Annotated in this window: 46 protein-coding genes (2 of these 46 cut by a window edge); 15 read left to right on the top strand and 31 right to left on the bottom strand. The window is 73.6% G+C overall.

The window, feature by feature from the left end; genetic code table 11:
* Positions 1-684, bottom strand: the 5' portion of a protein-coding gene (locus GXW83_RS09540; RefSeq protein WP_182442645.1) for a histidinol-phosphate transaminase. It extends 423 nt beyond the left edge of the window; the window shows 684 of its 1,107 coding nt (coding positions 1-684); the start codon lies at positions 682-684; its stop codon lies beyond the left edge, outside the window.
* A complete protein-coding gene (gene hisD / locus GXW83_RS09535; protein WP_182442644.1) occupies positions 681-2,000 on the bottom strand; it encodes a histidinol dehydrogenase in 1,320 nt (439 codons plus the stop codon). Before hisD ends, GXW83_RS09540 begins: the two co-directional genes overlap by 4 nt.
* Before the next feature lie 139 nt (positions 2,001-2,139).
* On the opposite strand from hisD, the gene GXW83_RS09530 reads away from it, so the two are divergent.
* A complete protein-coding gene (locus GXW83_RS09530; RefSeq protein ID WP_182442643.1) occupies positions 2,140-2,850 on the top strand; it encodes an LON peptidase substrate-binding domain-containing protein in 711 nt (236 codons plus the stop codon).
* Between the two features lie 25 nt (positions 2,851-2,875).
* Here GXW83_RS09530 and GXW83_RS09525 read toward each other — a convergent pair whose 3' ends face one another.
* The gene (locus GXW83_RS09525; RefSeq protein WP_182442642.1) at positions 2,876-3,637 is read right to left on the bottom strand and encodes a hypothetical protein; all 762 of its coding nucleotides are present in this window, start codon (positions 3,635-3,637) and stop codon (positions 2,876-2,878) included.
* A gap of 164 nt (positions 3,638-3,801) precedes the next feature.
* Here GXW83_RS09525 and GXW83_RS09520 point away from each other — a divergent pair, with 164 nt between their 5' ends.
* From GXW83_RS09520 to GXW83_RS09485, 8 genes are all read left to right on the top strand, one after another.
* Positions 3,802-5,007: an NYN domain-containing protein gene (locus tag GXW83_RS09520; RefSeq protein ID WP_182442641.1), complete on the top strand. Its 1,206-nt coding sequence runs from the start codon at positions 3,802-3,804 to the stop codon at positions 5,005-5,007.
* 28 nt (positions 5,008-5,035) lie between these two features.
* Positions 5,036-6,025, top strand: coding sequence for an ABC transporter ATP-binding protein (locus GXW83_RS09515; RefSeq protein WP_182442640.1), 990 nt, complete (start codon positions 5,036-5,038; stop codon positions 6,023-6,025).
* A complete protein-coding gene (locus tag GXW83_RS09510) occupies positions 6,022-6,819 on the top strand; it encodes an ABC transporter permease (protein ID WP_182442639.1) in 798 nt (265 codons plus the stop codon). Before GXW83_RS09515 ends, GXW83_RS09510 begins: the two co-directional genes overlap by 4 nt.
* 21 nt (positions 6,820-6,840) lie before the next feature.
* Positions 6,841-7,533, top strand: a complete 693-nt coding sequence (locus GXW83_RS09505) for a hypothetical protein (RefSeq protein WP_182442638.1) — start codon at positions 6,841-6,843, stop codon at positions 7,531-7,533.
* Positions 7,534-7,591: 58 nt separating this feature from the next.
* Positions 7,592-11,149 carry a DNA polymerase III subunit alpha gene (gene dnaE, locus GXW83_RS09500; RefSeq protein WP_182442637.1) on the top strand — a complete coding sequence of 1,186 codons (3,558 nt, stop codon included), beginning with the start codon at positions 7,592-7,594 and terminating at the stop codon, positions 11,147-11,149.
* A 136-nt stretch (positions 11,150-11,285) separates the two neighbouring features.
* Positions 11,286-11,819 carry an SPW repeat protein gene (locus GXW83_RS09495; RefSeq protein WP_370466620.1) on the top strand — a complete coding sequence of 178 codons (534 nt, stop codon included), beginning with the start codon at positions 11,286-11,288 and terminating at the stop codon, positions 11,817-11,819.
* 151 nt (positions 11,820-11,970) lie between these two features.
* Entirely contained in the window at positions 11,971-12,645 is a 675-nt protein-coding gene (locus tag GXW83_RS09490; RefSeq protein WP_225446865.1) for a hypothetical protein, read from the top strand.
* 125 nt (positions 12,646-12,770) lie between these two features.
* Positions 12,771-13,544 (top strand): thioredoxin domain-containing protein, encoded by a 774-nt coding sequence (locus tag GXW83_RS09485; protein WP_182442636.1) that lies wholly within the window; start codon positions 12,771-12,773, stop codon positions 13,542-13,544.
* 25 nt (positions 13,545-13,569) lie between these two features.
* Here the strand turns inward: GXW83_RS09485 and GXW83_RS09480 are convergent, their stop codons facing one another.
* The 7 genes from GXW83_RS09480 to GXW83_RS09455 form a co-directional block, all read right to left on the bottom strand.
* Positions 13,570-15,057, bottom strand: a complete 1,488-nt coding sequence (locus GXW83_RS09480) for a M1 family metallopeptidase (protein ID WP_225446864.1) — start codon at positions 15,055-15,057, stop codon at positions 13,570-13,572.
* A gap of 53 nt (positions 15,058-15,110) precedes the next feature.
* A complete protein-coding gene (locus GXW83_RS09475) occupies positions 15,111-18,197 on the bottom strand; it encodes a Pls/PosA family non-ribosomal peptide synthetase (protein ID WP_370466618.1) in 3,087 nt (1,028 codons plus the stop codon).
* On the bottom strand, positions 18,128-18,955 hold the full coding sequence (locus tag GXW83_RS35305) for an AMP-binding protein (protein ID WP_370466617.1): 828 nt from the start codon (positions 18,953-18,955) through the stop codon (positions 18,128-18,130). The genes GXW83_RS09475 and GXW83_RS35305 overlap by 70 nt, the downstream gene beginning before the upstream one ends.
* 321 nt (positions 18,956-19,276) lie before the next feature.
* Entirely contained in the window at positions 19,277-20,869 is a 1,593-nt protein-coding gene (locus GXW83_RS09470; RefSeq protein ID WP_182442635.1) for a Na+/H+ antiporter, read from the bottom strand.
* Positions 20,870-20,968: 99 nt separating this feature from the next.
* Positions 20,969-21,907, bottom strand: coding sequence for an RluA family pseudouridine synthase (locus GXW83_RS09465; RefSeq protein WP_182442634.1), 939 nt, complete (start codon positions 21,905-21,907; stop codon positions 20,969-20,971).
* A gap of 50 nt (positions 21,908-21,957) precedes the next feature.
* Positions 21,958-22,575, bottom strand: a complete 618-nt coding sequence (lspA, locus tag GXW83_RS09460) for a signal peptidase II (RefSeq protein ID WP_182442633.1) — start codon at positions 22,573-22,575, stop codon at positions 21,958-21,960.
* Between the two features lie 191 nt (positions 22,576-22,766).
* Entirely contained in the window at positions 22,767-23,291 is a 525-nt protein-coding gene (locus GXW83_RS09455) for a TraR/DksA family transcriptional regulator (protein ID WP_225446863.1), read from the bottom strand.
* Positions 23,292-23,854: 563 nt separating this feature from the next.
* On the opposite strand from GXW83_RS09455, the gene ileS reads away from it, so the two are divergent.
* A complete protein-coding gene (gene ileS, locus GXW83_RS09450) occupies positions 23,855-27,028 on the top strand; it encodes an isoleucine--tRNA ligase (protein ID WP_182442631.1) in 3,174 nt (1,057 codons plus the stop codon).
* 265 nt (positions 27,029-27,293) lie between these two features.
* Here the strand turns inward: ileS and GXW83_RS09445 are convergent, their stop codons facing one another.
* The 16 genes from GXW83_RS09445 to rsmH all read right to left on the bottom strand — a co-directional run bounded on the left by GXW83_RS09445 (position 27,294) and on the right by rsmH (position 45,355).
* On the bottom strand, positions 27,294-28,544 hold the full coding sequence (locus GXW83_RS09445) for a DivIVA domain-containing protein (protein ID WP_182442630.1): 1,251 nt from the start codon (positions 28,542-28,544) through the stop codon (positions 27,294-27,296).
* 47 nt (positions 28,545-28,591) lie between these two features.
* Entirely contained in the window at positions 28,592-28,876 is a 285-nt protein-coding gene (locus GXW83_RS09440; protein ID WP_182442629.1) for a YggT family protein, read from the bottom strand.
* Between the two features lie 107 nt (positions 28,877-28,983).
* On the bottom strand, positions 28,984-29,559 hold the full coding sequence (locus GXW83_RS09435) for a cell division protein SepF (protein ID WP_182442628.1): 576 nt from the start codon (positions 29,557-29,559) through the stop codon (positions 28,984-28,986).
* Positions 29,560-29,729: 170 nt separating this feature from the next.
* Positions 29,730-30,515, bottom strand: a complete 786-nt coding sequence (locus tag GXW83_RS09430) for a YggS family pyridoxal phosphate-dependent enzyme (RefSeq protein WP_182442627.1) — start codon at positions 30,513-30,515, stop codon at positions 29,730-29,732.
* Positions 30,512-31,252 (bottom strand): peptidoglycan editing factor PgeF, encoded by a 741-nt coding sequence (gene pgeF, locus GXW83_RS09425; RefSeq protein WP_182442626.1) that lies wholly within the window; start codon positions 31,250-31,252, stop codon positions 30,512-30,514. The genes GXW83_RS09430 and pgeF overlap by 4 nt, the downstream gene beginning before the upstream one ends.
* A gap of 23 nt (positions 31,253-31,275) precedes the next feature.
* Positions 31,276-32,490: a cell division protein FtsZ gene (ftsZ, locus tag GXW83_RS09420; protein WP_182442625.1), complete on the bottom strand. Its 1,215-nt coding sequence runs from the start codon at positions 32,488-32,490 to the stop codon at positions 31,276-31,278.
* A 275-nt stretch (positions 32,491-32,765) separates the two neighbouring features.
* Entirely contained in the window at positions 32,766-33,572 is an 807-nt protein-coding gene (locus tag GXW83_RS09415; protein ID WP_182442624.1) for a cell division protein FtsQ/DivIB, read from the bottom strand.
* Positions 33,565-34,659, bottom strand: a complete 1,095-nt coding sequence (murG, locus tag GXW83_RS09410; protein ID WP_182442623.1) for an undecaprenyldiphospho-muramoylpentapeptide beta-N-acetylglucosaminyltransferase — start codon at positions 34,657-34,659, stop codon at positions 33,565-33,567. The genes GXW83_RS09415 and murG overlap by 8 nt, the downstream gene beginning before the upstream one ends.
* Before the next feature lie 5 nt (positions 34,660-34,664).
* Positions 34,665-36,110: a putative lipid II flippase FtsW gene (gene ftsW, locus GXW83_RS09405; protein ID WP_182442622.1), complete on the bottom strand. Its 1,446-nt coding sequence runs from the start codon at positions 36,108-36,110 to the stop codon at positions 34,665-34,667.
* A 63-nt stretch (positions 36,111-36,173) separates the two neighbouring features.
* A complete protein-coding gene (gene murD / locus GXW83_RS09400) occupies positions 36,174-37,640 on the bottom strand; it encodes a UDP-N-acetylmuramoyl-L-alanine--D-glutamate ligase (protein ID WP_182442621.1) in 1,467 nt (488 codons plus the stop codon).
* Entirely contained in the window at positions 37,625-38,686 is a 1,062-nt protein-coding gene (gene mraY, locus GXW83_RS09395) for a phospho-N-acetylmuramoyl-pentapeptide-transferase (RefSeq protein WP_182447193.1), read from the bottom strand. The genes murD and mraY overlap by 16 nt, the downstream gene beginning before the upstream one ends.
* 62 nt (positions 38,687-38,748) lie before the next feature.
* Positions 38,749-40,173 carry a UDP-N-acetylmuramoyl-tripeptide--D-alanyl-D-alanine ligase gene (gene murF, locus GXW83_RS09390; protein ID WP_182442620.1) on the bottom strand — a complete coding sequence of 475 codons (1,425 nt, stop codon included), beginning with the start codon at positions 40,171-40,173 and terminating at the stop codon, positions 38,749-38,751.
* A gap of 7 nt (positions 40,174-40,180) precedes the next feature.
* Complete coding sequence (locus tag GXW83_RS09385; protein ID WP_182442619.1) at positions 40,181-41,926, bottom strand: UDP-N-acetylmuramoyl-L-alanyl-D-glutamate--2,6-diaminopimelate ligase; 1,746 nt, start codon at positions 41,924-41,926, stop codon at positions 40,181-40,183.
* Positions 41,927-41,941: 15 nt separating this feature from the next.
* Positions 41,942-43,918, bottom strand: coding sequence for a penicillin-binding protein 2 (locus GXW83_RS09380; RefSeq protein ID WP_182442618.1), 1,977 nt, complete (start codon positions 43,916-43,918; stop codon positions 41,942-41,944).
* Positions 43,915-44,352 carry a septum formation initiator family protein gene (locus tag GXW83_RS09375; RefSeq protein WP_370466611.1) on the bottom strand — a complete coding sequence of 146 codons (438 nt, stop codon included), beginning with the start codon at positions 44,350-44,352 and terminating at the stop codon, positions 43,915-43,917. The genes GXW83_RS09380 and GXW83_RS09375 overlap by 4 nt, the downstream gene beginning before the upstream one ends.
* 25 nt (positions 44,353-44,377) lie before the next feature.
* Positions 44,378-45,355, bottom strand: coding sequence for a 16S rRNA (cytosine(1402)-N(4))-methyltransferase RsmH (rsmH, locus tag GXW83_RS09370; protein WP_182442617.1), 978 nt, complete (start codon positions 45,353-45,355; stop codon positions 44,378-44,380).
* Between the two features lie 736 nt (positions 45,356-46,091).
* On the opposite strand from rsmH, the gene GXW83_RS09365 reads away from it, so the two are divergent.
* The 4 genes from GXW83_RS09365 (at position 46,092) to GXW83_RS09350 (ending at position 51,687) form a co-directional block, all read left to right on the top strand.
* Complete coding sequence (locus GXW83_RS09365) at positions 46,092-46,652, top strand: carbonic anhydrase (protein ID WP_182442616.1); 561 nt, start codon at positions 46,092-46,094, stop codon at positions 46,650-46,652.
* A 181-nt stretch (positions 46,653-46,833) separates the two neighbouring features.
* Positions 46,834-47,829: a MoxR family ATPase gene (locus tag GXW83_RS09360; RefSeq protein ID WP_182442615.1), complete on the top strand. Its 996-nt coding sequence runs from the start codon at positions 46,834-46,836 to the stop codon at positions 47,827-47,829.
* A 1-nt stretch (position 47,830) separates the two neighbouring features.
* Positions 47,831-49,240, top strand: coding sequence for a DUF58 domain-containing protein (locus tag GXW83_RS09355; protein ID WP_182442614.1), 1,410 nt, complete (start codon positions 47,831-47,833; stop codon positions 49,238-49,240).
* On the top strand, positions 49,237-51,687 hold the full coding sequence (locus GXW83_RS09350) for a DUF3488 and transglutaminase-like domain-containing protein (RefSeq protein ID WP_182442613.1): 2,451 nt from the start codon (positions 49,237-49,239) through the stop codon (positions 51,685-51,687). The genes GXW83_RS09355 and GXW83_RS09350 overlap by 4 nt, the downstream gene beginning before the upstream one ends.
* Positions 51,688-51,783: 96 nt before the next feature.
* Here the strand turns inward: GXW83_RS09350 and GXW83_RS09345 are convergent, their stop codons facing one another.
* The 4 genes from GXW83_RS09345 to GXW83_RS09330 all read right to left on the bottom strand — a co-directional run bounded on the left by GXW83_RS09345 (position 51,784) and on the right by GXW83_RS09330 (position 54,682).
* Entirely contained in the window at positions 51,784-52,170 is a 387-nt protein-coding gene (locus GXW83_RS09345) for a DUF3040 domain-containing protein (protein WP_182442612.1), read from the bottom strand.
* 274 nt (positions 52,171-52,444) lie between these two features.
* The gene (locus tag GXW83_RS09340; protein ID WP_182442611.1) at positions 52,445-53,197 is read right to left on the bottom strand and encodes a methyltransferase domain-containing protein; all 753 of its coding nucleotides are present in this window, start codon (positions 53,195-53,197) and stop codon (positions 52,445-52,447) included.
* A gap of 61 nt (positions 53,198-53,258) precedes the next feature.
* Positions 53,259-53,849 carry an SAV_6107 family HEPN domain-containing protein gene (locus GXW83_RS09335; protein ID WP_182442610.1) on the bottom strand — a complete coding sequence of 197 codons (591 nt, stop codon included), beginning with the start codon at positions 53,847-53,849 and terminating at the stop codon, positions 53,259-53,261.
* A 116-nt stretch (positions 53,850-53,965) separates the two neighbouring features.
* Positions 53,966-54,682, bottom strand: coding sequence for a YitT family protein (locus GXW83_RS09330; protein ID WP_182442609.1), 717 nt, complete (start codon positions 54,680-54,682; stop codon positions 53,966-53,968).
* A 27-nt stretch (positions 54,683-54,709) separates the two neighbouring features.
* Here GXW83_RS09330 and GXW83_RS09325 point away from each other — a divergent pair, with 27 nt between their 5' ends.
* Complete coding sequence (locus GXW83_RS09325) at positions 54,710-56,164, top strand: PLP-dependent aminotransferase family protein (RefSeq protein WP_182442608.1); 1,455 nt, start codon at positions 54,710-54,712, stop codon at positions 56,162-56,164.
* 510 nt (positions 56,165-56,674) lie between these two features.
* Here GXW83_RS09325 and GXW83_RS09320 read toward each other — a convergent pair.
* A protein-coding gene (locus tag GXW83_RS09320) for an MFS transporter (RefSeq protein ID WP_182442607.1) crosses the window boundary here: on the bottom strand, positions 56,675-57,671 show its 3' portion. It continues 506 nt past the right edge of the window; 997 of the gene's 1,503 nt are visible here — the last part of the coding sequence; the start codon falls outside the window, past its right edge; the stop codon is at positions 56,675-56,677.

Here is a 57,671-nt window from a genome sequence, read left to right as displayed (position 1 = left end):
CTTGGACATGGTCCGGGTGACCACCAGCAGCGGCCGGCCGTCGAGCAGCGGCAGCGCCGAGGGCTGGTGCGAGAACTCGCCGTACGCCTCGTCCACGACCACCAGCGTCGGCTTGACCGCCTGCGCGGCGTCGTACAGCGCGAGCACGGTCTCCTGGGCGACGGCGGTGCCGGTGGGGTTGTTGGGCGAGCAGACGAACAGCACGTCCGGGCGGTGCTCGGCGATCTCGGCCAGAGCCGCGCCCAGGTCGATGGTGAAGTCCTCGCCGCGGGCGCCCTGCAGCCAGCGGGTGCCGGTGCCGCGGGAGATCAGGTCGTGCATCTGGTAGGTGGGGGCGAAGCCCAGCGCGCTGCGGCCGGGGCCGCCGAAGGTCTGCAGCAGCTGCTGCAGCACCTCGTTGGAGCCGTTGGCGGCCCAGACGTTGGCCCGGCCGACCGGGTGCCCAGTGCTCCGGCTGAGGTACCCGGCCAGGGCCTCGCGCAGCTCGAGCGCGTCCCGGTCCGGGTAGCGGTTGAGGGTGCGGGCGGCCTCGGCGACCCGCTCGGCGATCCGGGCGACCAGCGCCTCGGGCAGCGGGTACGGGTTCTCGTTGGTGTTCAGCAGGACCGGGACGTCCAGCTGCGGTGCGCCGTACGGGGTCTTGCCCCTCAGCTCGTCGCGGATGGGCAGGTCGTCGATCTTCATGCCTGGGGAACCGTCCAGTCGAATCGCGCGCGCACGGCGTCGCCGTGGCCGGGCAGGTCTTCGGCGTCGGCCAGGGTCACCACGTGCGCGGCGACGTCGGCCAGCGCCTGGCGGGTGTACTCCACGACGTGGATGCCGCGCAGGAACGACTGCACGCTCAGCCCGGAGGAGTGGCAGGCGCAGCCGCCGGTGGGCAGCACGTGGTTGGAGCCGGCCGCGTAGTCGCCCAGCGACACCGGCGCCCAGGGGCCGACGAAGACCGCCCCGGCGTTGCGGACCCGGGCGGCGACGGCGGCGGCGTCGGCGGTCTGGATCTCCAGGTGCTCGGCGGCGTAGGCGTTGACCACGTCCAGGCCCTGCTCGACCGAGTCGACCAGGACGATCCCGGACTGCCGCCCGCCCAGCGAGACGGTGATCCGCTCGCTGTGCCTGGTCGCGGCGGTCTGCCGGGGCAGCTCCCGCTCCACCGCCTCGGCCAGCTCCACCGAGTCGGTGACCAGCACTGCGGCGGCCAGCGGGTCGTGCTCGGCCTGGCTGATCAGGTCGGCGGCGACGTGGACCGGGTCGGCGGTGGCGTCGGCCAGGATGGCGATCTCGGTCGGACCGGCCTCGGCGTCGATCCCGATGACGCCCTTGAGCAGGCGCTTGGCGGCGGCGACCCAGATGTTGCCGGGGCCGGTGACCAGGTTGACCGGGCGGCAGCGGCTGTCACCCTCGCCCGCGCCGTAGGCGAACATCGCCACGGCCTGGGCGCCGCCGACGGCGTACACCTCGTCCACGCCGAGCAGCGCGCAGGCGGCCAGGATCGAGGGGTGCGGCAGGCCGCCGAACGCGCGCTGCGGCGGGGAGGTCACCGCCAGCGAGGCGACACCGGCCTCCTGCGCCGGGACCACGTTCATCACCACGGAGGACGGGTAGACGGCCAGGCCGCCGGGCACGTACAGGCCGACCCGCTCGACCGGCACCCAGCGCTCGGTGACCGTGCCGCCGGGCACCACCCGGGTGGTGTGGTCGGTGCGGCGCTGCTCGTGGTGGACCAGCCGGGCGCGGCGGATGGACTCCTCCAGCGCGGCGCGGACCTTCGGGTCCAGCTCCTTCAGCGCGGTGTCGACGGCCTCCTTCGGCACCCGGATGTCGTCCAGCCGCACCCCGTCGAAGCGCTCGGTGATCTCGACGAGCGCCTCGACGCCGCGATGGCGGACGTCCTCGCAGATCGGCCGCACCTTCTCCAGTGCGGCCTCGACGTCCAGTTCGGCGCGTGGCAGGAACCCGCGCGGGTCGTCGGTGGAGCCCCTGAGGTCGATTCTCGAGATCACAGGCCCCAGTGTACGGAGCGCCCGGAGGCCCCGTCCGTGCTGACCACTCTCTGGGACACCACCGGGCACGGGGGCCGCGGCACCGGCCGGACGCGCCCGGCGAGCCGTCGGGGGGCGAAGTGGCCGTACTCTTACGCCCGTGACGGAACGGCTCCCCCTCTTCCCCCTCGGCACCGTGCTCTACCCGGGCCTGGTGCTGCCCCTGTCGGTCTTCGAGGAGCGCTTCCGCCGCCTGGTCGCGGACCTGCTGGAAGGCGCCGAGCCGCACCGGTTCGGTGTGGTGGCGATCCGCGACGGCCAGGAGACCGCGCCCACCGGCGTGGAGGGCGGCAACCCCGCCCTGGCCGGCCTGGGCGGCGACCCGGCGCGCTCGCTGTTCGACGTGGGCTGCGTCGCCGAGATCGCCTCGGTGGAATCCCGCGCGGACGGCGGCTACGACCTGCTGGTGACCGGCACCACCCGGTTCCGGACGCTGTCCTACGACTCCACCGGCCCCTATCTGACCGCCGAGGTCGAGCGCCTCAGCGAGGAGCCGGGAGCGGAAGCGGGGGCGCTCGCGCAGGGCGTGGAGCGGACCTTCCGCGCCTACCAACGGCGACTGGCCGGGGCCCGGGAGGCCAGCGTCGCCGGGGTGCAGGAGCTGCCGGACGATCCCATGGTGCTGTCGTACCTGGTGGCCGCCGCCTCGGTGCTGGCGATCGGGGACAAGCAGCGGCTGCTCGCCGCCGACACCGCCTCGACCCGGCTGGCCGCCGAGCTGGAGCTGCTGCGCCGGGAGACCGCGGTGCTGGCCAAGCTGCCCTCGCTGCCCGCGGTGGAGCTGGCCCGGCAGACCTTCAACCCCAACTGAGCGGGCACCCCCGACCGACCTGGCCCTAGCCGGTCACCTCGACCTGCACCGGCTGGGAGGTCGCCTCGGCGGACCAGAAGGTCGCCGGGGCGACCCAGGTGTAGGTGCCGGTCTGGCTCGCCCGGACGGTGGCGGTGAGGTCGCCCGCGGTGTCCGACTTGGCGGTGGCCACCACCGTCGGCCGGGTGCAGCTGCCGGCGCAGAACTCCAGCCGGACCCGCTCCCCCGGGTTGGCCACCAGCTGCTGCGAGCGCCAGTCCGGCTTGAGCACCTGGCCGCCGACGGTGAACGGCTCGCCCTTGGCGACCGGCGCGGTCACCCCGAAGATGGTCGCCGTCACCTGCTTGAGGATCTTGAACCGGCCGGCCTTGTCCTCGGTCCGCTTGTCGCCGTCGTTGGCGTGCGCGGTCGCCTGGACGTACCAGGAGCCCGCCATGTTGTCGAAGATCTGGTGCTCGGGCACGCTCACCGAGGACGTCCCGGTGCACACCGACTCGGTGTGCGACACCGCCGTGCAGCTCGCCTTGGACGGCACCAGGATGCCGTAGTTGGCGCTCCACAGGCCGATGCCGTCGACCGACCTGATGCCCGACTTGTCCTCGGCGGTGATGCTGAAGCTGATCGGCGAGGTGCCGGTGGGCCCCAGCACGATCGACCGGCCGCCGTTGACCACGACCCTGACGATGCGGGTGTCGCCGTGGGAGGACTGCTGCTGGATGGACGGCAGCAGGATTCCGCCCACCGCCAGCACCCCCGACACCAGAAGTGCCGCTGATCGTCTACGCATGGTCTCCGAGCACCCGTCTCCTCCGGCGGCTGTTCCGCCGGACGGCCGCCATTGTCCCCCGTACGAGTCGGATATGCGGTCACCGGGCTGGGTATGGGCATCGGAACAGCCCGGCAGGTGATCGCCGCGCTCCTGGGCCGGGCCGAACGGAAGAGGTGTTGGACGTGGACCGCTGCGTCGTCCTGGTGGATGCCGGCTACCTGCTCGGGGCCGCGGCGAGCCTGCTCGCCGGGGAGAGCTCGCGGTCGCGGATCTCGGTGGACCACGCCGAGCTGATCGGCCTGCTGCGGGAGCGGGCCGAGGCCGAGACCGGGCTGCCGCTGCTGCGGATCTACTGGTTCGACGCCGCCCCCGACCGAAGACCGATGCCGGAGCACCGGCGGCTGCGGGTGATGCCCCGGGTCACCGTCCGGCTGGGCGCGCTGACCCGCGCCGACGGCCGCTGGGTACAGAAGGGCGTGGACGCCGCGATGCACGCCGAGCTGTCCGAGCTGGCCCGCAACCGGGCCTGCGCCGACGTGGTGCTGGTCACCGGCGACGGCGACCTGCTGCCGGGGATGACCGCCGCCAAGGACTACGGCGTGGCGGTGCACCTGTGGGCGGTCCAGGCCGCCGACGGCGACTTCAACCAGTCCGAGGACCTGGTCGCCGAGGCCGACGAGCGCCGGGTGCTGGACCGGGAGTGGATCACCCGCTCGGTGGCGGTGCGGGAGCTCGCCCCGCCCTGCCCGCCGGCCGACCCGCGCCCGGACATCGCCAAGATCCTCTCCGCGCCGCGCCCGGTCGAACCGGTCTCGGACACCCCCGCCCAGCTGGCGGAGCTGGGCGAGCTGGACGCCCTGGCCGAGGACGACGCCAAGCCCGCGCCGCACCGGGTGCCCACCCCCAAGGAGATCGCCGACGGCCTCGGGCGCGCCCTGCCCGCCGCCCCCGCGCCGCAGCCGGCCGCGCCGTCCACCCTGCGCTGGTCCTCCGACCGCGGCTGGGTTGACCGCGCCTCGGAGAGCGGCGGCGCCGCCGACGGCCTGCCCACGCTGACCCAGCTGACCACCGCCGAGCAGAAGTGGGCCGACCGCGAGGAGGACATCACCGCCATCGGCGGCGACCCCACCGAGGTCGGTCAGGTCTTCGCGCACCGCTGGACCGAGCGGCTCGGCGACACCGCCCGGCTCTCCGCGCTGTGGACCGACTACCCGCGCATCCCGCACCGGGTCGACGGCGAGCTGCTGCGCTACGCCGCCCGCTTCGGCCTGCTCGCGCACAAGGACGACCAGATCGACGAGCACGACCGGTACGCCATCCGGGCCGGCTTCTGGCGGGAGATCGCCGCGCGCGTCCCCGGCGGCGAGGGCGTGGGAGCGGAGCACTGACGGCTGCGCTGTATCGTCGTCGCCTGTGATGCGCAGGGAGAACGTGGAGACGGACGACAGCTGCTGCCGCGTCCGGGACCTCGTCAAGACCTACCGCAGCGGGCGCGGCGCCAAGGCGCAGAAGGTCCGCGCCAACGCCGGGATCTCGCTGGACGTGCGGCGCGGCGAGGTCTTCGGGCTGCTCGGGCCGAACGGCGCGGGCAAGTCCACCCTGGTGCGCCAGCTCACCGGGCTGCTGCGGCCCGACAGCGGCAGCATCGACCTCCTCGGCCACGACATCGTGCGCCACCCCGAGCGCGCCTCCCGGCTGCTGGCCTACCTCGGCCAGGAGTCCACCGCGCTGGACGAGCTGACCGTGTCCCTGGCCGTGGAGACCACCGCCCGGCTGCGCGGCCTGGGCACGCCGCAGGCCCGGGCCGCGCGCGACGCGGTCCTGGACGAGCTGGCGCTGGAGCCGATCGCGCAGCGCACCCTGGGCAGGCTCTCCGGCGGCCAGCGCCGACTGGCCTGCTTCGCCACCGCGCTGGTCGGCGAGCGGCGGCTGCTGGTCCTGGACGAGCCGACCACCGGCATGGACCCGGTGGCCCGGCGCGCGGTGTGGTCGGCGGTGGAGCGCCGCCGGGAGAGCAGCGGCACCACCGTGATCCTGGTCACCCACAACGTGATCGAGGCGGAGACGGTGCTGGACCGGGTCGCGGTGGTCGACGAGGGCCGGATCATCGCCTGCGACACGCCCGGCGGCCTCAAGGCGCTGGTGGACGGCGACGTCCGGCTGGACCTGGTCTGGCGCGAGGAGCCGCCGATGGGGCTGCCGCTGGTGGCCGCGCTGGCCGGGCGCGCCGTACGCTCGGGGCGGCGGTGGACCGTCCGCGCCGACCCCGAGGAGGCCCGCGAGCTGGTCGCCCGGGTCACCACCGGCCCGGCCTTCGCCGCCCTGGACGACTTCTCACTCAGCACGCCCGGCCTGGAGGACGTGTACCTGCTGCTCGGCGGACGCCACGAAGGACTCGTGAAATGACGACCACGGCAATCCCGGCCAGAACCGTCGAGCTGGCCCCCCGGGCGGCGCTGCTGCCCGCGCTCGGCGCGGTCTACCGGGCGCAGCTGTCCCGCGCCCGGGTGTCCCGGATCCCGCTGCTGTTCGTGGCCACCTTCCAGTCGCTGGGGATCATGGTGATGATGCGCGGCGTCGTCGGCACCGGTCCGGCCGACACCGGCGCGGCCCGGGACGTGGTGGCCGGCTCCAGCGTGCTGGTGGTGGCGTTCGTGGCGCTGAACCTGCTGGCCCAGTACTTCGGCCGGCTGCAGGCCTCCGGCGGGCTGGACCACTACGCGACGCTGCCGGTCCCGGCCGCCGCGGTGGTGCTGGGGACGGCCGGGGCGTACGCCTCGTTCACCGTGCCGGGGACGCTGCTGACGGCGGCGGCGGGCTGCGTCCTGTTCCAGCTGTCCTGGCTGCACCTGTGGGTGCTGCTGCTGGTGGTGCCGCTGTCCGGGGCGGCGCTGTCCGGGGTCGGCGCGGCCTGCGGGCTGCTGGCCGACCGGCAGGAGATCGCCACCCTGCTGGGCCAGCTGGGGATGTCGGCGGCGCTGCTGCTGGGCGTGCTGCCGCCGAGCCACATGCCCGAGCCGATCCGCTGGCTGCGCGACCTGCTGCCCTCGACCTACGGCGTGGACGCGCTGGCCCGGACCTTCGCCGCGCGTCCGGACTGGGCGGCGGTCGGCGCCGACCTGACCGTCTGCGCGGTGGTCGGGGCGGCCTCGCTGGCGCTGGCCACCTGGGCCTACCGACGCGCCGCGACCAGGGCCTGAGGTCCGTGGGACGATGACGCCGTGACCGCACCGAACACGGACCCCGAGACCGAGACCGAGGCCCCCCGCCGGGCCCGGCCATCCGCCCGCGCCCTGCGGACCGAGCTGCTCGTCGGCCTGGCGCTGGTGGCCGGATCCGCCCTGCTGGGCCTGGTGATGGGCCTGGTGTGGCACTGGGTGGCGCCGAAGGTGCCGCTGTACGCGGACAGCAGCGACATCTACCTGCTGGACCCGGAGGGCGAGCAGTCGATCTCGGCCGACCTGTACTTCGCCGGCATCGGCCTGGTCTGCGGCCTGCTCACCGGCGGCCTGGCGTACTGGCGCTCGCGCGCCCGGCAGGGCGGGATCGCGGTGGCGGTCGGGCTGGCCCTGGGCGGCCTGGCGGGCGGGTACGTCGCCTGGAAGCTCGGCGTGGCGCTGGGCCCGAGCGGCAACATCGTCGCCACCGCCAAGTCGGTGCCGCTGGGCCGGACCTTCTACGGCCCGCTGGCGCTGACCGCCAAGGGCGTCCTGCTGGCCTGGCCGGCCGCCTCGCTGCTGGCGCTGGTGGCGCTGACCGGCCTGTTCACCCCCAAGCCCGCGGCGCTCCCGGAGTACCGGGAGGACGACGGGGAGCCGGCCGCGGAGCCGTTCCCGGAGCTGCCCGCGGATCCGCACCCGGACCGTCCGCAGCTGCGCGAGGAGCCCCGCCCGGAGCGCCGCGAGACGCCGTAGGGCCGCGCTAGGGTAGAGGCTTCCCCGCTTCGGACTCAGCCCAAGGAGTGCCCGTACCGTGGCCGACAGCTTCGTTCACCTGCATGTACACACCGAGTACTCGATGCTGGACGGGGCCGCCAAGAACGGCAAGCTCATCGCCGAGGTCGAGCGGCAGGGCATGCCCGCGGTGGCGATGAGCGACCACGGCAACATGTTCGGGGCGTACGAGTTCCAGCAGATCGCCAAGAAGACCGCCGTCAAGCCGATCATCGGGATCGAGGCGTACGTCGCGCCGGAGTCCCGGTTCCACAAGAAGCAGGTGTTCTGGGCCCCGGGCGGGCAGCGGGTCGCCAGCGCGGACGGCGAGGGCGGCAAGGACGTCTCCGGCGGCGGGCGCTACACCCACATGACCATGTGGGCGGAGAACGCCGACGGCTTGCGGAACCTGTTCCGGCTCTCCTCGCTGGCGTCCATGGAGGGCTACTACATGAAGCCCCGGATGGACCGCGAGCTGATCTCACAGCACGCCAAGGGCATCATCGCCACCACCGGCTGCCCCTCGGGCGAGGTGCAGACCCGGCTGCGGCTGGGCCAGTACGACGAGGCGGTGAAGGCCGCCGACGCGTACCAGCAGATCTTCGGGAAGGAGAACTACTTCCTGGAGCTGATGGACCACGGCCTGGACATCGAGCGCAGCGTCCGCGAGGACCTGCTGCGGCTGGCGAAGCAGCTGAACATCCCGCTCCTGGCGACCAACGACTCGCACTACGTCACCGAGGACCAGGCCGACGCGCACGACAACCTGCTGTGCGTGGGCGTGGGCAAGAACAAGGACGACCCGAACCGCTTCAAGTTCAACGGCTCCGGCTACTACATCAAGACCCCGGAGGAGATGCGCGAGCTGTTCCGGGAGCTGCCGGAGGCCTGCGACAACACCCTGGCCATCGGCGAGCGCATCCAGCCGTACGACGAGGTGTTCACCTACGTCGACCGGATGCCGCAGTTCGACGTGCCGGAGGGCGAGACCCAGGCGTCCTGGCTGCGGCACAAGATCGCGGAGGGGCTGCCCCGGCGCTACGGCGACAACCCGAGCCAGGAGGTGCTGGACCGGATCGAGCTGGAGATGGGCGTCATCTCGCCGATGGGCTTCGACGCCTACTTCCTCGTGGTCGCGGACATCTGCCAGTACGCCCGCGACAACGGCATCCCGGTGGGCCCGGGCCGAGGCTCGGCGGCCGGCTCGATCGTGGCCTACCTGACCCGGATCACCGAGCTGGACCCGCTCGAGCACGACCTGCTGTTCGAGCGCTTCCTCAACCCGGAGCGGATCAACCCGCCCGACGTCGACATCGACTTCGACGACCGCCAGCGCGACCAGATGGTGCGCTACGTCACCGAGAAGTACGGCGAGGCGTACACCGCGCAGGTCAACACCTTCGGCACGATCAAGGCCAAGGCCGCCGTCAAGGACGCCAACCGCATCCTCGGCTACCCCTTCTCCATGGGCGACCGGATCACCAAGGCGATGCCGCCGGACGTCATGGGCAAGGGCGTCCCGCTGTACGCGCTGTTCGACGAGTCGCACCCGCGGTACTCCGAGGGCGGCGAGATCCGGGCGATGTACGAGAACGAGCCGGACGTCCGGAAGATCATCGACACCGGCAAGGGCATCGAGGGCCTGACCCGGGGCACCGGCGTGCACGCCGCCGCGGTGATCCTCTCCTCCGCCCCGCTGCTGGACCTGATCCCGCTGCACAAGCGGGACAAGGACGGGGTGATCATCACCGGCTTCTCGTACCCGCAGTGCGAGGAGATGGGCCTGATCAAGATGGACTTCCTGGGTCTGCGGAACCTGGGGATCATCGACCATGCCATCAAGATCATCCAGGCCAACCGGGGCGTCGAGGTCGACACCGAGAAGATCCCGATCGACGACCCCACCACGTACGAGCTGCTGGCCCGCGGCGACACCCTGGGCGTGTTCCAGCTGGACGGCGGGCCCATGCGGGCGCTGCTGAAGCTGATGAAGCCGACCGAGTTCGCCGACATCTCCGCCGTCTCGGCGCTCTACCGGCCCGGCCCGATGGGCATGAACTCGCACACCAACTACGCGCTCCGCAAGAACGCCATGCAGGAGATCACGCCGATCCACCCGGAGCTGGAGGAGCCGCTCAAGGAGGTCCTCGGCCCGACCTACGGCCTGATCGTCTACCAGGAGCAGGTGCAGCGCGCCGCGCAGGTGCTGGCCGGCTACAGCCTGGGCCAGGCCGACCTGCTCCGCCGGGCCATGGGCAAGAAGAAGAAGGAGGTGCTGGAGAAGGAGTTCGTGCCCTTCCACGCGGGCTGCCAGGAGCGCGGCTACTCCGACGAGGCCATCCAGGCGGTCTGGGACGTCCTGGTCCCCTTCGCCGGCTACGCCTTCAACAAGTCGCACTCCGCCGCGTACGGCCTGGTCTCCTACTGGACCGCCTTCCTCAAGGCCAACTACCCGGCCGAGTACATGGCCGCGCTGCTCACCTCGGTGTCCGACGACAAGGACAAGATGGCGGTCTACCTGGCCGAGTGCCGCCGACTGGGCATCAAGATCCTGTCCCCGGACGTCAACGAGTCGGTGGTCGACTTCACCGCCGTCGGCGACTCGGTGCGCTTCGGCCTGAAGGCGGTCCGCAACGTCGGCATCCCGGTCATCGAATCCCTCGTCAAGACCCGCTCGGAGAAGGGCAAGTACACCTCCTTCGCGGACTTCCTGGACAAGGTGGAGCTGGTGGTGTGCAACAAGCGCACCGTCGACTCGCTGATCAAGGCCGGGGCGTTCGACTCGCTCGGGCACACCCGGCAGAGCCTGGTCGCCGTCTGCGAGACCGCGATCGACTCGGTGACCAGCCTGAAGAAGCAGCAGGCGATCGGCCAGGACGACCTGTTCGGCTCGATGGACACCGGGGTCGGGGACGCGCCCTCGATCGGGCTGGACTTCACCCTCGACGAGCGCGAGTGGCCGCGCAAGCACCTGCTCAGCCTGGAGCGCGAGATGCTCGGCCTGTACGTCTCCAGCCACCCGCTGGACGGCGCCGAGCACATCCTCTCCCGCAACCGGGACACCTCCATCGCGGACCTGCTGGGCTCGGGCCGCACCGAGGGCTACGTCAAGCTGTGCGGGCTGATCACCTCGGTCGACCGGCGGATCAACAAGGCCGGCAACCCCTGGGCGATCATCACCATCGCCGACCGCGACGGCTCGGTGGAGGTGCTCTACTTCCCCAAGGCGTACCAACTGGTCGCGCACGAGCTGATCGAGGACAACGTCATCTCGGTGCGCGGGCGGCTGAACGAGCGCGACGGCGCGATCAGCATCTTCGGCGAGGAGATGCAGCCGGTGGACATCTCCTCGGCCGAGCACGGCGGCAAGCCGCCGATCCAGCTGAACATCCCGGAGCGCAAGATCAACCCCAGGCTGGTGGCCGAGCTGAAGCGGACCATGCGCGCCCATCCGGGGGATGTGCCGGTCCGGCTGCTGATGTCCGGACACAGCCGGAACGTGCTGTTCGAGCTGGGCTTCCTGGTCGATCCGGAGAGCGGCTTCGCCAGCGACATCAAGAGCCTGCTCGGCCCGGGGGTCTGGGCGACCACGGCCTGACCTGCACAGACGCACCAAACATAAGATCCGCATAACGATATGGTCACGGCGTCGGATGTGTGTGTGAGTCAACCATGGAGGGGTACAGCCTGAGACAGATGACGGATTGTCCCCTTATAGGGAGGAAGCGACCACCATGTCCGACATCTCTCAGCGCCCCTCCAACGCCAGCTCAAGCCCCATGTCCAGCTCCAGCCCCACCTCCATGCACGACATCGACCGGCACCCGGACGTCCCCGAGATGCGCGAGCGGTACGAGCGGCTGCTGCGCGGCCGCGAGGACAGCGCGCTCGACGGGGCGGTCCTGCTGGCCGGTCTGTACGCCGCCGTCTCGCCCTGGATCGTGCACTTCAGCGGGTCCAACCCGGAACTGCGGATGAACAACCTGATCATCGGCCTGGCCGTGGCCGCCTTCGGCCTGGGGCTGACCCTGGCGCCGGAGCGGATGAGCCGCCTCGGCTGGGCCTGCGCCGCCGCCGGCGTCTGGCTGGTCATCGCGCCCTGGGTGGCCACCGTCGGCCACCACCCGACCACCGGCATGATCTGGAACAACGTCGTCGTCGGCGCGGTGATCGTGCTGCTCGGCTGCGCCGTCGGCGCCATCCGGATGGCCACCGGCAGGGCGGCCAGGCGCACCAGCACCATGAGCAGCGCCCACCCCAGCACCTGACCGCGCCGCCCGCGCCCGGCGGGGCCCGGTCCGCCGGGCCCCGCACAGGCGTCCCTCACCACATCCTCATCCGCTCTTCAGGAATCCCCGGTCCGCCCGCCCGCCCGTGCGTGGGAGGATGGACCGGTCGGCGAACCCGAGGAGCAGATCTGTGACCACCCGTGCGACACCCCTGCTCGCGCTGGTGCGCGCGCTGGTGTTCACGCTGCTCACGGTCGTCCTGTCGAGCGGCTCGCACGTGCTGATGACCAGCGAGCCGCTGCCCTGGCCGACGGTGCTGGCCGCCGCGGCGGGCAGCCTGCTGCTGGCCCTGCTGCTCGGGCGGCGGGAACGCTCGTACGCCGCCATCGCCGCGCTGCTGGTCCCGCTGGAACTGGCCCTGGACACCCTGTTCACCGACGGCCAGGCGCAGTGCTACCAGGCCACTGGCGGCGGGCCGCTGATCGGCCCCTGGCACTCGGTGAACACCCTGATCTGCGGCAGCGGCGGCCCCACCCCGGTGCTGCACGCCGCGGGCGGGGGCCTCTCCCCCTGGCTGGTCCTGGCCGCGCACCTGCTGGTCGGGCTGCTCGCGGCCTGGTGGCTGAGCCAGGGCGAGACGGCGGCGTTCCGGCTGGCCCGGGCCGTCGGCGCGGCGGCCGGGCTGTTCGCCGCCCCGCTGCGCCGGGCGCTGCGGCTGGCCGTCGCCGCGCTGCTCGCGCCGGAACCACAGCCCGGGCCGGGCCGCCGCCGTCCGGAGCGCACCGCCGCTCCGGCCCGGCCGCGACTGCGGCACACCCTGGCCCGCCGCGGGCCGCCGCCGCTCCCGCGCGCGGCCTGCTGCTGACACCACCGACCCGGTCCGCCGACCGGTCCCGGACGCCCGGGGCCGCACGTCTACGGCCGCGTCCCGCAGTACGCCGTGCCCGCCGAGCACCCCTCCCCCGGCACGCGAGCTGACAGGACACCTCCATGAGCACCAAGAACGACTCCGCCAAGAGCGCCGCCCGCGCCCGTATCGCCGAGGCCCGCGCCGCCGAGGAACTGCGGCTCAGGCGCCGCAAGGGCCTGATCGTCGGCGCGACCGCGGTCGCCGTGATCGTGGCCGGCACCGGCATCGGCATCGCCGTCCAGGACTCCCGGACCACCTCGCACGCGCCGTACGTGGCCCCGGCCCACGCGGACGGCACCACCATCGTCTACGGCAACCCGAACGCCAAGAACACGCTCCAGGTCTACGAGGACTTCCGCTGCCCGGTCTGCGACGGGCTGGAGAAGTCGGCCGGTCCGACCATCCAGGCGCTGGCCGACAACGGCACGTACAAGATCGAGTACCACATGGCCACCTTCCTGGACGGCAACCTGGGCGGCAATGGCTCGGCGGTGGCGCTGAACGCCGCGGCGGCGGCGCTCAACGAGAGCACCGCCAAGTTCAAGGCGTTCCACGACGTGCTGTACGCCAACCAGCCGCCGGAGACCACCGACGGCTTCAACAGCAGCGCCGAGATGCTGAAGCTGGCCGCGAAGGTCCCCGGCCTGGTGACCCCGGCGTTCACCAAGGCCGTGCAGGACGACACCTACGGGCCCTGGGTGGCCAAGGTCACCGACGCCTTCAACAACAGCGGGGTGAACGCCACCCCGACCTTCAAGCTGAACGGGCAGCAGCTGGCCGTCATCGGCAACAACGGGCCGGTGACGCCCGCCCAGTACACGGCGCTGGTGGACTCCGCCCTCGGCACCAAGTAGCCGGGGCACCGGGCCGTCCGGCCGGTCAGGTCGTCCGGCCCCGGCGGGGGTCGGGCGTCCAGCGCGCCCAGCGCCGCCGCTCGGACGGTAGGGCGGCGGCCGCCTCCGGGCCGACCGGCTCGACCGCAGGCACCGGGCCGGACTGCGGCTGCGACCCGGGCCCGGCCGGGGGCTGCGGGGCGGGCGGCGCGGACCGTGGCAGCGGGGGCAGCTCCGGCGCGTACAGCCAGGCGTTGAAGAAGGCGTGCAGCGGCTCGGCGGTGTGGCTCTGGGCGCGGGCGGTGAAGTCGGCGGTGGTCACCACGCCGCCCCGGTGCTCGGTGGCCCACTCCTTCAGCAGCGCGAAGAAGGCCGGGTCGCCGAGGACCACCCGCAGCGCGTGCACGGTCAGCCCGCCGCGCCGGTACAGCCGGTCGTCGAACATCAGCTTGCGGCCGGGATCGGCCAGCACCAGGTCCTGCGGCAGGCCGGAGAGCCGGGCGTGGGACTCGGCGGCGTGCTGGGCGGCGCTGCGGCCGCCGGAGCGCTCGGACCACAGCCACTCGGCGTACTTGGCGAAGCCCTCGTTCAGCCAGATGTGCCGCCAGTCGGCGACCGTGACGCTGTTGCCGAACCACTGGTGCGCCAGCTCGTGCGCGACCAGCCGCTCCGAGCCCCGGGCGCCGTCCACGTGGTTGGAGCCGAAGGTGGACAGCCCCTGGGCCTCGACCGGGACGTCCAGCTCCTCGTCGGTGACCACCACCGCGTACTCGCCGAACGGGTAGGGCCCGAACAGCTCGGTGAACAGCCCCATCATCTGCGGCTGGCGGGCCAGGTCGATCCCGCAGGCGGCGACCAGCCGGGCCGGGGCGTAGACGGTCTGCGGCACCGGGCCGCCGGCCAGGGCCAGCTGCTCGTACCGGCCGATCTGCACCGTCGCCAGGTAGCTGGCCGAGGGCGCGGGCTGCTCGTACACCCAGGTGGTGGCGCCGGCCCGGGCGGTGCGGGTGAGCAGCCGGCCGTTGGCGACGACGGTGTACGGGCTGGGCGCGGTGATCGAGACCTGGTAGGCGGCCTTGTCGGCCGGGCGGTCGTTGCACGGGTACCAGGAGGGCGCGCCGATGGGCTGGCTGGCGACCAGCGAGCCGTCCTCCAGCTCCTCCCAGCCGAGCCCGCCCCACTCGCTGCGGACCGGGCGCGGGTTGCCGCTGTAGCTGACCTCCACGGTGAACGCCGCTCCGGCGCGCAGCGCCCGGGCCGGGCGCAGCCGCAGCTTGCCCGCGCGCAGCGTCCAGCGCGCGGGCCGCCCGTCGAGCAGCACCCGGTTGATCCGGAACTCGGCGAAGTCCAGCGCGAGTTCGGTGAGCGCCTCGCTCCCGGCGAGGCAGGTCAGCCGGGCGCTGCCGGAGAGCCGGTTGGGCCCGGGGCGGTAGTCCAGGGCCAGTTCGTAGCGGTGGACGTGGTAGCGGGGGTCGCCGTGGCCGGGGAAGTAGGGGTCGGCGGGCAGGCGCGGCGACTGCTTGGGACTGCTCAACGCTGATCGGCTCCGACGTGGTTCAGGGGTTCCGCGGCCGGTGCTGCCGCGGGTCAGGTGCGTGGCCAGGCCGCGATGGGGTTGCCCAGCCAGCGGCTGTCCGCGGGCACGGACTCGCCGCGCATCACCAGCGACGCCGGGCCGAGGGTGGTGCGGGCCCCGATGGTGGTCCCGGGCAGGACGATACCGTGCGGGCCCAGGGTCGCACCCTCCTGGAGGGTGACCGAGTCCATCCGCATGATCCGGTCGTGGAACAGGTGGGTCTGCACCACGCAGCCGCGGTTGACGCTGACGCCGTCGCCGAGGGTGACCAGGTCGGCCTCGGGCAGCCAGTAGCTCTCGCACCAGACGCCGGTGCCGATGTGCGCGCCGAGGCCGCGCAGCCACAGGTTCATCAGCGGGCTGCCGGGCACCGCGCCCAGCAGCCAGGGCGCGGCCAGCACCTCGGTGAAGGTGTCGGCCAGCTCGTTGCGCCAGACGTGCCCGCTCCAGAGCGGGTGCTCGACGGCGGTGAAACGGCCGACCAGCAGCCACTTGGCGGCCAGCGAGACCAGGCAGGCGAGCAGCCCGGCGGCCAGCAGCACCGCGCCGGAGGCCAGGGCGGCGACAGCGTAGCCCTCGGCCCCGGCGAGGGCCCGGAGCGTGACCAGCACGCCCAGCGCCAGCCCGACCGAGAGCATCACCGGGACGATCCGCAGCACCTCGACGGCGGCGCGGCTCCAGCGCAGCCGGGCGGAGGGGGCGTAGGTGAGGCCCTGGTCGGCCTTGTCGGCGCGGCGCGGCAGCTTCATCGGCGGCATGCCCAGGTAGGAGCTGCCCTTCTTGGCCTTCTTGGGGGTGGCGGACAGCACGCCCACCAGGCCCCGGTCGGGCACGCTGCGTCCGGGCGCGGTCATCCCGGAGTTGCCGAGGAAGGCGCGTTCGCCGATCTCGGCGGCGTCGATGCGCAGCCAGCCGCCGCCCAGCTCGTAGGGGGCGATCAGGGTGTCGTCGGCGAGGAAGGCGCCGTCGCCGACGGTGGTCATGCTGGGCAGGGCGAGCACGGTGGACGCCTCGACGCCGCGGCCGACCTTCATGCCCAGCGCGCGCAGCCAGAACGGGGTGAGGGTGCTGGCGTACAGCGGGAAGAGGCTGCCCCGGGCGAGGTCCATCAGCTGGATCACGGTCCACGCCTGCCAGGCGTTGCGGCTGTGCAGGGCGTGGTGGCCGGTGCGCAGCCCGATGCCGAGCAGCCGAACGGCGGCCAGGACCAGCCCGGCGTAGGCGAGCGCGCCGGTGACGGTGGCGACCGGCACGGCGACCAGGGCGACCTGCCAGACCGAGGCGGACCACAGCGCGGCCAGCACGGCGATCCCGGCGGCGGCTGCCGCCAGCGGCAGGAGGGTCAGGCCGAGGCCGCTGGCGCCGTACATCATCGCCCAGCGGGTCTTGCGGGGCGGGCGCTGCCCGGGCCAGTTGTGGGCGGCCCGGCCGGTCTTGGCGGCGGGCGCCCCGGCCCAGCGCTGGCCGGTGGGGACCTGCCCGGTGACGGCGGAGCCGGCGACGATCTCGGCGCGCTTGCCGACCCGGGCGCCCGGGAAGAGGATGCTGCGGGTGCCGACGGTGGCGCCGGCGCCGACCCGGACCGGGCCGAGGTGCAGGACGTCGCCGTCCAGCCACCAGCCGGCCAGGTCGACGTCGGCCTCCACCGCGCAGCCCTTGCCGAGCCGCAGCCAGCCGGTGACCGGCGGCAGGGTGTGCAGGTCGACGTCGTCGCCGATCTTGGCGCCCAGGGCGCGGGCGTAGCGGACCAGCCAGGCGCCGGAGAGGTCGGTGGCGCCGCTCAGCTCGGCGAGCCGCTCGGCGGCCCACAGCCGCAGGTGGACGCCGCCGCCGCGGGGGTGCTCGCCGGGCCGGACGCCGCGCAGCAGCAGCCGGGCGCCGCCGGCGGCGATGGCGATGCGTCCGACCGGGGTCCACAGCACGGCGGCCGCGGCGGCGATCCACCACCAGGAGGCGGCCGGGGCCCAGCCGAGGACGGCGCACAGCGCGGCCAGGGCGACGGTCCAACGCAGGCCGACGACGGTGAGCAGGGGGACGGTCAGCAGCAGCTGGACCAGCCCGGCGCGGCGCGGGGTGGGCGCGATCTCACGGACGGCGCCGGTGTCCTCGGCGGAGGCGGCGAGCTTGGCGGCCAGGTCGCTCAGGACCGGGTGCTGGTAGATGTCGCTGACGGCGGCCTGGGCGTAGCGCTGCCGGATCAGCGTGACCAGCTGGGCGGCGCCGAGGCTGCTGCCGCCGCTGGCGAAGAAGTCGGCCCCGGCGTCGGCCACGGGCATGCCCAGGACCTGCGTCCACTGCTCGGCCAGCCAGGCCTCGGTGCCGTAGAGCTGCTCGGCGTCGCCGGGCTGGTCCAGGGCGGGCAGCGGCCAGGGCAGGGCGTTGCGGTCGACCTTGCCGGAGGTGCGCACCGGCAGCTCGTCCACCTGGGTGAGCAGCGGCACCATGGTGGACGGCAGCTCGGCGCGCAGCCGCTCGACGGCGGCGGCGCGGTCGAAGCCCTCGGCGGTGACCAGGTAGCCGACGAGCAGCTGGTTGCCGCCGCGGGCGGTGCGGACGGCGGCGGCGCCGCCGGTGACGCCGGGCAGGGCCTGCAGGGCGGCGTCGACCTCGCCGAGTTCGATGCGCCGGCCGCCGAGCTTGATCTGCTCGTCGGCGCGGCCGAGGAAGACCAGGCCCTCGGGCTGGGCCAGGACCAGGTCGCCGCTGCGGTAGGCGCGCTCCCAGCCGGTGGCCTCCAGCGGGGCGTAGGTGGCGGCGTCCTTCTCCGGGTCGAGGTAGCGGGCCAGGCCGACGCCGCCGATGACCAACTGGCCGCTCTCGCCCATGGGCACGACCTGGCCCTCGGCGTCCACCACGGCCAGCTCCCAGCCGTTCAGCGGCAGGCCGATGCGGACCGGGGCCGTACCGGTGAGCGGGGCGGCGCAGGCGACCACGGTGGCCTCGGTGGGGCCGTAGGTGTTCCACACCTCGCGGCCCTCGGTGGCCAGCCGCTCGGCCAGCTCGGGCGGGCAGGCCTCGCCGCCGAAGATCAGCAGCCGGACGTCGCCGAGGGCGTCGGCGGGCCACAGGGCGGCCAGGGTGGGCACGGTGGAGACCACGGTGATCTCCTGCTCGACCAGCCACGGGCCGAGGTCGGCGCCGCTGCGGACCTGCGCCCGGGGACGGTGACCAGGCAGGCGCCGTAGCGCCAGGCCAGCCACATCTCCTCGCAGGAGGCGTCGAAGGCCACGGACAGCCCGGCCATCACCCGGTCGCCGGGGCCGAGCGGCTCCTCCTGCTGGAACAGGGCGGACTCGGCGTCGACGAAGGCGGCGGCGCTGCGGTGGGTGACGGCGACGCCCTTGGGCTTGCCGGTGGAGCCGGAGGTGAAGATGATCCAGGCGTCGTCGTCCGGGCCGGGCCGGCCGGGGGCGCCGTGCGCCGGGGCGGCGGGGGTGATCCGGCGGTCGGCGCCGACCACGGCGCAGACCCGGGCCTCCCCGAAGACCAGCGCGGCCCGCTCGTCCGGGTCCTCGGCGTCGACCGGGACGTAGCCGGCCCCGGCGGCGAGGACGGCCAGGATGGCGACGTACAGGTCGGTGGTCCCGGAGGGGACGCGGATGCCGACCCGGTCGCCGACGCCGACCCCGGCGGCGGCGAGGGCGGCGCGCAGGGTGTCGACCTCAGCGGCCAGCGCCCGGTAGGTCAGCACGGTGCGGCCGTCGTCCAGCGCGGGCTCGTGGGGGTGGTCGCGGGTGGTGGCGTCGAGGATGTCGAGCAGGGTGCGCGGCGCGGGCGTCGGCCCCCCGGAGAACAGGGCGAGCCCGCTGGGTGCGGCGTCCAGCTCAACTGCGGAGCGGTACACGGCCGTGGTCATGGGTCCTCATCTCGTCAACGACCCGATCGATGCTACGTCGCGCGCGGCGTCGGCGACATCGGACGGAGCCTCACAACGGCGGCCCAGCAGAGCTTTTCTGACGTACCGTCACCACATAGGGGCGTTGCCGCAGCTCACTCTTGACGGTCCGTCAGCTGTTTTTGACGGACCGTCGGGAAAATCCGCAAATGAGACCCACGACACACTCCGGACACACCGGCGGCGACTGCGGGCATGGCGGATCTCCGGCAGAGTCCTATTTATACCACAAAAGAGTCATAGTAAGCAAAATATCTCCAAAACGGACAGGCGGCAGGCCGGCTACCGCGGATTGCTGCGCAGGTCCAGTTTGCGGATCACCCGGTCCACCAGCTCCGGATCGGCGCCCGGCTCCATCCGGGCCACCTGCATCTCCTGCCGCCCGGCCGCCAGCATCGCCTGCTCCACCTCGGCGAACTGCTTGACCCGGGACACCCGTTCGCGCAGCTCGCGCTGCTGCTCCTCGTCGTACATGTCCGGCCGGTGCCGGGCCAGCCGGTCGGTCTGACGCTGCTTCAGCCGGTCCACCAGGTCGTCCGGGATCTCCTCGGCCGCGGCCAGCTCCTTCAACCGGCGCAGCCCGGCCTTGGAGACCCGGTACCAGAGCTGGCGCTCGGCCGCGTCCTCGGCGTCCTGATCCCGGCTCAGACCGAGCCTGCGGACCACCGCGGGCAGCGTCAGCCCCTGCACCAGCAGGGTGAACAGCACCACGCAGAAGGCCACGAAGACGATCTCGGAGCGCTGCGGGAAGGCCCCGCCGCCGTCCACCGTGTACGGCAGCGCCAGCGCCAGCGCCACCGAGGCCACCCCGCGCATCCCGGACCACCACAGCACCACCGACTCCCGCCAGCCGATCGGCGCCGCCTCCTCCCGGACGCCGCGGGCCCGGTCCCAGCTGTGCGTGACCCAGGCCCCGGGCAGCAGCCACAGCAGCCGGACGCCCACCACCACCACGATCACCAGGGCCGCGTCGCCGATCATCGAGGTCCAGTGCCGGCCGACCGTGGACAGCACGCTGGCCAGCTCCAGGCCGATCAGCCCGAAGGCCATGCCGGAGATCAGCAGCTCCACCACGTCCCAGAACGCCTCGCCGACCAGCCGGTAGCCGACGTCGTCCGCGCCGACCGTCTGGTCGTTGATCCACAGCGAGCAGACCAGCACCGCCAGCATCCCCGAGCCGTGCAGCTCGTCGGCCAGGATGTACGCCGCGAACGGCACCAGCAGGCTCAGCGCCACCTGCAGCGTCGGATCGTGCAGCAGCCCCATCACCTTGCCGCTGAGCCAGCCCAGGCCCACCCCGAGGACCACCGCCAGCACCGCCGACAGCACCAGCCGCTCCACCGCCTCCAGGGTCGAGAAGCTGCCCTTGACCACGGCGTCCACCGCCAGCCCGTACACCACCAGCGCGGTGACGTCGTTGAACAGGCCCTCGGTCTCCAGGATGCCCATCAGCCGGCGCGGCAGCCCGACGCTGCTGGCCACGGCCGCCGCCGCGATCGGGTCCGGCGGGGAGACCAGCGCCCCCAGCGCGATCGCCGCGCCCACCGGCAGCGCGGGCACGATCCAGTGGCAGGCCAGCGCCACCGCGGCGGTGGTGACCAGCACCAGGAACACCGCCAGCAGCAGGATCACCCGGGAGTTGGCACGGAAGTAGCGGGTGGTGGAGCGCTGCGCGGCGGCGTAGATCAGCGGCGGCAGCACCAGCGGCAGGATCAGGTCCGGCGCGATGGTGACGTTGGGCACGAAGGGCAGGACCGCCAGCACGATGCCGATCAGCGTCATCAGCACCGGCTGCGGCACCCCGACCCGCTCGGCCACCGGGGTGCTGACGATCGCCGCCAGCAGCACGCAGAAGAGCAGGATGAGCTGCGTCATCGCCCCCGGACGCTCCTCTCCCAGCGGACCGCTGTCGCCTTCAGCCTGCCAGCGGCACGGGCATCGTGCGGTACGGAGTACCGCCGTCCAGGTAGCCGCTCAGCTCTCGGCGCTGATGATCCGCAGCGCGCGGGCCAGGTCCTCCGGGTACTCGCTGCGGAACTGCACCCACTCGCCGGTGGCCGGGTGCTCGAAGCCCAGCTCGACCGCGTGCAGCCACTGCCGGGTCAGGCCCAGCCGCTTGGCCAGCGTCGGGTCGGCGCCGTAGGTCAGGTCGCCGACGCAGGGGTGGCGCAGCGCCGACATGTGCACCCGGATCTGGTGGGTGCGGCCGGTCTCCAGCTTGATGTCGAGCAGCGAGGCCGCCCGGTACGCCTCGATCAGGTCGTAGTGGGTGACCGAGGGCTTGCCGTTGGCGACCACGGCCCACTTCCAGTCGCTGCTGGGGTGGCGGTCGATCGGCGCGTCCACGGTGCCGGACATCGGGTCCGGGTGGCCCTGGACCAGCGCGTTGTACTTCTTCTCCACCACCCGGTCGCGGAACTGCTGCTTCAGCGAGGTGTAGGCCGCCTCGGACTTAGCGACCGCCATCAGCCCGGAGGTGCCCACGTCCAGCCGGTGCACCACGCCCTGGCGCTCGGACGCGCCGGAGGTGGAGATGCGGTAGCCCGCGCCGGCCAGGCCGCCGATGACGGTCGGGCCGGTCCAACCGGGGCTGGGGTGGGCGGCGACGCCGACCGGCTTGTCCACCACCACGAAGTGCTCGTCGTCGTAGACGACGGGCATGTTGTCGATGCGCTCGGCGACGATCTGCACCGGGGCGGGCGGGGCGGGGATCTCGACCTCCATCCAGGAGCCGGCGATCACCCGGTCCGACTTGCCCACCGTCGAGCCGTCCACGGTCACCTTGCCCTCGGCCGCCAGTTCGGCGGCCTTGGTGCGGGAGAACCCGAACATCCGGGCGATGGCGGCGTCGACGCGCTCGCCTTCGAGGCCGTCGGGCACGGGCAGGCTGCGGAGCTGAGGATCGGTGGTCACTGGACGAGTATGCCGGACGGCGGCCGCGACGCCCGCCACGAGCCTCGGCGTCAGGCGTCCCGCTCGGCGCTCCCGCCGGGGCCGGGCCCGGCCCCGGGCTCCGCGCCACCGTCGGCGGGCGCCTGGGCGGAGCCCTGCACCGAGCCGTCCGGGTTGGTGCCCAGGAAGGACAGGACGACCACCAGGATGCCGCCGCAGACGATGGCCGAGTCGGCCAGGTTGAACACAGCGAAGTGCTTCACCGAGATGAAGTCCACCACCGCCCCGCGGAACACGGCCGGGGAGCGGAAGATCCGGTCGGTGAGGTTGCCGAAGGCCCCGCCGAGCAGCAGGCCCAGCGCGATCGCCCAGGGCAGGCTGTAGAGCTTGCGGGCCAGCCGGCAGATCACCACGACCACCGTGGTGGCGATGATGGTGAAGACGATCGTCATCGCCGCGCCCATACCGAACGCCGCACCCGGGTTGCGGGTGGCCTGCAGCATCACCCAGGTGCCCGCGATGCGGATCGGGTTGTGGTCCTCCAGCCGGGCGACCACCAGCAGCTTGCTGCCGAGGTCGAGCAGGTACGCGAGCAGCGCCACCGACAGCAGCACGCCGACCCTGCGCCTGCGCCGCACGCCGACCGCTGCCGACTCCGCGCCGTCGGCGGCCGACGGGGCCCCGCCCATCGGGGCCTTCTGGAAACCTGGGGTACTGATGATGCGCTCCGCTGCAGCGAGTCGGGTGGACCTTCGTCCTTGAGCCTACGGCACAGCCTCGCCCCAGGGAGGGGAGGAGGGGCCGCGGCCCGCGCCGCCGTACGCCGCTCAGCCTCCCCGCTTCGCCGCTCCTCCGCCGCTCCTCCGCCGGGCCCGCCGCGCTACCGGCGCTCCTGCTTCTGCTTGCACTGCACGCACAGCGTCGCCCTGGGGAACGCCTGCACCCGGGCCTTGCCGATGGGCTGACCGCAGGACTCGCACAGGCCGAAGCCGGTGCCGGCGAGCCGGGCCAGCGCCCGCTCGGTCTGCTCCAGCATCTCCCGGGCGTTGGCCGCCAGCGACAGCTCGTGCTCGCGGGAGATGTTCTTGGTCCCCGCGTCCACCTGGTCGTCGCCCGCGCCGTCGCCGGAGTCGCGCATCAGCCCGCTGACGGCCTCCTCGGAGGTCTGGATCTCGGTCCGCAGCCGGGCCGCCTCGCTGTCCAGCTCCTGCTGCAGCTCGGCCACCTCGGCGTCGGTCCAGGGGTCCTCCCCCGGGCGCACCGGCAGCGCGCCGGGCGCGGCGTCGGCCGACGCCACCGGCACGGCCACCGGCGCCGCGACCGCCCTGGCCCGGCCCGCGGCCGGCTTGGCGGTGGCCGCCCCGGTCTTGCGCCGCACTGCGACCGACTCGCCCGGCTCGGCCACGGACGTACCGGACGCCCCGGTCCGGCGTGCGCGAGCAGCCCCGCTTCTTGCCTTGTCCGCCATGCCTCAGACCCCTTCACGCCGCAACGGTTCAGTGCCGGAAAGATAATGCGTGACAAACGTCATCACAATGAGACATACCGCAGCACACCCCATGGCTTACTCCACGGATGTGTGCCCAGAACGTCACCCGATAATCGCCACCGGTCATCGTTACCGGCGCGTCGCCCGGCGCACGGGGCCGCCGCCGGAGCGGAAACCGGCTTGCCCGGCCCTATAGACTGGCCGCGCAAGGCGTGGATGGGGACGAGTACCGCCGTACGCAGCCGAGAGCGACCCAGGGCCGGTGGAAGCCTGGGGGTGTGCACAGCGGGAAGATCACCCCGGAGCCGTCGGAGGAAAGGCCCCGCCCGGGCCGAGTAGAACCGGCAGCACCCCTAATGAGGGGGCCGTGCGCACGCGCGCGGCCAAGGAGGGTGGTACCGCGGGGCCGTCGGCCTCGTCCCTCCGTCGGAAGCGAATGCTGAACGCCGCACCCACGCGCCCGCCGGAGGACGACCCAGATGACCCAGTATCGCCCCGTACCCGCCCAGGTGGACCTGCCCGCGCTGGAACACGGCATCCTCTCCTTCTGGCAGGAGAACAAGGTCTTCCAGCGCAGCCTGGAGCAGTCCGAGGGCCGACCCGAGTGGGTCTTCTACGAGGGCCCGCCGACCGCCAACGGCATGCCCGGCGCGCACCACATCGAGGCCCGGGTCTTCAAGGACGTCTTCCCCCGCTACAAGACCATGAAGGGCCACCACGTCGCCCGCAAGGCCGGTTGGGACTGCCACGGGCTGCCGGTGGAGCTGGCCGTCGAGAAGGAGCTGGGCTTCTCCGGCAAGCAGGACATCGAGGCGTACGGCGTCGCCGAGTTCAACGCCAGGTGCCGCGAGTCGGTGACCCGGCACACCGACGCCTTCGCCGCGCTGACCGACCGGATGGGCTACTGGGTCGACCTGGACGACGCCTACCGCACCATGGACCCGGACTACATCCAGTCGGTGTGGTGGTCGCTGAAGCAGATCTTCGACAAGGGGCTGCTGGTCCAGGACTTCCGGGTGGCGCCCTGGTGCCCGCGCTGCGGCACCGGCCTGTCCGACCACGAGCTGGCCCAGGGCTACGAGACCGTGGTGGACCCGTCCGTCTTCGTCCGCTTCCCGCTCACCTCCGGCCCGCTGGCCGGCGGCGACGGCGGGCCCGGCGCCTCGCTGCTGGTGTGGACGACCACGCCGTGGACGCTGGTCTCCAACGTGGCCGTCGCCGCCCACCCCGGGGTGGACTACGTCGTCGCCACCGACGGCACCGAGCGGCTGGTGGTGGCCGAACCGCTGCTGGGCAAGGTGCTGGGCGAGGGCTGGGAGGCCACCGGCGAGCGCTTCACCGGCGCCGAGATGGAGCGCTGGAGCTACGAGCGGCCGTTCGAGCTGGTCCCGGTCGACGGCGCGCACTACGTCGTCAACGCCGAGTACGTCACCACCGAGGACGGCTCCGGCCTGGTGCACCAGGCCCCGGCCTTCGGCGCGGACGACCTCGCCACCTGCCGCGCCTACGGCCTGCCCATGGTCAACCCGGTGCTGGCCGACGGCACCTTCGAGCCCGACCTGCCGCTGGTCGGCGGGCAGTTCTTCAAGAAGGCCGACGAGACCCTGGTCGCCGACCTGCAGGCGCGCGGCCGGCTGTTCCGGCACGTGCCCTACGAGCACAGCTACCCGCACTGCTGGCGCTGCCACACCGCACTGCTCTACTACGCGCAGCCCTCCTGGTACGTCCGCACCACCGCCGTCAAGGACGCGCTGCTGCGGGAGAACGAGGGCACCAACTGGTTCCCGGAGACGGTCAAGTACGGCCGCTTCGGCGACTGGCTGAACAACAACATCGACTGGGCGCTGTCGCGGAACCGCTACTGGGGCACCCCGCTGCCGATCTGGCGCTGCGAGGAGTCCCACCTCACCTGCGTCGGCTCGCTGGCCGAGCTGTCCGAGCTGACCGGCCGCGACCTGTCCGACCTGGACCCGCACCGCCCGTACATCGACGAGGTCACCTTCCCCTGCACCACCTGCTCGGCCCCGGCGGTCCGGGTGCCCGAGGTCATCGACGCCTGGTACGACTCGGGCTCCATGCCGTTCGCGCAGTACGGCTACCCGCTGAAGAACGCCGACCTGTTCGAGAAGCGCTACCCGGCGCAGTTCATCTCCGAGGCCATCGACCAGACCCGCGGCTGGTTCTACACGCTGATGGCGGTCGGCACCCTGGTCTTCGACAAGTCCTCGTACGAGAACGTCGTCTGCCTGGGCCACATCCTGGCCGAGGACGGCCGGAAGATGTCCAAGCACCTGGGCAACATCCTGGAGCCCATCTCGCTGATGGACCAGCACGGCGCGGACGCGGTGCGCTGGTTCATGGCGGCCGGCGGCTCGCCCTGGTCGGCGCGCCGGGTCGGCCACAACACCATCCAGGAGGTGGTCCGCAAGACCCTGCTGACCTACTGGAACACGGTCGCCTTCCAGGCCCTGTACGCCCGCACCGCCGGCTGGGCCCCCTCCGCGCAGGACCCGCTCCCGGCCGAGCGGCCGCTGCTGGACCGCTGGCTGCTGTCCGAGCTGAACATCCTGGTCCGCGAGGTGGACGCGGCGCTGGACGCCTTCGACACCCAGCGCGCCGGCAAGCTGCTCTCGGCCTTCGTCGACGACCTCTCCAACTGGTACGTCCGGCGCGGACGCCGCCGCTTCTGGCAGGGCGAGCCGGCGGCCCTGCGGACGCTGCACGAGGCGCTGGAGACGGTGACCCGGCTGATGGCCCCGCTCACCCCCTTCATCACCGAGCGGGTCTGGCAGGACCTGGTCGTCCCGGTGGAGCCGGCCGCCCCGGCCTCGGTCCACCTGGCCGACTTCCCGGTGGCCGACGAGGCCCTGATCGACACCGGGCTCTCCCGGCACATGGCGCTGGTCCGCCGACTGGTGGAACTCGGCCGGGCCACCCGCGCCGACTCCGGCGTGAAGACCCGGCAGCCGCTGTCGCGGGCGCTGATCGCCGCCCAGGGCTACGAGGAGCTGCCCGCCGAGCTGCTGGCGCAGATCGCCGAGGAGCTGAACGTCACCGCGCTGGAGCCGCTGTCGGCCGTCAGCGGGGACTCCTCGGCGGAGCCGGGCGAGGGCTCGCTGGTGGACACCACCGCGAAGGCCAACTTCCGGGCGCTCGGCCGGCGCTTCGGCAAGGGCGTGCAGGAGGTGGCCAAGGCGGTCGCCGCCGCCGACGCCGCCGAGCTGGCCGCCGCCCTGCGCGCGACCGGCAGCGCCACCGTCCAGCTGGACGGCGCGCCGGTGGAGCTGACGCCGGACGAGGTGATCATCACCGAGACCCCGCGCGAGGGCTGGGCGGTGGCCAACGAGTCCGGCGCGACGGTGGCGCTGGACCTGCACATCACCCCGGAGCTGCGGCTGGCCGGGCTCGCCCGGGACGCCATCCGGCAGGTCCAGGAGGCCCGCAAGAACAGCGGCCTGGACGTCGCCGACCGGATCGTGCTGCGCTACACCGGCACCGAGGCCGCCACGGTCGAGGCCCTGGCCGCGCACGCCGGACTGATCGCCGACGAGGTGCTGGCCACGGACTTCGCCGAGGGCGGCCCGGACTGGGCCGAGCCGGCGGCCTTCACCGACGAGGCGCTCGGGCTGACCTTCTGGCTGCGCAAGGTCTGACGCCGGGCCGGGTCCGGCGGCCGTGCCCGACGGCGGCGGGCCGGTGGAACCCTCCACCGGCCCGCCGCCCTCGGCGCCTGCGCGCCCGCTGCTTGCGGCTTGCGGCCTGCGGCTTGCGGAGCTTTTCGGGCCGGGAACGCCCTCGCCCCCTGCCGGAACGTTCCGGCAGGGGGCGAGCGGGTCAGGGCGTCAGGATCGGCGGGGCTGGCCGGCTGGGAAGCGGTCAGCCCTGGTCCCGAGCGGGGTCAGCGCCTGCGGGTGCAGGTCAGCCCTCGTCGTCCTGGTCGATCAGGAAGCCGCGCATGGGCTGCGGGGCCTGCTGCAGCGGGGGCTGCGGACGGACCGCGGCCATCGGCTGGGTCATCGCCGGAGCCATCTGCTGCTGGCCGCCGGCGCTCTGGTGCTGCTGGCCGCCGGCGTTGAAGTTGTTGCCGCCGAAGCTCGGCTGGCCGCCGAAGGTCTGACCGCCACCGCCGCCGAAGCCGCCCTGCTGGCCGCCGAAGGTCTGGCCGCCGCCCATGGGCGAGGCGCCGACCGGGGTCATCGCGGGCTGCGGGATCGACGCCGGGGGAAGCGAGGCCGTCGCGGGCTGGCGCGAGGGGGCGAGCGAGTCGTCCGCCTGCGACTCCAGCTGGCGCAGCTGGGTCTCCAGGTAGGACTTCAGGCGCGTCCGGTACTCACGCTCGAAGGCACGCAGGTCCTCGACCTTGCGCTCCAGCGTGGCGCGGGCCGACTCCAGCGAGCCCATGGCGACGCGGTGCTTCTCCTGGGCGTCCCGCTCCAGGGCGTCCGCCTTGGCACGGGCGTCGCGCTCCAGGCCCTCGGCGCGGCTGCGGGCCTCGCCGACGATCTTGTTGGCCTCGGAGCGGGCCTCGGCGATCGCCTGGTCGGCGGTCTGCTGGGCCAGGCCCAGGACGCGCGCGGCGCTGTCGCCACCGGGGCTCTGCTGCTGCGGGAACGGCGGCTGCTGCATCTGCTGCATCTGCGGCGGCATCTGCTGCTGCATCGGCTGGAGCTGACCGCCCATCTGCTGCGGCTGGCCCATCTGGCCGACGAAGCCCTGCTGGCCGCCCATGGTGCCGCCCTGGAGCTGCGGCGGGCCCTGGAGCTGCGGGGCGCCGGGGAGCTGCGGGGCGCTCGGCAGCTGCGGCGGGCCGGGGTGGCCCATCTGCTGCTGCTGGCCCATCTGCTGCTGTCCCTGCTGCATCTGGCCCTGCTGCTGCATCTGCGGCGGCATGCCCTGCTGCGGGACCGGCGGGCCGGATATGGCGGCCGGGACCGGCGGGCCGGACCGCTGGTGCTGGTCCTGTTCCTTGCGCAGGTTCTGCTGGTTCTGGGCGGCCGCGCGAGTGGCCGCGGCGAGCTTCGCGCGCAGGTCCTCGTTCTCGCGGAGCAGTCGCGTCAGCTCTCCTTCGACCTCGTCGAGGAAGGCATCGACCTCGTCCTCGTCATAGCCTTCGCGGAGGCGGACGGTCGTGAACTGCTTGTTCCGCACGTCCTCGGGGGTCAATGGCATCTCTTCACCTCAACGTGATCGTTCGGACTGCCGGACGTCTGCGTGGTTCACAGAACCTCCACGACGGCGATCAGGAAAAACACAGTGATCATCAGTACGAGGAAGGACAGGTCGAGCGCCACGCTCCCAAGCCGCAGCGGCGGGATGTGCCGCCGCAGGAACTTGAGTGGCGGATCGGTGACGGTGTAGATGCACTCCAGCACCACGATCATCGCGCGGCCGGGCTGCCAGTCGCGGGCCAGCTGGCGCACCCAGTCCATCACCAGACGGGCGAGCAGAACGCCGAGGAAGCAGTACAGCACGATGTACAGCACCTGCCATACGACGTTCACCGCCGCTCCCCTCGTCCGCTCGATCCATCCGGTCCTCCGCCCGCCCGCCGGGAGCAAGTTGATCGCTACCCGGCGTCACGTGATCCACACGTGTCGTCCTGCTCGGGTCAGCTCTGGTTGAAGAACCCACCCTCGGCAATCCTGGCCTTGTCCTCCGCCGTGACATCGACGTTAGCAGGAGAGAGCAGGAACACTTTCTGTGTCACGCGCTCGATGCTTCCATGGAGGCCGAAGACCAGTCCAGCCGCGAAGTCTACGAGGCGTTTGGCATCCGTGTCGTCCATCTCCGTGAGATTCATGATCACGGGGGTACTTTCGCGGAAGTGTTCCCCGATGGTACGGGCCTCGTTGTAGGTCCTTGGGTGCAGTGTCGTGATGCGGTAGGGCTCGCGCTCGGACGCGGCCTTGGACATGATCACCGGGGCGCTCTTCTCGACATGTCGACGTTCTGGTGTGATGGACGACACTGGAGCCATCCTCGGTTCGGAGCGCATGGGCGCCACGAAAGCGGCCGGCGCGGTGGGCGCGGGGACGGGTCGGGGCACCTCCTCGGTGCGTCCGGTCCGCAGCGGCTCGGGCTCGGGGCCGTAGTCCTCGTCGTCCGGGTCGTAACTCTGGACGTCGTAGCCATCGTCCTCCAAGAGGCCGAGGTAGATCGCCATCTTGCGCACAGCGCCGGCCATACTCCTGTCCTCCGCTCTGTGGTGGATCGACTCTGTCACCGGTACGCGCCCCGTCGGATGTCGCTCAGTGCGGCGGAGTGGTTCCACGATCCACGGTCTGCCCCTTTGATGAAGGGGAGATTCCTACTTGTCCTGATTTGTTCTGCGATCTGATCTTCTACCCGGTGACGTTACCCGAGGGGTGGCCGCGCACCCAGTACCGCCGTTCCGACGCGCACATGTGTCGCTCCGGCCGCGATGGCCTGTTCCAGGTCCCCGCTCATCCCTGCGGAGACCATCGTGGCAGCAGGATGCACCTCCCGTACACGGGATGAGATTTCCGCGAGCCGGGCGAAAGCGAGGTCCGGGCGGCCGGCCATCGGGCCGCGCAGCGGGGCCACCGCCATCACACCGTCAAGTCGCAGGCCTGGCGCGGAAGCCAGGGCCGCGGCCAGGTCCGGGACGTCGGCCGGGCGGGCGCCGCCGCGGCCGGGGCCGGAAGCGGATTCCGGGGCACCGGAACCACTGCCCCCGGATTCGCCGCCGAGATCGACCTGGATGAGGCAGCCCAATGGTTCCCGTTCCGCTTTCAGGACTCCGGCGGAGAGGGCTTCGATCAGTCTCAGCCGGTCCACCGAATGCACTCGGTCGGCGTACCTGAGAACGGAGCGGACCTTATTTGTCTGCAATTGGCCGACAAAATGCCAGCTGAGATTGAGTCCGCTGCATTCCTCGGCCTTTGGTGCCGCATCCTGATCGCGGTTCTCGGCGACATCCTCAACTCCGAGGCCGGAGAGCAGCTTGACGTCCGAGGCCGGGTAGGTCTTGGTGACCACCACCAGGGTGACCTCGTCGCGCGAGCGCCCGGCGGCGGCGCACGCGGCGGCGATGCGCTGCTCCACGGAGGCGAGGTTGGCGCGGAGTTGCTCCCGGCGCGCCGACTCGTCGGCGCCGGAGCCGTTCTGGCCGTCGGTCATGAACGGTCGCCTTCCAGCCAGACGTAGCCGGCGAGACGGCCGGTGCGCTGCTCGCGTCGGTAGGAGAAGTGGTCCGCCGACTCCAGCGTGCAGATGTGCGGCTCGGGCCGCACGCTCACGCCGAGGCGGGCGAGTTGGGCGCGGACCCCGGCCGGGAGGTCCAGCGCCGGGGTGCCCCAGCTGGTCTGCGAGCGGGTGTCGGGTTCGAGAGCACTGATCTCGTCGTGGAGCGCCGTAGGCACTTCGTAGCACCGCCCGCAGACGGAAGCACCGATCGCGGCGGTGATCCGCCCGGGCTCCGCGCCCGCCTCCACCATGGCCGCCACCGCCGCCGGCACCACGCCCGCGGCCAGTCCGGGCCGCCCGGCGTGCGCCGCCGCGACCACCCCGGCCACCGGATCGGCCAGCAGCACCGGCACGCAATCGGCGGTCAGCACCGCCAGCGCCAGCCCCGGAACCGCCGTGACCAGCGCGTCCACCCGCGGAGCCGAGCCCTCCGGCTGACGCCCGGTCACCACCGCGACCTCCCGCCCGTGCACCTGGTTCATCCAGACCACGTCCTGCGGGTCCAGCCCGAGCGCCGCCGCCGCCGACCGGCGGTTCTCCCGGACGGCGGCCGGGTCGTCCCCCACCGCGCCGCCGAGGTTCAGCTCCTGGAACGGCGACGTGCTCACCCCGCCCCACCGGTCGGTGAAGGCGAAGTGAGCACGGTCGCTACTGCTGTGCTGGCCGATCATGCAGATCAGCCTACTGGCTGCCGCTACTTCAGGAAGTCCGGGACGTCCAGCTCCTCGGCCGGCGAGTCCACGTACGGCGGGCGGGTCTGCGGAACGTGCGGCACCACCTGGGGCTCGGTGTGCCGCGGCGGCGCCGGGGGCTGCTCCTCGGCGCGCGGCACGCTGCCGATGGTGTGCACGCTGCGCCCGGCCGCGGTCGAACCGGAGCGGTTGAACTCGCTCGGCCGCTCGGGCGCCGGGGTCTGCGCCGGGCTGGAGCGGACCACCGGCTCGCGGACGATGGTCGGCGGCTGGCCGCCGTCGAACCCGGCCGCGATGACGGTCACCCGGACCTCGTCGCCGAGCGCGTCGTCGATGACCGCGCCGAAGATGATGTTCGCCTCGGGGTGCGCCGCCTCGGCCACCAGCTGCGCGGACTCGTTGATCTCGAACAGGCCGAGGTCGGAGCCGCCGGAGATGGAGAGCAGCACGCCGCGCGCGCCGTCGATGGAGGCCTCCAGCAGCGGGGAGGAGATCGCCATGATGGCCGCGGCCTTGGCCCGGTCCTCGCCCCGGGCGGAGCCGATCCCCATCAGCGCCGAACCGGCGTCCGACATGACCGACTTGACGTCGGCGAAGTCCAGGTTGATCAGGCCCGGAGTGGTGATCAGGTCGGTGATGCCCTGGACGCCGGAGAGCAGCACCTGGTCGGCGGAGCGGAACGCGTCCAGCACCGAGACCTGGCGGTCGGAGATCGACAGCAGCCGGTCGTTGGGGATCACGATCAGCGTGTCGACCTCTTCGCGCAGCTGCGCGATGCCGTCCTCGGCCTGGTTGGCGCGGCGGCGCCCCTCGAAGGTGAACGGGCGGGTCACGACGCCGATGGTGAGCGCGCCCAGCGAGCGGGCGATGTTGGCCACGACGGGCGCACCGCCGGTGCCGGTGCCGCCGCCCTCGCCGGCGGTGACGAAGACCATGTCGGCCCCCTTGAGGACCTCCTCGATCTCCTCGCGGTGGTCCTCGGCCGCCTTGGCGCCGACATCGGGGTTGGCCCCGGCGCCGAGGCCCCGGGTGAGCTCGCGGCCGACGTCGAGCTTGACGTCCGCGTCGCTCATCAGCAGGGCCTGCGCATCGGTGTTGATCGCGATGAACTCGACGCCCTTGAGCCCGACCTCGATCATCCGGTTGATGGCGTTGACGCCACCGCCGCCGATGCCGACGACTTTGATGACTGCGAGGTAGTTCTGGGGTGCTGCCACGTCGAAGGCCTCTCGCCTCGGATGTACGGTGCCGAAGGGGCGGGAACTCTTGCTCGTGAGGTCCGGACCCGAACCCTGACCGTGAGGTTTAGGGTTAATGCTCTGTCACTCTTCCATCATCTACTGTCACAGGACACTAGGTCTCCAGGCGAATCCATTCAACGGACACGCCGAGCCTGTCGATTTTTCTTGTGAGCCTATGTGATCAATCGTCCGTAGTTGAAACCGGGGTGGCCTGCCGGATTGCCGGGTCGGCCGATCCGGGCCGGCGGACGTCAGCCCCGCAGCGCCGGATCGTCCGGCGCGGAGACGTCGTAGCCGCCCGCCTTCTGCTTGAGCAGCGCGGCCAGCACCACCGCCTTGCGTGCGTCCCTTTCCGGACTTCCCCACAGAACCGTTGCGCCGCCTGCGAGTTGCAATTCCATGTCGTCGTACGAATGGACGACGACGGCACTGGTGGCCCGGGCGACCGAGGGCGGCAGCGCCTTGGCGATCTGCACTGCGGAGTCCACCAGCTCGCTCTCCGGGAAGTCCGCCAGGGCGGCCCTCCCGGCCGGGGAGAGCGAGAGTTCGACCACCGGCACGCCCGGCGGCGGTGTCGGCCCGGTGGCGAAGCGCACCCCGGCGAGGTCCACCAGGGTGTAGCGGCCGTCGGCGCCCCTGACCGCCGCCACCGCCACCCGCTCGGTGATCCGCACCCGGACGGTGTGCGGCAGCGAGGTGCTGACCTGCACCCGGGCCGCCCGGGGCAGCCGGCTGACCACCCGGGCCTGCACCGCCCCGGTGTCCAGCCGCTCCAGCGGGCCGCCCAGCGGGACCTCGGCCGCCGCCAGCACCTGAGCCCGGGTCAGCACCCGGGTGCCACTGACCAGCACCGTCCGCACGTCCAGCACCGAGGAGAAGTACACCAGCCAGCAGACCGTGCCGAGCAGGCCCGCCACCAGCGCCCCGAGGACGGCGAAGCCGCGCCGGGAGAGCCGCAGCCGCCCGCCCGGCCCCGCCGCGTCGCGCGCGGCGGGGCGGTCGGCGGGGCGGTCGGCGGAGACCGGCGCGGATCGGGCCGGACGGGTGCGGTCAGGCACGGCGGCGGGCGGCGATCGCCTCGTACACCATGCCGACCAGCAGGTCGTCGGCGTCGCGGCGGCCGAACTCGGCGGCGGCCCGGCTCATCTCCCAGAGCCGCTGCGGATCGGTGAGCACCGGCAGCAGGTGCCCCAGCACCCACTCGGGCGTCAGTTCGGCGTCCTCGACCAGCAGTCCGCCCCCGGCCCGGACCACCGGCTGGGCGTTCAGCCGCTGCTCGCCGTTGCCGATGGGCAGCGGCACGAAGGCGCCGGGCAGCCCCACGGCGGCCAACTCGGCGACGGTCATCGCCCCGGCCCGGCAGAGCATCATGTCGGCGGCGGCGTAGGCCAGGTCCATCCGGTCGACGTACGGCAGCACCCGGTAGGGCGGCATGCCGGGGATGTCGTCGATCCGCGGGATCTCGTTCTTGGGCCCGACCGCGTGCAGGATCTGCACGCCGTACTGCTGCAGCCGCGGGGCGATGGCCTGGACGGTCTCGTTGAGCCGGCGCGCGCCCTGGGAGCCGCCGGAGACCAGCAGCGTGGGCAGCCGCTGGTCCAGGCCGAAGTAGGCGCGGGCCTCGGGCCGGGCGGCGTTGCGGTCCAGGGTGGCGATGGTGCGGCGGAGCGGGATGCCGATGTAGCGGGAGTGCTGGAGCTTGCTGTCGGGGGTGCTGACCGCGACGAAGTCGGTGCAGCGGACGCCGTACCGGTTGGCCACCCCGGGCCGGGCGTTGGCCTCGTGCACCACGATCGGCACCCCGGAGCGCTTGGCGGCGTAATAGGCCGACATGGCGACATATCCGCCGAAGCCGACGACGGCGTCGGCCCGGGTGCGCTCCAGGACGTCCTGGACGGCCTTGACCGCGCCGCGCAGCCGCCCGGGCAGGGTGATCAGCTCGGGGGTGGCCTTGCGGGGCAGCGCGACCTTGGGGATCAGTGCGAGGTCGTAGCCGCGTTCCGGTACCAGCCGGGTCTCCAGCCCGCTCTCCGTGCCGAGCGCCGTGATGCCGACCGAGGGATCGGCCCTGCGCAGTGCGTCCGCGAGGGCCAGCGCCGGCTCGATGTGGCCGGCGGTCCCCCCGCCGGCGAGTACGACATGCACCTGAGTCACCGCTCCCTGCGCTGCCGGGCCTTCCCGAACCGCGCGATGGTCCGTTGGGGCAGACCGAGGAGACTGCCCCGAGCTCTTCTGTTCCGTGCGGCCAGGGCCGCCTTCGCGGCCGGTTCACTGCGTGCGAAGCAGAGCAGCATACCGACCGCGAACATGGCCGGGAGCAGCGCCGAACCCCCGTAGGAGAACATCGGGAGCGGGACGCCCGCAATGGGCAGAAGTCCCAGCACCGCACCGATGTTGATCACGGCCTGGGCCATGATCCAGGTGGTGGCGGCTCCCGCTGCGTACCTGGTGAAGGGGTCCTTCGTGCGTTCCGCCACGCGGATACCCGCATACCCTAGTGCCGCGAACAGGGCGAGCACCGACAGCGTGCCCGCCAGGCCCAGCTCCTCGCCGGTGACCGCGAAGATGAAGTCGGTGTGCGGCTCCGGGAGTTGGCCCCATTTCTCGATGCTGGCGCCCAGTCCGGTGCCGAACAGCCTGCCGGTGGCCAGGGCGTACACTCCGTGAACAGCCTGCCAACAGGAGCCGTCGGCGGGCATGTGGGTGGCGCCGATGCAGTTGAGCCGTCCGAGCCGGTGCGGCACCAGCACGATCAGCGCGGCGCTGAAGCCGAGGGCGACGGCGGTAGCCGCGCCGAACAGCCGCAGCGGGGCGCCGGAGATCCACAGCAGCCCGAACAGCAGCGCGCAGATGATCATCGCGGTGCCCATGTCGCCGCCGGCCAGCACCAGGGTGAGCAGCAGCACCGCCATCGGCGCCAGCGGGACGAGCAGGTGCTTCCACTGGTCCAGCATCTTGTGCTGCTGCTTGCGGGCCAGCAGGTCGGCGCCCCACAGCACCAGGGCGAGCTTGGCGAACTCGGAGGGCTGGATCTGGACCGGGCCGCCCAGCCGGATCCAGTTGCGGTTGCCGTTGACGGAGGTGCCGACGCCCGGCAGGGCGACCAGCACCAGCAGCGCGATCACCGCCAGCAGCAGCGGGTAGGCCAGCGCGCGGTGCAGCCGCACCGGCATCCGGGCGGCGACGTACATCAGGCCGCTGCCGATGAGCACCGAGGTGAGCTGCTTCTCGAAGAAGTACGCGAACGGCAGGCCGTCGTTGCGGGCCTCGATCTGGGAGGCGGAGAACACCATCACCAGGCCGAGGCTGAGGATCATCGCGGAGGAGCCCAGCAGCAGGTAGTACGGCGTCAGCGGGCGGGCCAAGCCGCGCTGGAAGCGGGCCCAGGCGGCTCCCGGGCGGCCGAGGCCGCTGCGGGAGCGGAACACCGCGACGCTGGTCTGCTGCGGGAGGGCGGCCCGGGCCGGGCGACCGGCGGCGGGCCGGGCGCCCGGCTGCGCGCCGCCGCGGCGCCCGGGCCGGGCGGCTCCGGCGCGCCCGGCGGCGGGGCGGTCCGCCGGGCGGACCCTGGCTCGGCCGTCGCCGGTCCCTGGCACGGCGTCCCCTCTCCCCTGGTACGTGCGGTTCGGGCTGGTACGTGCGGTCCGGGCCGGTCGCCCCTAGGCCAGCGCGCGGGCGGCGGCGGCGAAGAGGTCGCCGCGCTCGCCGTAGTCGGCGAACATGTCCATCGAGGCGCAGGCCGGGGCGAGCAGCACGGTGTCGCCGGGCTGGGCGAGCCCGGCCGCCGCGTGGACGGCGGCGGCCATCGCCGGTGCACCAGTCTGTCCGTCGGGCAGCTCGATGACCGGGACCTCGGGGGCGTGTCGCGCCAGCGCCGCGCGGATGAGCGAGCGGTCGGCGCCGATCAGCACCGCGCCGCGCAGCCGGTCGGCGGCGCCGGCCACCAGCTCGTCCATGTCGGCGCCCTTGGCCAGGCCCCCGGCGATCCAGACCACCGGCCGGTAGGCGGCCAGCGAGGCGGCGGCGGCGTGCGGGTTGGTGGCCTTGGAGTCGTCCACCCAGACGACCCCGTCGACCTCGGCGACCTGCGCGATCCGGTGGGCGTCCGGCCGGAAGGCGCGCAGGCCGTCGCGGACGGCGCGGGGCTCGACGCCGTACGCCCGGGCCAGGGCGGCGGCGGCCAGGGCGTCGGCGATGTTGTGCGGCGCCGCGGGCCGGACGTCGTCCACCGAGGCCAGCTCGGCGGCGTTGCGGTGGTAGTCGGGCGCGAAGGCGCGGTCGACCAGCAGGCCGTCGACGACGCCGAACTGGCCGGGGCCGGGCGCGCCGAGGGTGAAGCCGACCGCCCGGCAGCCCTCCACCACGTCGGCCGCGCGGACCAGCTCCTCGGTGGCCGGGTCGGCGGTGTTGTAGACGCAGGCGACCGTGTTGCCCTCGTAGATCCGGCCCTTGTCGGCGGCGTACGCCTGCATCGAGCCGTGCCAGTCGAGGTGGTCCGCGGCGAGGTTGAGCACCACCGCCGAGTGCGGGCGCAGCGAGGGCGCCCAGTGCAGCTGGAAGCTGGACAGCTCCACGGCGAGGACGTCGTACGGCTCCTCGGCCAGGACCGCGTCCAGCACCGAGACGCCGACGTTGCCGACGGCGGCGGTGCGCTTCCCGGCCGCGCCGAGGATGGAGGCCAGCATCCGCACGGTGGTGGTCTTGCCGTTGGTGCCGGTGACGGCCAGCCAGGGGGCGGGCTCGCCGGTGGACTCCAGCGGCCGGCGCAGCCGCCAGGCCAGCTCGACGTCGCCCCAGACCGGCACCCCGGCCGCCTCGGCGGCCAGGAACAGCGGGCTGCTGGGCGGCCAGCCGGGGGTGGTGACGACCAGTCGGACACCCTCGGGCAGGCTCGCGCCGTCGCCGAGCCGGACGGTGACGCCGAGCGCCCGCAGCTCGGCGGCGTGCGCCTGCTGCCGGGGGCCGTCGCCGCCGTCCACCACGGTGACCCGGGCGCCGAGCCCGGCCAGGACCCTGGCGGCGGGCACGCCGGAGATGCCCAGGCCGGCGACGGTGACCGGGAGGTCCTTCCAGTCGTCCGCCTGCGGCCACTCCGGCCGGTGACCGGTCGTCACGAGGCCACCCATCCGGCGTAGAAGATGCCCAGGCCGACGGCGACGCACAGGCCCTGGATGATCCAGAAGCGGACCACGATCAGCACCTCGGACCAGCCCTTGAGCTCGAAGTGATGCTGGAGCGGGGCCATCTTGAAGACCCGCTTGCCGGTCATCCGGAAGGAGCCGACCTGGATGATCACCGAGAGGGTGATCAGCACGAACAGGCCGCCCAGGATGGCCAGCAGCATCTCGGTGTGCGAGCAGATGGCGAGCCCGGCCAGGGCGCCGCCGAGGGCCAGCGAGCCGGTGTCGCCCATGAAGATCTTGGCGGGCGAGGTGTTCCACCACAGGAAGCCGAAGCAGGCGCCCATCAGCGCGGCGGCGACCACGGCCAGGTCCAGCGGGCTGCTGACCTGGTAGCAGTTGGCTCCGGCGGTCGTGGCCGAGCTGCAGGTCTCGCCGTACTCCCAGATGCCGATGAAGACGTAGGCGCCGAACACCATCACCGACGCGCCGGTGGCCAGGCCGTCCAGACCGTCCGTCAGGTTCACCCCGTTGGACATGGCCAGGATCATGAAGATGGCCCACAGCACGAACAGCACCGGGCCGAGCGACCAGGCGAAGTCGCGGACGAAGGAGAGGTCGGTCGAGGCCGGGGTGGTGCCCTGGGAGTCGGCGAAGTTCAGCGAGCCGACCGCGAAGACGATGCCGACGATCAGCTGCCCGGCCATCTTGGCCTTGGCCCGCAGGCCCAGCGAGCGCTGCTTGACGATCTTGATGTAGTCGTCCAGGAAGCCCACCAGGCCCATGCCGGTGAACAGGAACAGCACCAGCAGCGCCGAGGCCGAGGGCATGGAGCCGACGATGGCCTTGGTCATCCCGTAGGCCACCAGGGTGGCCAGGATGAACGCGATGCCGCCCATGGTGGGGGTGCCGCGCTTGCTGTGGTGCGCCTTGGGGCCGTCGTCGCGGATCATCTGGCCGTAGCCGTGCTTGGCCAGGATCCGGATCAGCACCGGGGTGCCGACCAGCGACAGCACCAGGGCGAAGGCCGCGGCGAAGAGGATCTGCCGCATCGGCGAACTGCTGGAGGACGCCAGTTCGACCATCGCGGGGCCGGGCCCCGCAAGGACGTGACTCACGAGGAGGCTCCGTCCACCGCACCGGGCACGTCGGCGAGCAGCGCCTCGGCGACCCGTTCCAGACCGACCGAACGCGATGCCTTCACCAGCACCACGTCCCCCGGCCCGACTTGCTCACGCAACAACCCGATCGCCGCATCCGCGTTGGACACCAGCACCGACTCCTCACCCCACGAACCTTCGTTCCTCGCGCCCAGCTCCATGCAGGCTGCTTCCCTGCCGCCCACCGCCACCAGCGTGGTGATGTTCAGCCGCACCGCCAGCCGGCCCACCGCGTCGTGCTCGTCGAGGGAGTCCTCGCCGAGTTCCCGCATCTCCCCCAGGACCGCCCAGGTACGGCGGGCCCCGGGCCCCCTGCCTCCGATCGCCGCGAGCGCCCGCAGGGCGGCCCGCATCGAGTCGGGGTTGGCGTTGTAGGCGTCGTTGATGACCGTGACGCCGTCCGGACGCTCCGTCAGCTCCATCCGCCACCGGGACAGGCTCCCGGCCTCGCCGAGCGCGGCGGCCGTCTCGGCGACGCCCAGCCCGCACTCCAGGGCCACGGCGGCGGCGCCAAGCGCGTTGGAGACATGGTGCTCACCGTAGAGCCGCAGGGCGACCGGCGCGGAACCGCCCGGTGCGACCAGGGTGAAGCGGGCGCGTCCGGATGCGTCCAATCGGACGTCCTGGGCGCGCACGTGCGCCTGCTCGGACTCGCCGAACCAGACCACCCGGGCCTTGGTGCGCGAGGCCATCGCCCGCACCAGCGGGTCGTCCGCGTTCAGCACCGCGACGCCCTCGGCGGTGAGCGACTCCACCAGCTCGCCCTTGGCCTCGGCGATGGCCTCGCGGCCGCCGAACTCGCCGATGTGGGCAGTGCCGACGTTGAGCACCAGGCCGATCCGGGGCGGGGTGATCGCGGTCAGCTCGGCGATGTGGCCCTTGCCCCGGGCGCCCATCTCCAGCACCAGGAAGCGGGTGGAGGGCTCCACCCGCAGCGCGGTGATCGGGAAGCCGATCTCGTTGTTGAAGGAGCCCTGGGTGAAGACCGTGGAGCCCACCCGGCCGAGCAGCTGCGCGATCAGGTCCTTGGTGCTGGTCTTCCCGGCCGAGCCGGTCAGGCCGATCACGGTGGTGCCGGTGGCGCGCGCGGTGACCGCGCGGGCCAGCCGGGCGAGGGCGTCCAGGACGTCCTCGACGACCACGGCGGGCACGCCGACCGGGCGGGAGGCCAGGACCGCCACCGCGCCGTCGGCGACCGCCGAGGCCGCGTAGTCGTGGCCGTCCACGCGCTCGCCGACGACGGCGACGTAGAGCGAACCCGGCTCCACCGTGCGGGAGTCGTGCACCACCGGGCCGGTGACCGGTGCCTGCGGGTCGGGCGTGTCGTACAGGGTCCCGCCGGTGGCCTGGGCCACCTCGGCGAGGGTCAGCGGGATCACGTTGGCTCTACTCCTTGGCGTCGCCGTGCAGCGGGAGCACGGCGTCAATGGTCGGGCCCGACCTCAGCATCGCCTCGCGCAGCACCGCACGGTCGTCGAAGGGTCGGATCTCGTCGCGCACGTACTGGCCGAGTTCATGGCCCTTGCCCGCCACCAGCACGCAGTCCCCGGCGTGGGCCAGGGCGATGGCGGCGGCGACCGCCCGGGCCCGGTCCGGCTCGACCAGGACCGCGCCGCGCTCCGCCTCGGGCACCTCGACCACGCCCTCGAACATGGCGGCCAGGATCGCCAGCGGATCCTCCGAGCGGGGGTTGTCGCTGGTGAGGACGGCGGTGTCGGCGTAGCGGGCGGCGATGGCGCCCATCGGGCCGCGCTTGAACGGGTCGCGGTCCCCGCCGCAGCCGATGACCACGTGCACGTGGCCCTTGGTCACCTCGCGCAGCGAGCGCAGCGCGGCCTCCAGCGCGTCGGGCTTGTGCGCGTAGTCGACCACGGCGACGTACGGCTGCCCGACGTCCACCCGCTCCATCCGCCCGGGCACCCCGACCACCCCGGCGACGCCCGCGGCGGCCGCCTCCAACGGCAGCCCGGCGCAGACCAGGGCGGTGATCGCGGCCAGCGCGTTGGCGACGTTGAAGGGCCCGGGCAGGGCGACCGAGGCGTCGGCGGACGCGCCGTCAGGCCCGGCCACCCGGAAGGTCGATCCGGCCGGTCCGAGCTGGACGTCCTCGGCCCGCCAGTCGGCGGCCGGATCTCCGGTGGCCGAGTAGCCGACGACCGGGACGCCCGCCTCGCCGGCCAGCCGGCGGCCGTAGGGGTCGTCCAGGTTGACCACGCCCAGGCGCGAGCGGCGGGGCTCGAACAGGCCCGCCTTGGCCCGGTAGTAGTCCTCCATGTCGGGGTGGAAGTCCAGGTGCTCCGGCGTCAGGTTGTTGAACACCGCGACGTCGTAGACCACGCCGTCGACCCGGCCGAACACCAGGGCGTGGCTGGAGACCTCCATCACCAGGGCGTCCGCGCCCTGTTCGCGCATCACCGCGAGCACCGCGTGCAGGTCGGTGGCCTCGGGGGTGGTGCGCTCGCTCTTGATGCGCCGGTCGCCGACGCGCATCTCCACCGTGCCGAGCAGGCCGGGGAACCGGCCCGCCGCCCGCAGGCCGCCCTCCACCAGGTAGGCGGTGGTGGTCTTGCCGTTGGTGCCGGTGACCCCGATGGACAGCAGCTCCTCGGCGGGGCTGCCGTACAGGGCGGCGGCCAGGGCGCCCACCCGGGCCCGCGGCTCTTCCACCACCAGCAGCGGCAGTCCGCAGCCGGCCGCCCGGCGGGCGCCCTCGGCGTCGGTCAGCAGCGCCACCGCGCCGCGCCCGGCGGCCTGGGCGGCGAAGTCCGCGCCGTGCGCGTGCGCGCCCGGCAGGGCCGCGTACAGGTCGCCGGGGCGCACCGCGCGGGAGTCGTGGGTGATGCCGGTCACCGCCGGGGAGGAGGCCCGCTCCGCCGCCTCGGGGAGCCCGAGCAGCGCCGCCACCTCGGCGAGCGGGACCGGGCGCGGGTCGGCCGGGCGGGGCGGGGAGCTGGAACGGCTCTCCGCCGCAGCCGTGCTGGGGAGGGGCTCCTGATCACGTGAGGGCACGGCGGTGAGGTTACCCGTACCGACCTGCCCGGGGCCAAGCGAGGGGCCCCCCGGGGCCGATCCGGCCACCCGGCCCGGCTCCTCGCCGGACCGTCCGCCCTCGGACGGTGTGACGGAGTTCATACCAGTACCCTCCACTCACCAGTTGACCGGCAGGTTCGCCGGGGCGCCGCCGGTCGGCGGCACCTGGAGGCTCTTCAGAGCGAACTCCATGACCTGTTTGAACACCGGCCCGCACAGTTCCCCGCCGAAGTGCCCGTCCACTGGGTCCTGCACCACGCAGGAGACGGTGATCCGGGGCCGGTCCGCGGGGGCGAAGCCGATGAAGGACGAGGTGTAGCCGCTGTAGCGGCCGGTCTGCGGATCGACCCGGTTCGCGGTGCCGGTCTTGCCCGCGACCAGGTAGCCGGGGATCTGCGCCATGATGCCGGTTCCCTCCTGGCTGGCCACCACCGACTGCAGCATTCCGGCCAGGGTCTTCGCGGTCTGCTCGCTGACCACCCGGGTCCGCGCGGGCGCGGGCGAGGGCACGAACCGCCCGTCCGGGCCGGTGACCCCGGCCACCAGGGTGGGCGCGATCCGCACCCCGCCGTCGGCGATGGTCGAGTACACCGAGGTGGTCTGCAGCGCGTTCACCGAGAGCCCCTGCCCGAACGGGATGGTGTACTGCTGCGAGCCGGACCACTGGGCGGGCGGCGCCAGGATGCCCTGGGTCTCGCCGGGGAAGCCCAGTCCGGAGGGCTGCCCGATGCCGAACTTGGTCAGGTAGCTGTAGAGCACCCGGTCGGCCTGGGCCTCGGTCGGCCCGAGCTGCTCGGCGGCCAGTATGGTGCCGATGTTCGAGGACTGGGCCAGCACCCCGCTCAGGGTGAGGTGCTCGGTGCCGTGGGCGACGTCGTCGTGGAAGACCGTCCCGGCCCGCAGCAGTGTGCCGGGCACGGTGACCCGGGTGGTCGGGGTGGCCACGTTCTGCTGCAGCACCGCCGCCATGGTCATCAGCTTGCTGACGCTGCCGGGCTCGTAGGCGTCCTGGAGCGCCGGGTTGCCCAGGTCGGCCGGATCGGCCCGGTCCAGGTCGTTGGGGTCAAAGCCGGGAGCGGTCGCCATGGCCAGGATCCTGCCGTTGGTGACGTCCTGGACGATGACGTAGCCCTTCTCCGCCTTGGCCGCCTTCACCTCGGCGGTGATGGCCTGCTGGGCCTCCCACTGGATGTCGCGGTCGAGGGTGAGCCGGATGTCGGCGCCGGGGACGGGCGCGGTCTCGGAGTCGCCCGCCGTGGGCACCTCCTGCCCGCCGGACTGGGCGTAGGTGGTCTTGCCGTTCCTGCCCGCCAGCAGGGCGTTGTACTGCTCCTCCAGGCCGCCCGCGCCCCGGCCGTCGGCGTTGACGAAGCCGAGGACGTTGGCGGCCAGGCCGCCGTCCGGGTACACCCGCCGGGTGTCCTTCTGGTGGAAGACGCCGTTCAGGACGTTGGCGCAGTCCTCGTCCACCCGGCCGGCCGCGCCCGCCTTCAGCGCCAGGTTGTTCTGGGTCAGGCAGGCGCCGCTCCACGCCTCGGCGACCAGCCGGTTCTCCATCGCGGTGATCTGGTTCCAGGTCTGCGGGGACTGCTGCTTGGCCAGCAGCGTGTACCGGTCGCCGGCGCCGGTGTAGGTCAGGTCGCGGGTCAGCGTGGCCACGTCCACCCCGAGCATCGGGGCGAGCAGGTCGGCGGCGCGGGCCGGGGCGTCCGGGATGTGCGCCTGCCCCGGCGTGAACATGTACGGGTCGGCGGTGACGTCGTAGGCGTCGACGGTGGTGGCCAGGACCACCCCGGAGTCGTCGGTGATGGTGCCGCGCTGCGCCGGAAGGGTGACCGTCTGGTAGAGGTTCACATTGGCCTCGGCGGCCAGCGCGGAGGAGTCCACCAGCTGCAGCTGCACCAGCCGGCCGGCGAACAGCGCGAAGGCGGCGCCGAGGGCGAAGGTCGCCGCCCGCAGCCGGCGCTTGGGCGAGCCCAGCCGCAGCGCCGCCGGGGGCGGCGGGGCCGGGCGGCCGCGGGCCCCGGCGGAGGGGCGGGCGCCCGCCCGGGCGGAGGGGCGGCGGGGCGGCTGGGGCCGGCGCGGGGTGCTCATCCGTTGCCGCCCGGGGCCGACGGCTGCGGGCTGAGCGGCTGCGGACTGCCCTGCACCGAGCCGTCGTCGCGCAGGAACGCCGGGACGCCGCCGGGGACCATGCCGAGCTGGCGGGCGCGGGCGGACAGGGCGTCCGGCGCGGACCAGTCGGCGATCTGCTGCTGCAGGCCCTGCTGCTCGTCGGTCAGCCGGGTGGTGGTCTGCTGCAGCCGGCTCAGCTGGAACGAGCCCTGGTTCAGGGCGGTGTTCAGCAGCAGCAGCCCGACCAGGCCGCCCGACAGCAGCAGCGCCACCAGCGCGGCGAAGGGGCCGCGTCCGCCCGGGCGGCGGCCCGGCCGCCGGGCCGCCCGCCCCGGCCACCTGCCGGTCCGGCCCGCCGCCGAGGGGCGCGACCGGGCCGGGACCGCCTCGCCCGCGACTCTTCCCACAGCCACCGCAGTCCCCTCCTGCCCGTCCGGACTACTTCTCTGTCAGCCTGATTCTCTCTGCTGCACGCAGCCGAGCCGGGGTGGCGCGACGGTTCTCGGCAATCTCTTGCTCGGTCGCCGTCTCCGCACCCCGGGTCAGCAGCTTGAAGCGGGGCTGGTGCTCCTCCAGCACGACCGGCAGGCCGGGCGGGGCGGTGACCGCCGCACCCGCCGCGAGGAACTGCTTGACCAGCCGGTCCTCCAGCGAGTGGTAGGACAGGACGGCGATCCGGCCGCCGACCGCGAGCACGTCCAGGGCGCCGGGTACGGCCCGCTCCAGCACCGCGAGCTCACCGTTGACCTCGATCCGCAGCGCCTGGAAGGTGCGCTTGGCCGGGTTGCCGCCGGTACGCCGGGTGGCGGCGGGGATGGCATTGCGTACCAGTTCGACCAGACGCGCGCTGGTGCTGAACGGTTCCCGCTCGCGCTCGCGCAGGATCACCGAGGCGATCTTCCCGGCGAACCGCTCCTCGCCGTAGACCTTGAGGATCCGGGCCAGGTCGCCGTGCGAGTAGGTGTTCAGGACCTCGGCCGCGCTCATCCCGGTCGTCTGGTCCATCCGCATGTCCAGCGGGGCGTCCTGGGCGTAGGCGAAGCCCCGGTCGGCCTCGTCCAGCTGCATCGAGGAGACGCCCAGGTCGAACAGGACGCCGTGGACCTCCGGGATGCCGAGGTCGGCCAGCACCCGGGGGATCTCGTCGTACACGGCGTGCACCAGGGTGGCCCGCTCGCCGAACGGCGCCAGCCGCTCGGCGGCCAGCCGCAGCGCCTGCGGGTCGCGGTCCACCGCGACCAGCCTGGCCTGGGGGAAGGTGCGCAGCAGCGCCTCGCTGTGGCCGCCGAGGCCCAGCGTGGCGTCGACGACGACCGCACCGGGGCGGTCGGCCAGGGCCGGGGCCAGGACGTCCAGGCAGCGCTGGAGCATCACCGGCACGTGCTTGGCCTCGGGGGCCTGGTGGCCGGTGCTCATGATCGCCTCTCTGGACTGCGTCTGCGGGGGACTGCTCGGCCTGGGCGGGGATCCGCTCCGGCGGCGTCCGCCCCGGCACGGGGGCCGGCGCGTCACGGCCCGCCCGGTGGCTACGGAACTGTACAGCAGCGCCGGGCCGCGCTCCGCGTCGGCGGACCGCGGCCGGGCGCCGGCACGCACTGCCTGGTCCCCGCCCGCTCACCTTGGGGAAGGGCCTTCTGGCGCCGGGGAAGGGGCGTCAGCGGGCAAGGAGCGGGTGGAGGCCGGGACGGTGCGTACGGGCAGCGCCCGGGGCGGACCACGCCGGGGCGAGCGGCGGCTCCCGTGGGCCACGGGAGGACACTCGCTCGATGGTGCGTCACTTTACTCCACGCCTCCCCCGGGTCAACCGGATGCGACGGCGCACGCCCCCCGGCGCGGCCCGGGAAAAGCGCAGGTCGCAGCCGGTTTTCCGAAGCTGTGGGGGCGCGCGGCGCTGCTCGGCGCGCCGCCCGCGCCGCCTCCGGACGCGCGGGGTGCCGGGGGGTGCCGGAGCGGCGTCCGGGGTCGTCCGGGCGGCGTCCGGGGCGGCGTCACGCCAATGGAGCAGCCGCCGCGCGGACGGCCCGCAGGCCGCGGCACCGCGGGCCGGCCGGGGTGCCGCCGCCGGGCCGCGCCTATGGAGTGCGTCACAGCGCCCCGCCACGCCCGCCCGCCGACTCACCGCGGGACTGCCGTTCCCACTACGGTCAGGGGTATGACTGCGACTCCTCCTCTGTCCCCCGCCACCGGCTCCGTCGGCGACGACACCGCCGAGCCTGCGTCCATCATCGACAGCTTCGTCGCCCGCAACCGCGTCTACGCCGCCGCCTACCGCGACGGCGGCATGGACGCCCGCCCGGTCCAGAAGGTGGCGGTGGTCGCCTGCATGGACGCCCGGCTCGACGTCCACGCCGCGCTCGGGCTGAGCCTCGGCGACTGCCACGTCATCCGCAACGCCGGCGGCGTGGTCACCGACGACACCATCCGCTCGCTCACGGTCAGCCAGCGGGCCCTCGGCACCCGGTCGATAGCGCTGATCCACCACACCGGCTGCGGCCTGCTCAGCCTCACCGAGGACTTCCGCCGGGAGCTGGAGGAGGAGGTGGGCATCCGGCCGTCCTGGGCGCTGGAGTCCTTCACCGACCTGGACCAGGACGTCCGCCAGTCCATGGCCCGGGTGCGGACCTCGCCGTTCCTGCTGCACCGCGAGGACATCCGCGGATTCGTCTTCGACGTCCGCACCGGGCTGCTGCGCGAGGTCGAGCCCACGGCCTGACGCGGTACCGTCAGACGTATGGCCGCATAGCGGACCAAACGCAACCGGCTCCTCTGCCCGAACGGACCCGGATAGCCCGGTCGAGTGACGGGAACCCCCTGTACAGGGAACAATGCGCTCACGGGTGGGCCCGAACCGGGGACAAGGTGACGGCCCCGTAATCGGGCCGAGGAGCAACCGGGTGACAACCTTCAACGAGCAGGCAAGTCTCGGCCAGCCCCGCGCGGCGGGGCTGGCGGAGCTCGGAGCCGTGGTGGAGCGCATCCGCTCCTCCGTGGAGAGCGTCATCGAGGGCAAGCCCGACGTCGTCAGACTCGCCCTGACCGTCCTGCTCGCCGAGGGCCACCTGCTGATCGAGGACGTCCCCGGGGTCGGCAAGACCATGCTCGCCAAGGCCCTCGGCCGCTCGGTGGACTGCACGGTGCGGCGCATCCAGTTCACTCCGGACCTGCTCCCCTCCGACATCACCGGCACCAGCGTCTTCGACCAGAACCGCCGCGACTTCGAGTTCAAGCCCGGCGCGATCTTCGCCCAGATCGTCGTCGGCGACGAGATCAACCGGGCCTCCCCCAAGACCCAGTCCGCGCTGCTGGAGTCCATGGAGGAGGGCCAGGTCACGGTGGACGGCACCAGCTACCCGCTGCCCTCGCCGTTCATGGTCGTCGCCACCCAGAACCCGGTGGAGATGGAGGGCACCTACCCGCTGCCCGAGGCCCAGCGCGACCGGTTCATGGTCCGGATCTCCATCGGCTACCCCAGCGCCGAGGCCGAGCTGCAGATGCTGGACGTCCACGGCGGGGTATCCCCGCTGGACGACCTGCGGCCGGTCGCGCATGCCGACGACATCGAGAAGCTGATCGAGGTGGTTCGCGGCGTGCACGTCGCGGACGAGCTGCGCCGCTACGCCGTGGCCATCGTCGGCGCCACCCGCACCTCCCCCGAGCTGCGGCTCGGGGCCTCCCCCCGGGCCACCCTGCACCTGCTGCGGGCCGCCCGCGCGGCCGCCGCCCTGGACGGCCGCCAGTACGTCATCCCGGACGACCTGCAGGCCCTGGCGGTGCCGGTGCTGGCGCACCGGCTGCTGCCCACCGCCGAGACCCAGCTGGGCCGGCGCACCACCGAGCAGGTCGTCCGCGACCTGGTCATGCAGCTGCCCATCCCCCGCCTGGGGCGCTGACATGGCGGCCACCCCCGCCTGGCGGACGGCCCTGCACGGTCTGACCACCCGCGGGCGGTCCTTCCTGGCCGCCGGGATCACCGCGGTGCTCTGCGCCTACCTGCTCGGACAGCAGGCGCTGCTCAGCATCGGCCTGCTGACCACCGCGCTGCCGCTGGTCAGCGCCCTGCTGCTGATGCGCACCCGGTACCGGGTCGCCAGCGGACGCCGGCTCTCGCCCAGCCGCACCCCGGCCGGGCAGGAGGCCCGGGTGCACCTGCGGGTGGACAACGTCTCCCGGGTGCCCACCGGGCTGCTGATGCTGGAGGACCGAGTCCCCTACGTGCTGGGCCCGCGCCCGCGCTTCGTGCTGGACCGGGTGGAGCCGCACGGCCACCGCGAGGTCTCCTACCGGGTCCGCTCCGACCTGCGCGGACGCTACCCGCTGGGGCCGCTGCAACTGCGCCTCGGCGACGCCTTCGGGATGTGCGAGCTCACCCGCTCCTTCAGCGCCTCGGACACCCTGACCGTCGTCCCGCAGGTCCAGCCGCTCCCGGCGATCCGGCTCAGCGGCGAGTGGACCGGCTACGGCGACAGCCACTCCCGCGCCGTCGCCCTGGCCGGGGAGGACGACGCGGTGCCGCGCGAGTACCGGCACGGCGACGACCTGCGGCGGATCCACTGGCGCTCCACCGCCAAGTACGGCGAGCTGATGGTCCGCCGCGAGGAGGCGCCGCTGCGCAGCCGCGCCACCGTGCTGCTGGACACCCGCGCCGCCGGGCACCGGGGCAGCGGCCCGGCCTCCTCCTTCGAGTGGGCGGTCAGCGCCGCCGCCTCGATCGGCCTGCACCTGCTGGAGCGCGGCTACACCGTCCGGCTGCTCACCGACGACGGCGACGCCGTCACCGGCTCCAGCGCCGGCAGCCTCGGCGGCGCCTCCGCCGAGGCCGCCGGGGTGCTGCTGGACTGCCTGGCCCTGGTCGACGCCTCCCCGGGGCAGGGGCTCGCGCCCGCCGAGGAGGTGCTGCGGCTGGGCGGCGAGGGCCTGGTGGTGGCGCTGCTCGGGCACCTGGAGGACGAGCAGGTCGCCGAGCTGGCCCGGCTGCGCCGCCGCGCCTCGGCGGCCATCGCCGTGCTGCTGGACAGCGACAGCTGGACACTGCTGCGCGGGCTGGGCCACACCGGCGCGGCCGGGCCGGGCATTCCGGGCGGCTCGCACGGCGGGCCCGGCGGGCCGGGCTCCGTCCGGGGCGACAGCCGCGAGGACGGCCACCAGCGGCAGCAGCGGCTGCTGCGCGAGTCCGGCTGGTCGGTGCTCAGCGCCCGCTCCGGGGACGCGCTCCCGGACCTGTGGCGGCAGGCCGACCGGGCCTCCGCCCCCGGGGCCCACTCCGGGGCCGACGCGTACTGGACGGAAAGGGAACAGGCGTGAACGGCCGCACCCGTATCGCGGTCCACGCGGCCGCCGCGACGGTCCTGACCTCGTTCTGCCTGTGGCCGCTGGTCAGCCCGGCCGGCTGGCTGCTGCAGGCCGCGCTGATGGTCGCCGCCGCCACCGGCGCCGGCCTGGGCCTGCGGCGGCTGGGCGCGCCCCGGCCGCTGACGCCGGTGCTGCAGCTGGTGGTCGTCATCCTGCTGCTCACCGTGACCTTCGTCCGGGGGCAGGCGTTCCTCGGCTTCCTGCCCGGGCCGGGCGCCTTCACCCGGCTGGGCGACCTGCTCAGCGGCGGCTTCCACGACATGGGCGAGTACGCCGCGCCCGCGCCCGCCCATGCCGGGCTGACCCTGATCCTGGTCGGCGCGGTCACCCTGATCGGGCTGGTGGTGGACACCCTGGCGGTGACCTACCAGCGGGTCGCGCTGACCGGGCTGCCGCTGCTGGCGCTGTACTCGGTCGGCACCGGGCTGCACAGCACCGGCCCGATCTGGCTGTGGTTCCTACTGGCGGCGTTCGGCTACCTGTCGCTGCTGATGGCCGAGGGCCGGGACCGGCTCTCGCGCTGGGGCCGGGTCTTCCACGGCACCCCGGCCACCCTGGCCGGGACCACCGGCGGCAACCCGTTCAGCGCCACCGGCTACCGCATCGCCTCGCTGGCGCTGGCGGTCGGCCTGCTGCTGCCGCTGGGCCTGCCGCCGCTGGGCGGCGGGCTGATCGGCGGGATCGGCCACAACGGCTCCGGGCTCGGCGGCTCCATCGTCACCGCCGTCAACCCGCTGGCCTCGATCGCGCAGACGCTGAACCAGCCCACCAACCAGACGGTGCTGACCTACACCACCAACTCCGACACCCCCAGCGACCAGTACCTGCGGATCGTGGACCTGGACGAGTTCAACGGCGTCGCCTGGACCACCAGCACCCACCAGGTGGAGAACCCGCCCTCGCCGCTGCCCGCCCCGGACGGCCTGGCCCCCGGCGTCCCGCAGGGCACCATGAGCACCGGCATCACCACCCAGCCGGGCTACTCCCAGCAGTGGCTGCCGATGCCGTACCCGGCCACCGGCGTCCAGGTGGCCGGGGACTGGAAGTACGAGCCGGAGGGCCGCACCCTGGTCGGCGGCGACACCGGCACCACCGCCGCCGACCTGCACTACACCGTCACCAGCCTGGTGCTGCGGCCCACCGGCCAGGAGCTGGCGGACGCCCCGGCGCCGCCCGCGTCGGTGCTGAAGACCTACACCGCGCTGCCCAAGGACCTGCCCGCCATCGTCCGCACCGACGCGCTGGCCGTGACCCAGGGCGCCACCAGCGCCTACGCCAAGGCGGTGGACCTGCAGGACTGGTTCACCACCACCGGCGGGTTCACCTACAACACGCAGGTCACCGGGGACACCGGGGCCGACGCCATGGCCGAGTTCCTGAAGAACAAGCAGGGCTTCTGCGTCCACTTCGCCGCCACCATGGCGGCGATGGCCCGCTCGCTGGGCATCCCGGCGCGGGTGGCCATCGGCTTCACCCCCGGCGCCCAGCAGCCCGACGGCACCTGGATCGTCGGCACCAAGAACGCCCACGCCTGGCCGGAGCTGTACTTCTCCGGCGTGGGCTGGCTGCGCTTCGAGCCCACCCCCACCATCGGCGTGGCCCCGGACTACACGGTCGACACCGCCGGAGCGACCGGCAGCGGCTCCGCCACCAGCCCGGCCGTGAACGACACCGCCCCCGCCGCCAAGCCGACCGGGTCCGCGATCTGCCCGCCGCACCAGGCCCGCGCGGGCGAGTGCAGCGTCACCAGGGCACCGTCGGCCACCGCCGGCACCGGCACCGACTCCGGGCCGGACCCGCTGGAACTGGCACTGGTCGCAGCGGCCGGGCTGGTGCTGCTCCTGCTGCTGGTCCCGATGGTCTGGCGGCTGGGCACCCGCCGGGCCCGGCTGCGGCCGCAGCCGGACCGGCTCACCGAGGCCCAGGTGCTGGCCGCCTGGCAGGAGATGGTGGACTCCGCCTGGGACCTGGGCATCCCGCCGGACGGCGCGGACACCCCGCGCCGCGCCGCCGCCCGGATCGCCGAACTGGGCGCGCTGGGCCAGGACCAGCGGGCCGCCGTGGGCCGGGTGGCCCTCGCCACCGAGCAGGTGCTCTACGCGCCGGACGCGTCCACCCCGCCCAGCCTGCAGCAGGACGTCCGCACCGTGCGCTCCGGGCTGCGCGCCTCCGCCGACCGGCGCACCCGGGCCCGGGCGGTGCTGCTGCCGCCCTCCGGGGCCCGGCTCAACCAGCGCGTCCGGGCCGGGGCCCGGGGGGCGCTCCGGCGGGCGGTGCGCGACCCGCTGCGCGCCGCCGGGGCCTCGGCCCGGGCGGGGGCGCGCCGACTGCTGCGGCGCGGCGGTACGGGCGGGAGCAGCGGTGCGGATCGGAACGGCGGCGCGGGCGGACACGGCTGAGCCCCGGCCGGAGGCGGTCGGGGCTCGGGGCGGTTCATCGGGCGGGGGCGGGCGCGAAGCGGACTGTGCGCCCGCCGCTGCGCCCGGTCGCGGCTGCTACTGGTCGTGCTGACGGCGCTGCCAGCGCTGCTCCATCCGGTCGACCACGGTGGTCCGGCTGGGCTTGCGGCGGCGCAGCGGCGCCCCGGTGCGGGGGTCGGCCACGCCCAGGCGCGGGGCCCGGCGCCAGCCGACGACGGCCAGTGCGGCGCTGCCCAGCATGACCAGCAGGCCGACCAGGCTGATCCAGTCGTGCTTGGTGACCGCTCCGCCCACCAGCAGGGCGACACCGACGACGAAACCGGCGGCGGCGCAGTAGACCGTCCGGCGGGTGCGGGCCCGCAGGCCCGTACCTTCGAGCGCTGTAGCGAACTTGGGGTCCTCGGCGTACAGCGCCCGCTCCATCTGCTCGAGCAGACGCTGCTCGTGCTCCGAGAGCGGCACGTCGTCCTCCTCCTCTGGTCGCCGTGGCGACCACCGCCGTCCCCGTCAGGACGGACGGTCTCCTCAGGATAGGCGCGGAGTCACCTCCGGGATACCCACCCCACTGCACACCGCCGCGGCCAGGACCGGGAACACACTCGTCGAGTCAACGAACCGCGCGACCCTGCGGATCCCGCTGTGTTCCGTATGCCCCAGGCGCGGGGCGGTCATGCGTTGCCGGCTTCACCCGAATCATACGTTCCGACCGGGGGTTTTCGGAGGGTCGGACGGCCGCTCAGCGCAGCTCGGCGAGCAGGTGCACCTGGGTGGCGACGGCGTGGAAGGCGGGCTGTTCGGCGGCGGCCTGCTCCAGCGCGAGCAGGGCCTCCAGCGCGCCCGGCTCGGTGTCCACCAGAACGCCGGGGACGAGGTCCGCGAAGATCCGCACGCCGTGCACCGAGGTGGTCTGCAGACCGGCCGCGTCGGCCAGGCCGCGCAGCTCCTCGACGGTGAAGCGGCGCGGCATCGGGTCGCTGTCGCCCCAGCGGCCGTCCGGGTCGCCGAGGGCGTTGCGGGCCTCGGCGAAGTGCCCGGCGATGGCGCGGGCGAGCACCACGCCGTTGCGGTTGGCCGCGAGCAGGCTGACCAGGCCGCCCTTGCGCAGGGTGGCGGTCAGCTGGCCCAGGGCCTCGGCCGGGTCGTCCACGACCTCCAGCACGCCGTGGCAGAGCACCGCGTCCACCCCGGCCGGCTCGACCAGGTCGGGCAGGGTCTGGGTGTCCCCCTGAAGGGCGCGGACCAGGTCGGTGACGCCGGCCTCGGCGGCCCGGCGCTCCAGCGCGAACAGCGCGTCCGGGCTGGGGTCGACCACGGTCACCCGGTGGCCCAGCCGGGCCACCGGCACGGCGAAGTTGCCGGTGCCGCCGCCGGTGTCCAGCACGTCGAGCACGGGTCGGCCCAGCTCCTCGGCGCGGCGGGACAGGGCCGCGCGCAGCACCTCCCAGACGACGGCGGTCCGGAGGGAGCTGCGGGGACGCGTCGGGTACACGGGATCTGCTCCTCGGCTGGGGCGGCGGGTGGCCCCCACTGTACGGGTTGCCGGGGTCGGATCAGCCGGTGCGGGGCATCCGGGACCGGTCCGCCCCCGGGGCGGTCCGGTCGGCCGGACGGCGCCCCGGCTCCAGCGCCAGCAGCCGTTGCACCATGCGGATGAACAGCGCGGTGTTGCGGATCAGGTCGTCGGCCTCGCGCGCGGACGCGGCGGAGGCGATCCCGGCGTCGGCGGCGGCCCGCTTGCCGGCCCCGGCGGCGTAGTAGACCGCCCACTCGGCCAGCTCCGGGGCGACCTCGGGCAGGACCTCCCAGGCGCTGCGGATGCGCTTGCGTTTGCGCGGGCCCTCCTCCGGGCGGGCGCGCACGGCGAGCACGGCGGCGGAGGCCCGCAGCGCCGCGAGGTGCGCGGTGGCGTAGCGCTCCAGCGGCCCTTCGAGCGTGCGGGCCTCGGCCAGGCCCCGGTTGGCCTGGGCGAGCAGGTCCAGCGCGGCGGGCGGGGCCCCGGCCCGCCGCAGCACCGGGTGGACGTCCTCGGCCGGGCGGTAGGGCCGGGCCGCGCTCGCGGTGCCGGATCCGCTGCCCGTGCCGGTGGTGGTCTGCAACGGCAGCAGCAGCACGTGCGCTGTGGAGTTCGCCTTCTCGCCCATGGTCGTTCAGCCCTCCCGTGCGATGACAGTCCAGCAGTCGACGGGGCCGTCAGGCCCTCACCGACATGCTGCACCCCACCACTGACAATGCCCGCCGGGAGCGGCTCCGCCACAGCTCAGGGGCGTAGTGCGGCCTCCACCGGCGGCTGTGCGGGCAGCGTCCGGGGCGGAGTAGCGGGCCCGGGCCGGGCCGGCTCGGGGACGGTGAACAGCGGCAGGAACAGCTGCACCAGCGGGCCGATGGCCAGCGCGTAGGCCAGCGTGCCGACGCCGACGCTGCCGCCCATCAGCAGCCCGATCAGCAGCACGGTCACCTCGATGGCGGTGCGGACCTGCCGCACCGAGCGCCCGGTCCGCCGGCAGACGCCGGTCATCAGGCCGTCCCGGGGGCCGGGGCCGAGCCGGGCGCCGATGTACAGGCCGCCCGCCACGCCGTTCAGCACGATGGCGGCGGCCAGCAGCACGGCCCGCAGCAGCACCCCGTGCAGGGCCGGGACGAGGGCGAGCACCTCGTTCACCGACAGCCCGATGACCACCACGTTGCTGACCGTGCCGAGGCCGGGCCACTGGCGCAGCGGGATCCACAGCAACAGCACGGCCGCGCCGACGATCATCGTGACCACGCCGAAGGACAGCCCGAGGTGGCGGGTCAGGCCCTGGTGGAAGACGTCCCAGGGGTCGAGTCCGAGGGCGGCCCTGATCTGCAGGGCCATGCTGGCCCCGTACAGCACCAGGCCGGTGTAGAGCTGGGTGAGGCGGCGGATCACGGGGTCCCCCCTTGGCTTTGGCTTGGTTCTGCTGCCATCCTGGGCGGCATTGGACCGGTACTCCATAGCCAATCCGTGGAAGGTGGACTGCTGATGACCGCACGGTCGTCGATCGGCGCGGCGCAGCTCGACCGGGCGCTGGGCGACTGGCAGCAGGGCCGGGAGAGCGCCTACCGCTCGCTCGGCGGGGCGCTGCGCACGCTGGTCCTGGACGGGCGGGTGCCGGTGCAGACCCGGCTGCCGTCCGAGCGCGAGCTGGCGGCGGCGCTGGGGGTGAGCCGGACCACCGTCGCTGCCGCGTACGAGCTGCTGCGGGCGGAGGGGTTCCTGGCCAGCCGCCGGGGCGCGGGCAGCTGGACGGCGCTGCCCGCCGGGCGGCCGATGCCGGTGGCCGGGCTCTCGCCGTTCCCGACCGACGGCGGCGGGGTGATCGACCTGGGCGTGGCCGCCTTGTCCGCGCCGGAGCCGTGGATCTCCGAGGCCATGGCGGCGGCCGTGGCCGAGCTGCCCAGCTACACCCGCACCCACGGCGACTTCCCGTTCGGGCTGCAGGTGCTGCGGCAGGCGGTGGCCGACCGCTTCACCCGGCGCGGGCTGCCGACCGGGCCGGAGCAGGTGATGGTGACCGCCGGGGCGGCCGGGGCGCTGTCCCTGCTGCTGCGGCTGTCCGGCCCGGCGGAGCGGATCGCGGTGGAGTCGCCCAGCTACGCCAACGCGCTGCAGGCCATCCGCTTCGGCGGGGCGCGGGCGGTGCCGGTGCCGCTGGCCGAGGACGGCTGGCAGCTGGACGCCTGGAGCCGGACCCTGCGCGAGGCCGCGCCCGCGCTGGCCTACGTCATCCCGGACTTCCAGAACCCGACCGGACTGCTGATGCCCGAGCAGCAGCGGCAGGAGCTGGTGGCGCTGGCCCGGGCCACCGGCACCCAGCTGATCGTCGACGAGACCATGGCCGAGCTGTCGCTGGAGCCGGACGGGCCGCCGGCGCCGCGCCCGCTGGCGGCCTTCGACCGGACCGGCAGCGTGATCACCATCGGCTCGGCCGGAAAGACCTTCTGGGGCGGCCTGCGGATCGGCTGGATCCGGGCCCGGCCTGAGCTGATCCGGCGGCTGGCGGCGGACCGCTCCAGCATGGACGTCTGCTCCCCGGTGGTGGAGCAGCTGGCGGTGCGGCACCTGCTGGCCGAGGCCCTGCCCGAGCTGCTGGCCTTCCAGCGGCGGCGGGTGCGGGAGCAGCGGGACGCGCTGGTGGCCGCGGTGCGGCAAGAGCTCCCCGGCTGGACGTTCCGGGTGCCGGGCGGCGGACTCTCGCTGTGGGTGCGCACCGACGACGCCGGCCCCGGCGGCAGCGCGCTGGCCACGGCGGCGGAGCGGTTCGGCGTCTGGATCGGCTCGGGCCCGCGCTTCGGCGTGGACGGGGTGCTGGAGCGCTTCGTCCGGCTGCCCTACGCGCAGCCCCCGGAGGTCTCCCGGGAGGCGGTCCGGCGGCTGGCGGCGGCGGCCGCGGGCGGCCCGTCGGCGAGCGTCCCCGGCGAGTTCAGCCTTCTCTGACGCCGACTGCGACTGCGGGCCGACCGACCGGGCCCGGCGGGCGGGCGTGCAGGAGCGGCGGTCGCGTCCCAGCGGAGAGTCCTCCGCCGGCGCGCAACCGCCGCTCCTCCCCCGTCCCCCCGTTTCCCCCCGGCCGCGGTGATCCCCCGTGCGCTCCCCGGCCGGGCTGCTGCTCCGCCGCCCCGTGTCGGCGGTGCAGTGCCGGGCCAGTCGCGCGGACCCGCGTTCGCCGACCCCCGTCGGACGCACCGTCGCCCCTGGTGTGGAGCCCCCCGTGTGCGTCCGCGACCGACGACCGCGGCCTGCCCGGTTGGCGGGCTCGGGGGGCCTCGCGGCCCCGGGCCCTTCCCGGTGGGCACCACTCTGCCCGTCCGGCGGGCGAGGGCATATCCGTACGGCTACTCATCCACTCGGATGGGTAGTCCTAGGTACTTCTACTCAGGGAGCCGGGCCCGGATGCGCCGGGCGGCGGATGGACGCGCACGCCCCCGCGGGCCGGGGTGCGGGCGGTCAGCGCCGGGTGCGGCCGGGCGGGCGGACCAGCCCGACGATGATCGCCAGCGCGGTGGCGATCAGCACCGCGCCCGCCTCCATGGCGGTGGAGACGCCGTGCGCGAACAGCGCGTGGGCGCTCTCCCCGGCGGCGGGGTGCCGGGTGGCCGAGGAGAACACGGTGAGCAGCACCGCGGTGCCCAGGGCCCCGCCGACCTGCTGCATGGTCTGCAGGGCGCCGGAGGCCGCGCCGGACTCCTCCGGCCGGACGCCGGCCAGGATGGTCAGGCTGAGCGGGACCATGGTGCACCCGGCGCCCAGCCCGAACAGCAGCATGGGCACCAGCACGCCCGGCGCGTACGTGGTGTCCGGGCCGATCCGGGTGAGCAGCAGCAGGCCGGTCAGTACGCTCAGCGGGCCGCCGACCAGGAAGTAGCGCACGCCGAAGCGCGGCACCAGGCGCGGCGCCAGCCGGGCGCCGGTGAAGATCAGCACGGCCAGCGGCAGGAAGGCGAAGCCGGTCCGCAGCGGGCTGTAGCCGAGGACCAGCTGCAGGTACTGGGTGACGAAGAAGAACATCCCGAACATGGCGGCCGCCGTCAGCAGCATGGCCAGGTAGCCGCCGCCGCGCACCCGCTGGGCGATGATGTGCAGCGGCAGCAGCGGCTGCGGTGAGCGGGCCTCGACCAGCAGGAACAGCGCCAGCAGGACGACGGCGGCGGCGAAGCAGCCGAGGGTGGCCGGTGACCCCCAGCCGGAGGTGGCCGCCCGGATGAAGGCGTAGACCAGGGCGCCGGTGCCGAGGGTGGCGGTGAGCGCGCCGGTGACGTCCAGCCGGCTGCGGTGCCGCTCGGGCTCGACGATCACCCGGGGCGCCAGCAGCACCACCGCCAGCCCGAAGGGCACGTTGATGAACATCACCGAACGCCAGGAGAAGTACGAGGTGAGCACCCCGCCGAGGATCATGCCGACGGCGGCTCCCCCGGCCGACATGCTGGAGAACAGGCCGATGGCG

Origin of the sequence: Streptacidiphilus sp. PB12-B1b, from assembly GCF_014084125.1 — a bacterium.
Lineage (GTDB): Bacteria > Actinomycetota > Actinomycetes > Streptomycetales > Streptomycetaceae > Streptacidiphilus.
The sequence above is the reverse complement of the archived record's forward strand: the minus strand, read 5'-3'. Positions and strand labels throughout refer to the sequence as shown.

Excerpts from the sequence above, each read along its gene's own strand:
- GXW83_RS09515 (WP_182442640.1), top strand. The coding sequence starts at position 5,036 with ATGCGCAGGGAGAACGTGGAGACGGACGACAGCTGCTGCCGCGTCCGG.
- GXW83_RS09435 (WP_182442628.1), bottom strand. The coding sequence starts at position 29,559 with ATGGCCGGCGCTGTGCGCAAGATGGCGATCTACCTCGGCCTCTTGGAG.
- GXW83_RS09380 (WP_182442618.1), bottom strand. The coding sequence starts at position 43,918 with ATGAGCACCCCGCGCCGGCCCCAGCCGCCCCGCCGCCCCTCCGCCCGG.
- pgeF (WP_182442626.1), bottom strand. The coding sequence starts at position 31,252 with ATGATCGGCCAGCACAGCAGTAGCGACCGTGCTCACTTCGCCTTCACC.
- mraY (WP_182447193.1), bottom strand. The coding sequence starts at position 38,686 with ATGCGGCAGATCCTCTTCGCCGCGGCCTTCGCCCTGGTGCTGTCGCTG.
- lspA (WP_182442633.1), bottom strand. The coding sequence starts at position 22,575 with ATGGGCGGGGCCCCGTCGGCCGCCGACGGCGCGGAGTCGGCAGCGGTC.
- GXW83_RS09385 (WP_182442619.1), bottom strand. The coding sequence starts at position 41,926 with ATGAACTCCGTCACACCGTCCGAGGGCGGACGGTCCGGCGAGGAGCCG.
- GXW83_RS09525 (WP_182442642.1), bottom strand. The coding sequence starts at position 3,637 with ATGCGTAGACGATCAGCGGCACTTCTGGTGTCGGGGGTGCTGGCGGTG.
- rsmH (WP_182442617.1), bottom strand. The coding sequence starts at position 45,355 with ATGAGCACCGGCCACCAGGCCCCCGAGGCCAAGCACGTGCCGGTGATG.
- GXW83_RS09335 (WP_182442610.1), bottom strand. The coding sequence starts at position 53,849 with ATGGGCGAGAAGGCGAACTCCACAGCGCACGTGCTGCTGCTGCCGTTG.
- GXW83_RS09445 (WP_182442630.1), bottom strand. The coding sequence starts at position 28,544 with ATGCCATTGACCCCCGAGGACGTGCGGAACAAGCAGTTCACGACCGTC.
- GXW83_RS09495 (WP_370466620.1), top strand. The coding sequence starts at position 11,286 with ATGTCCGACATCTCTCAGCGCCCCTCCAACGCCAGCTCAAGCCCCATG.
- ileS (WP_182442631.1), top strand. The coding sequence starts at position 23,855 with ATGACCCAGTATCGCCCCGTACCCGCCCAGGTGGACCTGCCCGCGCTG.
- GXW83_RS09365 (WP_182442616.1), top strand. The coding sequence starts at position 46,092 with ATGACTGCGACTCCTCCTCTGTCCCCCGCCACCGGCTCCGTCGGCGAC.
- murD (WP_182442621.1), bottom strand. The coding sequence starts at position 37,640 with ATGGGTGGCCTCGTGACGACCGGTCACCGGCCGGAGTGGCCGCAGGCG.
- GXW83_RS09325 (WP_182442608.1), top strand. The coding sequence starts at position 54,710 with ATGACCGCACGGTCGTCGATCGGCGCGGCGCAGCTCGACCGGGCGCTG.
- GXW83_RS09355 (WP_182442614.1), top strand. The coding sequence starts at position 47,831 with ATGGCGGCCACCCCCGCCTGGCGGACGGCCCTGCACGGTCTGACCACC.
- GXW83_RS09510 (WP_182442639.1), top strand. The coding sequence starts at position 6,022 with ATGACGACCACGGCAATCCCGGCCAGAACCGTCGAGCTGGCCCCCCGG.
- GXW83_RS09330 (WP_182442609.1), bottom strand. The coding sequence starts at position 54,682 with ATGGAGTACCGGTCCAATGCCGCCCAGGATGGCAGCAGAACCAAGCCA.
- GXW83_RS09485 (WP_182442636.1), top strand. The coding sequence starts at position 12,771 with ATGAGCACCAAGAACGACTCCGCCAAGAGCGCCGCCCGCGCCCGTATC.
- GXW83_RS09430 (WP_182442627.1), bottom strand. The coding sequence starts at position 30,515 with ATGACCGACGGCCAGAACGGCTCCGGCGCCGACGAGTCGGCGCGCCGG.
- GXW83_RS35305 (WP_370466617.1), bottom strand. The coding sequence starts at position 18,955 with ATGACCACGGCCGTGTACCGCTCCGCAGTTGAGCTGGACGCCGCACCC.
- GXW83_RS09470 (WP_182442635.1), bottom strand. The coding sequence starts at position 20,869 with ATGACGCAGCTCATCCTGCTCTTCTGCGTGCTGCTGGCGGCGATCGTC.